This is a genomic window from Arthrobacter globiformis (assembly GCF_030817195.1).
Lineage (GTDB): Bacteria > Actinomycetota > Actinomycetes > Actinomycetales > Micrococcaceae > Arthrobacter > Arthrobacter globiformis_D.
The window spans coordinates 5037099-5094028 of sequence record NZ_JAUSYZ010000001.1; the positions used below are offsets into that span (position 1 = coordinate 5037099).

The following is a 56930-nucleotide window of genomic DNA, read 5'->3' on the forward strand; positions in this document are numbered from 1 at the left end:
GATGCCTTGCGCATTGTTCGGCCGGATGCCCCCCTGCCGAAAGCCGCGGTGTACGCCGCAGCGGCTCTCCTTTCCCTAATCTGCGTTTCGCTTCTGACCAGGCTGATCCAACTGCTTTGACGGCGTTTCGCTCCTGGCCGGCCTGCCCGGCTGCTGGACCGGGACCGGCACGCGGTGCCGGTGCACCCCCGAACCGAACATGATAGTGAGGACTACCAAATGAGCAAGCTGAAAAAACTAGGTACTCTGGGCACCATCGGCGTCCTGGTGACGGGCGGGCTGATCCTCGGCTCGTCACCTGCCAATGCGGTGACCTGCACCAATTCCAAGACGCTGCCAACAAACTCCCTGACCGGCACCACGGTAACGGCCACGAGCTTCGAGGCAGCTTCCTTCTCCCCGTTCGTCGCCACCACGGCGGGCACCGGAACGGCAACCGTCAGCACGTCGCAGCGTGTGTCCGGTACCTGTTCCGCGAAGCTGCACGTGACCTCGGACTCCGGTTCGCTGGCCAAGCTGTCCCTCTCCCTGGGCTCCGCCGTTAAGAAGGCCAACGCCGACGGCTGGTTCAATATCACCAGGGCGGGACTCACGGGCAACGACGTCCCCTACCTGCGGTTCTTCACGAACGGCACGCGGATCGCGGACATCTACCGGTACAACAGCAACGGCCAGCTGTGGCTGCGCATCACGGCGCCCAACGGCACGTTCTCCTACACCAAGCTGAAGTCCTCCACCATCCCGCTGAGCACCTGGCACCGGGCCCAGATGGAGGTCACGGCCAACGGCAGCGCCTCCACCGTCAAGGTGTGGTTTGACGGAGCACTGGAGTTCTCCAGCAGCGCCGTGAACCTCGGCGTCTCAAGCCTCACGCACGTGCAGCTTGGAGCGGAGCACTCCCGCCAGATGGGCGACGAATACATCGACAACGTCATCGTCAAGAAGACGTCCTAGCTGCAGCGGGCACGTTTACGGCACGGCAGGCGGTGGCCGGTAGTACGCCTGCCGTGCCGTTCTGTGCTCTGCGGAGCGGGCGCGTGCTGCGCGGGCGCGGACTAGACTCTCCCCCATGGCCGTCTACCTCGATCCGCCGCTCTGGCCTGCCCACGAAACACTGTTTTCGCACCTGATTTCGGACACTTCCCTGGCGGAACTGCACGCCTTCGCCGCCGCCGCGGGCATCCCGGAGCGGGCATTCGACGGCGACCACTACGACGTTCCGCAGCGCCGCTATGACGATCTGGTGGCCGCCGGTGCCATCCCGGTGGAGGCCCGGGTCCTGGTCCGTAAACTCATCGCCAGCGGGCTCAGGATCCCGGCCCGCAGCCGAACCAAGTCCCTCAAGACTCCGCTGCTCAACCGTTGGAACATGGTGATGCCAGGCCATGACGCCCTGTTCCTGGACCTGCTGGACCGCTGGAGCGAGAGCCACCGCAGGTACCACGGCTGCACCCACCTGCTCGCCGTGCTCGAAGCCCTGGACCTGCTCACCGCACCCGCCCGGCCGCCGCGCACCGTGCTGCTGGCGGCCTGGTTCCACGACGCCGTCTACCGGGGAGTCGCCGGCGAGGACGAGGAGGAATCCGCCCGGCTCGCCGAGCTCAGGCTTGGCCAGGCCGGCCTCCCGCAGGCCGACGTGGACGAAGTGGCGCGGCTGGTCCGGCTCACCTCGGATCACCGGCCGGAGGCAGGGGACGACGACGGCGCACTCCTCTGCGACGCCGACCTGTCAGTTCTGGGCGGAGAACCGGAGCCGTACGCCCGGTATGTGGCTGCGGTTCGGGAAGATTATGCGCACATCGGCGACGCCGATTTCGCGGCCGGAAGGGCCGCCGTCGTCCGCCAGCTGCTGGCCCTGGACCCGCTCTTCCATACGGAGCGGGCCCGAAGCCTGTGGCTGGACGCCGCCCGGCGGAACCTGCAGGGCGAACTGGGTCAGCGGTAGGCGGTGATGAACGGCCTGTCCGTGGGCACGATCTGCTTGCCCAGCGGCATCAGCGAAACCGGGATCAGCTTCAGGTTGGCGATGGCCAGCGGGATGCCGATGATGGTCAGCGCCATGGCGACGGCCGTGACGACGTGCCCAATCGCGATCCAGATGCCGGCCACCAGCAGCCAGATCACGTTGCCGAGCAGCGAAAACACACCGTTGCCGCCCGGCTTATCCACCACCATCCGCCCGAAGGGCCACAGGGTGTAGGACGCAATCCGGAAGGAGGCGATACCCCACGGGATGGTCACGATGAGCAGGCAGCAGATAACGCCGGCGGCGAAGTAACCAAGCGCCAGCCAGAAACCGCCGAAAACCAGCCAGATGATGTTCAGGAGTGTCTTCATCCGTCCATTCTGCCGGTCGGGGAGCCTGAAGTGCCTCGGGATCTGCCCTGATTTAACCCTTAACCTTCAGCGGGCGGACCTTCGGCTCTGGCAACATCAGCCCCTTGGCTCAGGCGCGGGACCCCGGCAGCCGCGACCAGCAGCGCCAGGAGCCCAAGGCCCAGCGGGAGCGAAGCGGCGGTGGCCACGGCACCCACCAGGAGCGGGCCGCCGGCGTCACCGAGTTCGCGTCCCAGCTCGGCCGACCCCATGGTCCGTCCCATCCTGTCCTTCGGCGTGCTGTCCGCCAGATGCGCAAAGCCCAGCGGCGTGGCCGCGCCGACGCCGGCGCCAATGACCGCCGCGGCGATAAAGATGGTGGCCGGCCCCGGGGCGACGGCCACGAGGGCGACCCCCGCGGCGGTGAGCAGCAGGCCCGTGCGCATCCCGCCGGCGTCGCCGATGCGGTGCATGTCGCGCATCGCTCCGATCCGCGGCTGGACCAGCAGGGAGGCGACGGCCAGCACGCTGACGGCGGCGGTGCCTGCCGCCGGGTCCAGGCCGTGTTGCACGGCCAGGGCCGGAAGGAACCCGATGGCCGCCCCCATGGCCGCCATCGATGCTGCCAGCACCAGGGTGGGCACCAGGAACCGGCGCTCGGCAACCTGCCGGGCCAGGTCCAGGACGGTGTACCGCTGGCGCGGCAGCGGCGGCAGGTGCGGCACGGCCAAAAGGACCCAGACGGCGGTGGCCGCGGCAAGTACTGAAAGAGCACCGAACAGCAGCGCAAAACCACCGGCGGCTATCAGTGCGGCACCGAGCAGAGGGCCGATCACATACCCGAGGCTCTTCCAGGATCCGTACCTGCCGAAGAAGGTTCCGGCATTCTTCCCTGCCGACAGCCGGGCCACCATCGCCGACGACGCCGGGGAGAACGCCGAGGCGGCGGCGCCCTGGCCCAGCCGGGCCAGGCCAAGCAGCAGCGGATCGGCCGCCCACAGCCCGATCAGGGACAGGACGGCAAAGCCGATGAGCCCGCCGACGATGACCGGTTTGGCGCCGATCCGGTCGCTCAACGCGCCAAAGACGGGCTTGAGGAACACCTCGGAAATGTCGTAGACAGCCAGCAGGATGCCCAGGTTCAGCAGGGTGAGGCCGATGTTGCCGCTCTGGGCGCCCATGCCGGCGGCGATGCTGTGCGCGCCGAACGCGGTCACGAATCCGGCAGCGTAGAGGGGCGCCGCGGGTGTCCGGGCGCGCATCGCCTGAGTCACGGGACTGTGCATGTTGGGGTCATGGGGCTGTGCAGTTGGGTCACGGGCAGCTTGGCGGTCAGCCTTTGGCTGCCGTCACGAACGCCCTGATCTTTGCCAGGTCCTTCACTCCCCTGCTTTGTTCGACGCCGGAGGAGACATCCACACCCCACGCCCCCGCGTCGCGCGCGGCCTGGGACACGTTGGCGGGATCAAGGCCGCCGGCCAGGAGCCACTGCCGTCCCTCCAGGCCCTTGGCGCGAACGGAGCCGTAGTCCCAGGCCTCGCCGGAACCGGGCACCGCGGCGTCGATGAGCAGCAGTTCCTCGCCCCAGTCGGCAAACGCGTCCGATGCGGCGCCCATGGTGACGGCGCGGATGACTTTCATGCCGGCGTCGTGCGCTGTTTTTACGTCGTCCGGGGTGCGCTCACCGTGGAGCTGGATCCAGCTCAGCCCGGCGGCGCGGGCGATGGCCACGGCGTCCACGGCCGGTTCGGTACGGAAAACGCCGACGGCGGCCACACCGTCGGGCACGGCCTTCACGAGCTGCGTGACCTGCGCTGGTGACACCACCCGGGGGCTGGCTGTCAGGACAAAGCCGACCGCGTCCGCTCCGGCCTCCACGGCTTCCCGGACTGATTCGGGCGTGCTCAGGCCGCAGACTTTGACGAACATTTACCGGCTCCTTGTAGTTGTACGCGTCGCCCACGACCCGCAGCGATCCGTCGCCGACTTTACGCGGGGAAGGAGGGCGCGGGCAACGCCCGGATAGGCTGGGCTGATGCAGATCATCCGCTTCGCCGACCTCAAACCCCAGCCCTGGCGCAACGGCGGCGGGGTCACCCGCGAACTGGCCAGCCATCGCGGCCCGGCTTCATCTGCAGACGGGGCATGGGACTGGCGGGTCAGCATCGCCGACGTCACCGGTGCCGGGGAGTACTCCGCTTTTCCGGGGATGGAACGGGTGCTGACGGTCGTCGAGGGCGAACTGCTGCTGCTGGCCGTGGACGGGACCGAGCACCCGCTCGAAAAGTACCGGCCCTTCCGCTTCCCCGGCGGCGCGGCTTCCTCCTCCGCCCTGCCCACCGGGGACGTCCGCAACCTCAACGTCATCACCCGCGACGGGGCCTTCAAGGCGTACACCTCGATCGTTGAGCTGTCCAAGAAGCGCGCCCATCCGGTGTTTGAGGGCCAGCTGGGCATCCTGCTGCAGGGACAGGCCGCGGTCAGCCCGGGGAATGCAGGCAGCCCCGGAGGCGCCGGGGCGGACGCTGAGTCCGCCAGCGGCGGGCAGGACGCACCTGTTTCACTCGGCCGCTACGACGCCGTGGTGGGTTCGGACAGCCACCCGCCGGAAATCCTGGGCCGCGGGTTCCTGGCCGTGGTGTCCATCGATCCGGTGACCGACTAAGCAGCTCTGGTCCCAGCGAGTGCCGGAACCTAGACTCGGTGCCATGACCAAGTCAAAATTCAGTGACCTCCTGCTGCTCCAGATCGGCAACGAATTCGCGGCCTCACAGCAGTACATTGCCGTGGCGGTCTGGTTCGCCAACCAGGACCTGCCACAGTTGGCCAAGTACTTCTACCGGCAGTCGGTGGAGGAACGCAACCACGCCATGATGATGGTCCAGTACATGGTGGACCGCGGCGTTTCGGTTCCCATTCCTGGTGTTCCCTCTGTCCGAAACGACTTCGCCTCGGTCACGGACCCGCTGGCACTCGCGCTCAAGCAGGAGAAGGAAGTCACCCGCAGCATCGAAAGCCTGTTCCGCGCGGCCAGGGCCGAGGACGACGCGCTCGGCGAACAGTTTATGCTCTGGTTCCTCAAGGAGCAGGTGGAGGAGGTCGCCTCGATGACCACCCTCCTGAACATCGCCGAGCGGGCGGAGAACAGCTTCGACATCGAGAACTTCGTTGCCCGGGAAACCATCGGCAACGGCGGCCGCGATTCCGGCGCACCGGAAGCGGCCGGCGGCTCCCTCTGACCTGGCTGCCCTTTAACCCGGGCGCCCGCTGGTGGTGAGATTTGCCACCAACGGTGGCCGCCGCCGTCGGGCGTTGCTATGGTAATTGCCAAGGTCCCTTTCCCGGACCTCCGGACGACGGTTCAGTACCCGGTGCGCGACAAGACTGGCCAAAGGATCTGTCATGTCGTGGTTCATCCTCATTCTTTCCGGCGCCCTCGAGGCGGTATGGGCGGCAGCGCTGCACCGGGCGTCCCAGTCTTCGGGCCGGCGCCGTGCCGCAGCCGGGGCCATCTTCCTCGTCGCGGTGCTGGCCAGCACCGCAGGCCTCGGCATCGCGATGCAGTCCATTCCCACCGGTACCGCCTACGCGGTGTGGGTCGGCGTGGGCGTCGTGCTGACGTCCGCCTACGCGATCGTGGCCAGAGTTGAACGGCCGACGGCGGCGCGGCTCCTGCTGCTCGCCGGTATCGCCGCATGCGTGGTTGGCCTGAAGGCGGTGGCCTGATGCTCGCGAAGCCTGCCACTGCCTGGATCATCCTGCTCGCCTCCGCCGTCCTGGAAGCCGTCTGGGCCACGGCCCTGGGCCTGTCCGACGGCCTGACCCGGCCACTGCCTACCGTTGTTTTCGTGGTGACGGCCGCACTCAGCATGCAGGGCCTGGGCATGGCGGTGAAGCACATCCCGCTCGGCACCGCCTACGCCGTCTGGGTGGGGATTGGCGCGGCACTGACGGTCGGCTGGGCCATGGCCACCGGCGTCGAGCCCTTCAGCCTCCTCAAGGTGCTGTTCATCGCGGGGATTGTGGGATGCGCGGCCGGGCTGAAGATGCTGCCGGCGGCCCCTGCCCGTCGGCGCGGGGCTGATCCGGCTCCCTAGACTGTCTCATCCCTAGACTGGGCTCATGGACACGCTCATTCACTCACTTCGGGACATCACCATCCGCCGGATCTCGGTCAGCGAGATGGACAACAACGTGTATCTGCTGACGGCCAAAGAGTCCGGTGCGCAGCTGCTGATTGACGCCGCGGACGACCTGCCGGCGATCCAGGGCCTGCTGGCGGACGCCACGGCGGACACGTCCGGCGAGCCGAAGCTGGCACTCATCGCCACCACGCACCAGCACTGGGACCACGTGCGCGCCCTGCCGGGCCTCGTCGAAGCCACCGGAGCCAAGACCGCTGCCGGCACCGACGACGCCCCGGAGCTGCCCGTGACGGTGGACGTGCTGCTGGATCACGGCGACGTGGGGAACTTCGACGGTTTCGACGTCACGGCCGTCCACTTGCGCGGCCACACCCCCGGTTCGGTGGCGCTGGTCTACCGGGACCCGGGGGGACCTGCCCACATCTTCTCCGGTGACTCGCTGTTCCCCGGCGGTGTGGGCAACACCCAGAAGGACCCTGAACGGTTCAACCAGCTGCTGAAGGACGTCACCGATCGGATCTTCGACGTCTACCCGGACGACACTGTGGTGCATCCGGGCCACGGCAAGCCCACGACGCTCGGCGCAGAGCGCCCGCATCTTGAGGAGTGGCGCGCCCGCGGCTGGTAGTCCCCACCGGCCCCGCTGCGATTCGTGCTTTGCGCTACGCAAAATGCCGCACGCTACGGGAATTCCCGTAGCGCACGGCATTTTGCGTGTCGCCAGCTACCTAGCGGCCGCGGCGCTCGTTGGATGCGGGGGCCGACGCGCGGCGCGGGGCCTTCCGGGCCGGACGGCCGTCACCGGAGCGGCCGCTGCCGCCCGCGGAGGAAGCGCCTGCGTAGGATCCGCCGGACGTGCCGCCGGTGGTGGAGGACCAGACCGCTGCGTTGCCGCCGGTCTTGCCGGCTGCTGCCCGCTGGCCCGTGGCCGGACGCCCGTTCCGCTGGCCGCCGGTGCTCGGGCGGCCGGTGCCGCCACGGGGAGCTTCGCTGCGGGTGAAGCGGGAATCGCCCCGGCCCTCTGCCGCACGCCCATCCGAACCGCGGCCAGCCGACGAGCGGCCACCAGCTGCCGGGACGTCGTTGCGGTGCGTGCTGGCGGCAGTGCCGCGGCCACGGGCGTTGCGGCGGGCTGCCGCAGCCGCAGTGGCGCGGTCCTCGTTCTGCTCAGCGACGCGCTCTACAGCATCGCGGGCAGCTGCGCGGCCACCGTAGGCCGCCGCCCGGCGTTCAGCGCGGGGCAGATCCGTGCGGGGAGCCTCGGCGGAAACCCGCCCGCGGCCGCCGCGCCCGCCCCGGCCGCCGGCCGTGGGTGATGCCTGGCGGCGTGCACGCTTGCGCTCGGCGTTGGCGCCGGTAGAGGTGCCGCCGCCCTGGTTGGCCTTGGCGGCGAGCAGCGCGGCGCGGGTCCGGGGGTCCACCTTGTCGGCAATCGCGCCCACCAGATCGGCAACGATGGGCGAGCTGGCGGTGACCCGATCGAAGCTGACGTCGACGCCCGCAGCCTTCATGAGCTTCCTGACGTCCGTCTGCTGCTCGGGCAGGGTCAGCGTGACCACGGTGCCGTCGGAGCCGGCACGGGCGGTGCGGCCGGAGCGGTGCAGGTAAGCCTTGTGCTCGGTGGGCGGGTCGACGTGGATGACCAGTTCGACGTCGTCGACGTGCACACCGCGGGCGGCGACGTCGGTGGCCACCAGGACGCGGACCTCACCGGAGGAGAACTCGGCGAGGTTGCGGTCACGGGCGTTCTGCGACAGGTTGCCGTGCAGGTCGACGGCGGGAATCCCGGCATCGGTCAGGGTCTTGGCCAGCTTGCGGGCGTGGTGCTTGGTCCGCATGAACAGCACGCGGCGGCCGGCGCCGGAGGCCAGTTCAACGATCAGCTGCTTCTTGACGGTCTGGTCGTTAACTACCAGCACGTGGTGCTCCATGGTGGTCACCGCGGCCTGCGGATCGTCCACGGAGTGGGTCAGCGGGTTGGACAGGTAGCGCTGGACGATCTTGTCCACGCCGTTGTCCAGGGTGGCGGAGAACAGGAGGCGCTGGCCCTGGCTGGGGGTCATGTCCATGAGCTTCTTGACCACGGGCAGGAAGCCGAGGTCGGCCATGTGGTCGGCTTCGTCCAGCACCGTCACCTCGACGGCCTCGAGGGTCAGGATGCGCTGGCGGATCAGGTCCTCCAGCCGGCCCGGGCAGGCGATGACAATGTCGACGCCGGCGCGCAGCGCCTTCTCCTGGCGCGCCTGGGAGATGCCGCCGTAGATCACCGTGGTGTTCAGTCCCATGGCCTTGGCCAGCGGCTCGATCGTGGCGTTGATCTGGGTGGCCAGTTCACGGGTGGGTGCAAGGACCAGGCCCATGGGGCGGCCGGGCTTGCGGAAGTACGGAGCCTCGCGCTCGGCCAGGCGGGCCACCAGCGGGATGGCGAAGGCGATGGTCTTGCCGGAGCCGGTGCGGCCGCGGCCCAGGACGTCGCGGCCGGCAAGGGGTGTCGGGGAGGGTCTTCACCTGGATGGGGAACGGGGTTTCGATGCCCTGGGCGGTGAGGGTGTCGGAGAGTGCCTTGGGCGTGCCGAGGGCAGCAAAAGTAGTCATATGCGTTTATCAGGGTCTTTCAGGCGGTATCCAGCGGATATCGGCCCCCGACGCCGGTTGGCTCAGGGGGTCGCCGAAGAAAAGTCAGGTGGTCAACCGGGCTGCTGCCAGTGTTCAAACAGCGGCCGCCGGGACCAATAGCGTTCATCGACGCAGGATGTGCCTCTCACATGAAAAAAGCCCACCAGCGGCGGGCATCACTGCACATCAAGTCCCACCAGTCTACCATCAGCGCCCGTCAGGCCCGTTCCGGCACCTTTTCGGCCCGTTTCCCGGGCCCTTTTCGGGCCCTTAACGCCTTCGACCGGGGTCGCAGGTGGGGGCAGTTCAACCCTTCGCAGCACCGCCCCAGGATCGTGATGCAGCTCACCGACGACAGTGGACGACATTTGGGACTGGCATGCTGGACATATGTCGAAGACTATTGCGGCGTTTCGCACCACCTGCGAATTTCCTGCCGGCGGGCCAGATTCCCAGCTGGACTGCGGGAATGCGCTTTTCCGGCCCGGCGACTCCGCCCGGCGCGGGGGCATCCTGCCTGCCCGCCGTCAGGAGGCGTGGCCGGCAGGCGCGCACTTGGCGCGTTCCGCCGCTCATAGTCTTAACACCATCCAATTGTTAGTTCCGTCACATCCTGGGCGGACCGACGCGGCCGACACGGCGACCTCCCGCACGTGCCGGCACCTGTGACAAGGAAGAAGACTTGATGTCTGAACGCACCACCAGCATTTCCGTTCAACCCTCCACAGAACGTGCTGAACCCGGCCAGAGCAGGGAACCGCACCTCGCCCGCGGACTTGGCAACCGCCACATTCAGCTTTTGGCTATCGGCGGCGCCATCGGCACCGGCCTGTTCATGGGCTCCGGCAAGACCATCTCCCTTGCCGGCCCGTCCGTCATCTTCGTGTACATGATCATCGGCTTCATGCTGTTCTTCGTCATGCGGGCCATGGGCGAGATCCTGCTCTCCAACCTGAACTACAAGTCCTTCAGCGACTTCGCCGGCGACATCCTTGGCCCCTGGGCAGGCTTCTTCACCGGCTGGTCCTACTGGTTCTTCTGGGTGGTGACGGGCGTGGCCGACATCGTGGCCATCGCCGGCTACGTGGACAAGCTCGCTCCGGGCACGCCCCTGTGGATCCCGGCACTGATCACGCCCGTGGTACTCATCCTGCTGAACCTCCCCACGGTCAAAGCCTTCGGCGAAGCGGAATTCTGGTTCGCCATCATCAAGGTGGTGGCTATCCTCGCCCTGATCGCCACCGGCGTCGTCATGATCGCCACCAACTTCACCTCGCCGAGCGGCGCGGTGGCCAACCTGGCGAACATGTGGAACGACGGCGGCATGTTCCCGCACGGCATGTTCGGCTTCATCCTCGGTTTCCAGATCGCCATCTTCGCCTTCGCCGGCATCGAACTCGTGGGCACGGCGGCTGCCGAAACCAAGGACCCGGAAAAGAACCTCCCCCGGGCCATCAACTCGATCCCGATCCGCGTCCTGCTCTTCTACGTGGGCGCCCTGGTGGTCATCATGGCCGTCAACCCGTGGCGCAGCATCGATCCCGCCAGCAGCCCGTTCATCGGCATGTTCACCCTCGCCGGCCTGGGGGTCGCCGCCGTCGTAATCAACCTGGTGGTCCTGACCTCAGCCGCCTCCAGCGCCAACTCGGGCATCTACTCCACCTCGCGCATGGTCTATGGCCTCGCGCAGGACGGCAACGCCCCGAAGGCCTTCGGCAAGCTGAGCTCCCGCAAGGTTCCGCAGAACGCGCTCCTGTTCTCCTGCATCTTCCTGCTGGCAGGCCTGGTCCTGCTGTACGCGGGCGACTCCGTGATCGGCGCCTTCACCATCGTCACCTCCGTGGCATCGGTGCTGACCATGTTCGTCTGGTCGATGATCCTCATCAGCTACATCGTGTTCCGCCGCCGCCGGCCCGAACTGCACGAGGCCTCCGCCTTCAAGATGCCGGGTTCGGCCTTCATGCCCTACGTGGTCCTGGCCTTCTTCGTGTTCATGCTCGTGGCGCTGGCCCAGGCCGAGGACACCCGCCTCGCGCTGGTTGTCGCACCGGTGTGGTTCCTGCTGCTGGGCGCCGCCTGGTACTTCAACCGGCAGACGCCGCTGCAGCAGGCCCGGATCGAGGAATGGAAGGCCGACGGCACCAGCGTCCCCGCCGCCACCGGCGCCACCCCCTAATTCCGCACGAAAGAAGCCGCGCGGCGGGGCACCGAGGTGTCCGGCCGCGCGGCTTTTCTGTGCCCGGTTCTTTGCGCTGTTTCCTGTGCCAGCTCCAGGACCGATAGACGGTGAGGAAGGTGTCATGCGGAAATTACACAGGCCGCCGGGCGCTGTAACACGTGCGGCGAAGGATGGACTCATGCCGGGCTGACGGCAGCAGCCGCAGCATCCCTCCGCCGAAAGGATCCGAACCGTGATCTTGAAGAACATCTTCCTTCAGGGCATCTTCCCGTTCGACGGTGCGGGGCTTGAGAAAGCCGTGCCCATCCACAGCCAGCTCTCCCATTTCGTCCCGGACGGCGTGATCAACCAGACCCTTTATTTCCGTGGCGGCAACTCCTCCGCGGAGCTGATCACTGTGGTGCTGATGCGGGACGGCGTGCCCATGCGGTACTTCCCGATTGCCGCCAAGGGCGACGTGCACGTCCCGCTCCGCGTTGTGGAGGACATCGACGGCGGCTCGCTGATCGAGCTGAGGCTCCTGGCGGACACTGGGGTCAGCGGATCCGTAGTGATCGACATGGGCATGGTGGAGCACTGATGACCGCCCTCGCCAGCCGCTCCGGGCGGAGCACTCCGGGTGATACCCGGCGCCGGCTTGTGGTGATCGGCAACGGCATGGCCGGCGCCCGCGCCGTCGAGGAAATCCTGGCCCGCGGAGGCGCTGTCCAGCATAGGATCACCATGTTCGGCGACGAGCCCTACGGCAACTACAACCGGATCATGCTCAGCCACGTCCTGTCCGGCGAGGAGGACGCCGGCGGCATTTTTCTGAATTCACTGGACTGGTACCGGGAGAACGACATCACGCTGCACGCAGGGGTCCGGGTCGACAAGATCGACCGCTTCGCCAAGCTGGTGTTCTCCGACGACGGCCGGGCTACTCCGTACGACGTCCTCATCATCGCCACCGGAAGCCGCTCGTTCATGCCGCCGGTCGAGGGCCTGTACACACCGGGCGGACGGCTGCTGCCCGGGGTGTTTGCCTTCCGGACCATCGATGACACCCGCGGCATGGTGTCCTACGCCCAGCAGGACCACCGCCGCCGCGCCGTCGTGATCGGGGGCGGACTGCTGGGGCTGGAAGCCGCACGGGGGCTGCAAAGCCATGGCGTCGACGTCGACGTCGTCCATTCCGGCCGGCACCTGATGAACGCCCAGATGGGGCCCGACGGCGGAGCGGTCCTGCGCCGCAGCGTCGAGGCACTGGGCATCCGGGTCCATACGAGCAGCCGGACCACCGCCATCCTGGGCGGCGACAGGGTGCGCGGCGTCCAGCTGCGGGACGCGCCGGACATCGAATGCGACATGGTGGTGGTGGCCGCGGGAATCCGCCCCAACGTGGAGGTGGCGGTGACCAGCGGTCTGCCGGTGGAGCGGGCCATCCTGGTGGACGACCACATGCGCGTCCCGGATGAGGACGAGATCTACGCCGTCGGTGAATGCGTCCAGCACCGCGGCGAGGTGTATGGCCTGGTGGCGCCGCTGTGGGAGCAGGCCGCCGTGCTGGCCGACCACGTCACCGGGGCCAACCCGAAAGCAACCTACCTGGGCTCGCGCACCGCCACAAAACTCAAGGTGGCCGGCGTCGACGTCGCATCCATGGGGCTGCAAGCCCCGGAACGGGACACCGACGAGCACGTGGTGTTCTCCGAGCCCAGCCGGGGCGTGTTCAAGTCCATCGTGATCCGCGACAGCAAGATCGTGGGCGCAACGCTGCTCGGGGACAGCCGAAAGGTCGCCTACCTGACGCAGGCGTTCGACCGCGGGCTGCCGCTGCCCGAGGAACGGGTCTCGCTGCTGTTCGATCTCGGCGGCCCGGATGAGGAAGCGGGCGTGGCCGAGCTCGACGGCGACGCCCAGGTCTGCAACTGCAACGGCGTCAGCAAGCAGGCGATCGCGGACACCGTGAGGGGCGGCTGCACCACGCTGTCCGGCGTCATGGACGCCACCCGGGCCGGCAAGGGCTGTGGCTCCTGCAAGCTGCTGGTCCGGCAGGTGGTGGAGTGGGCCGCTGACGGCGCCGTCGAGGAGGACCCGGCGGCTGCCTACTATGTTCCCGGCGTGCCACTGGATAAGGCCGCGCTGATGGCGGCGATCCGGGAGCAGGGGCTGCGGTCGGTGTCTGCCGTGTTCGCGGCGCTGGCTCCGGGCGGCGCCGAGGACTCGAAGTCGAAGATGGGCCTGGCGTCCCTGCTGAAGATGATGTGGGCCGGTGAGTACATCGACGAACGCGATGCGCGGTTCGTCAACGACCGCGTCCACGCCAACATCCAGCGCGACGGCACCTTCTCGGTGGTGCCGCAGATGAAGGGCGGGGTGACCTCCCCGGAGCAGCTCCGCCGGATCGCCGACGTCGCGGACAAGTACAACATCCCCATGGTGAAGCTGACCGGCGGTCAGCGGATCGATCTGCTGGGTGTTCCCAAGGAGGACCTGCCGAAGGTCTGGGCGGACCTGGACATGCCGTCGGGCTACGCGTACGGCAAGAGCTTCCGGACCGTCAAGACCTGCGTGGGGCAGGAGTTCTGCCGCTTCGGCACGGGTGACTCGACGAAGCTGGGCATCGAGATCGAGTCGCGGTTCCAGGGCATCGAGTCACCGGCGAAGCTGAAGCTCGCGGTGTCCGGCTGCCCGCGGAACTGCGCCGAATCGCTGGTCAAGGACGTGGGCGTGGTGGCGGTCGACGGCGGACGCTGGGAAATCTACGTCGGCGGCGCGGCGGGCGCCCACATCCGGAAGGGGGACCTGCTGGCGACCGTGGACGATCCCGAGACGGTGAAGCTGCTGGCCGGGCGGTTCATGCAGTACTACCGCGAGCGCGCCAACTGGCTCGAACGCACGTATTCCTTCGTCCCGCGGGTGGGGATCGAGCACCTGCGGGCGGTGATTGTCGACGACGCGGAAGGCCTGGGCGCGCAGCTGGACGCCGCCATGCAGGAGTCGGTGGATGCCTATGTTGACCCGTGGGCCGAGCGCAACGACCCCTTCACCCCTGGCCAGTTCCGCACCTCGCTCCCGCTCGAGGTGCTCCCCCAGGTGCCGGTCCGATGAGCGCCGAACTTTTCAACGACCGGCAGGCCGGCGGGCTACACATCCTTGGCCCGGTGGACCAGATCCCGGTGGGCGAGGGGCGCGCGTACGGCGTGGCCGGGGAACAGGTCGCAGTGTTCCGCCTGCGGGACGGTTCACTCCGCGCGGTGTCCGCGGTCTGCCCGCACAAGGGCGGCCCCATCGCCGACGGCACCATCGACCGGACCGTGGTGATGTGTCCGCTGCACCAGCACGCGTTTGAGCTGGAAACAGGCTGCTCCACCACAGGCGCCGGCCCGCTGCGCAGTTATCCGGTGTTCGCGGACGAATCGCAAAACATCATCGTGCGGCTCCCCTGACACTCTCCCCAACTGACTCGCAGTTGATTCTGTGGCAGGGTAATCCCCATGGACCACGAGGGGCACGACGGCGCCGCGCGCCATTGGGATGAGATGTACCGGAGCCGGCCACGCGTGTGGAGCGGCCGGCCCAACCCGCAGCTGGTGGCAGAAGCAGCCGCGCTGGAGCCCGGCACTGCCCTGGACCTGGGCTGCGGGGAGGGTGCCGATGCCCTGTGGCTCGCCGAGCAGGGCTGGACGGTGACCGCGGTGGACGTTTCCGCCGTCGCACTGGAACGGGCTGAACAGCATGCCGCGGGCTCAGCGGCCGGGAACCGCATCACGTGGCTGCAGCGCGACCTTGACGCGTGGGCGCCGGCGGAGCAGTTCGATCTTGTGTCCGCCCAGTTCCTGCACTCCACCGAGGCTCCGTGGCAGCGGCCGCACCGCGTGGCTGCCGATGCTGTGCGCCCGGGCGGGACGCTGCTGATTGTCGGTCACCATCCCGAGGGCCTGCCGCCGTGGCGGAGCCAGTCGGACGAGGACAGCCGCCCGGAGGAGAGCCCCGCCGGGGAGCACAGCCACTCGCACGGGGGCGACGCCCACGCGACTTCCGGGATGTTCTTCACGGCGGAGCAGGCCGCGGCCGAGCTCGGGATTGCGCCGCCGGAGTGGCGCGTGGATGTTGCCGCCAGCCGGGAGCGCGAGGCCATGGGCCCGGACGGGCAGTCGGCCGTGCTCGCGGACGCCGTCCTGCGCGCCACCCGCCTGCAGCCGCCACCCGCCTAGTCCTGAGTTTTTGTACAGATATCGTCCTCTAAACGCCCTTTAGCCCGCGACATCTGTACAAAAACTCGCCGGCAGGAGAAGCAGGGACGCCTATCGAGAGGAGCACACGGATGGCCAGATTGGTCGCCGAGATGACAATGTCCCTGGACGGCTTCATCGCCCTCCCCGACGACTCCGTCAACGGGCTCTTCGACTGGTACAACAACGGCCCGGTGGAGGTCCGCACGGCCAGGCAGGACATGACCTGGCACGTGACCGAAGCCAGCGCCATGCACCTGCGGCGCACCATGTCCACGGCAGGCGCCATGCTGGTGGGCCGCAGGATCTTCGACCTGACGGACGGCTGGGGCGGCCGGCATCCCATCGACTGCCCCATCGTTGTGCTCAGCCATTCCGTCCCGGACGGCTGGCCCCGCGACGAAATCCCCTACACGTTCGTCACCACCGGGTTCGCGGATGCAGTGAGGGCCGCCACCGCGCTGGCCGGGGACAAGGACGTGTCCCTGGCCGGGCCGGACATCATCCGGCAGGCGATCGACGCCGGACTGGTGGAGGAGATCCGGGTGAACCTGGCGCCGTGGATCCTTGGCCAGGGCATCCGGTTCTTTGACAACCTCGCGGCGGCCCCGGTGAAGCTGGAGCAGACAGCGGTGATCCAGGGCGACGCCGTGACCCACCTGTACTACAAGGTCCTCCCCCGCATCTGATTTCCATTGGAGTTAGCGGGCGACGCGGGGCGCTATGGCGACCGCGGCTGCGGCGATCACCGCGGTCAGCACGAAGACGCCGGCGAACGAGGCCGCCGTCGTCGTAAACGCCGTGAACACGATCCCCGTGGCGGCAAGCGAGAGCGCGCCGCCGAGCGAGTCGGAAATGGACATCGCGGAGCTGTTGAAGCCCTCGGTGTCGGGCGTGGAAAGAGCCAGCGTCATCACGCTCAGCCGCGGATACATGAGTCCCATGCCGCCGCCGGCAAGGACCCAGCCGGCAATCGCGACGGCGGCCGGCCAGCCAAGCGCGGTGGTCACCAGGGCCAGGGCGATCGCCAGCAGCACCATCACCGAGCCGATCAGCACGGCAACCGGGCTGCCAAGCCGCCCGCCCAGACGGCTCTGGACGCCCGACGCCGCCGCCCAGGCGAGGGCTCCGCCGGTCAGCGTGAGGCCGGCGAAGGTAGGCGAGAAGGCGTACCGTTCCACAAGCAGGTACGGCAGGTAGACCTCGGCGCCAAAGAAACCGGCCGCAACCAGCCCGCGGATGAGGATTACGCTGGGCAGGCCCCGCCGGGCGGTGAGGGTCCCGCGCGGCACCAGCGGCCGGACGGCCAGCAGCGCAATGACGACGGCGGCCCCGGCCAGGAGCGGTCCGGCCACCGGAAGCCCGGAGGACAGATTCAGGCCCAGGACCGCCAGCGCGGCCAAGGCCGCCCAGGCCAGCCGTCCCGGCGCCCAGGGCACCAGGGAACCGGCCGGATCTGATGCGCTTCCGCCGCCGGAGCCGCCCGCGGGACCGTTCCCGTTGGCGTTGCCGGACCGGACGCCGCGCAAGGCGGGAAACAGCATCGCCAGGGCGGGGAGTACCAGCACGACGACGCCGAGGAACACCCAGTGCCAGCTCGCCAGCTGGGCCACAAGGCCGGCGGCGAACGGCCCGACGAGGGACGGGATCACCCACGCGGCGGAGAAGGCGGCGAAGATCTTGGGGTGCAGGACGGCCGGATAGACCCGTGCCACCACCACGTACAGGGCCACCGTCATGGCGCCGCCGCCCAGCCCCTGCACCAGCCGGCCGGCCACCACCGCCCACATGGTGCTGGCGGTTCCGGCCACCAGCAGGCCCAGCGCAAAGACCGCCACGGAGGCGAGCAGCGGCCCGACGGGTCCGCGCCGGTCGGACCAGTTGCCGGCGCCCACCATGCCGATCACGCCGGTGGCCAGCGGGCCGGCGAAGGCGAGCGCGTACAGGCTGGCCCCGCCGAGCTCGCGGCTTACGACAGGCATGACGGTGGTGACGGCGAGGGATTCGAACGCGGCGAGGAACACCAGGGCACAGGCACCCACGGTCACCAGCAGGTAGGGCCGCTGGAGGATTCCGGCACCGGGCGGGGCGGACACGGCTGATTCGCGCACGGTCAGTCCACCAGCTCTGGGGCGCCGGTGGTCACCGCGACGACGTCGCCGCTGGCCGTCGAATCCGGGTTGAGCATCCAGCCCACGCGCTTGACCGTCCTCAGCATGACGACGCTCTCCACGAGTTCGATGCCCGGGATGCGCTGCTGGAGGGCCAGTTCAGCGTTCATGACGTCGGCGAGCGACTGCAGCCACATGATGATGACGAAGTTGGTGCGCCCGGTGGTGGAGGCGCTCAGCCGGACGTTCCGGAAGCTGCGGAGCTCCTCGGCCGCCGCTTCATGCTGGCCCGGCGGGACGTTGGCGAACCAGTGGCAGGTCACCGGGAAGCCCGAATACTTCTGCGCAATCTCGCATCGGAAGGACAGCACCCCGCTGGCGAGCACCCTGTTCAGCTGGCGCTGCACGGTGGCCGGATGCCGGTCCAGTGCCCTGGCGATTTCTGCCGCCGTCGCCCGGCCGTCCTTCGACAGGAACGGCAGGATGGCCAGATGGCTGGCCGGCAGGGGTTCCCCCACCGCCGCGGAGGGCGCAGATCCCGCGGCCTCGGGACCGGCGAGGGCCCTGAGCGCCTGGAGCTGGCCGCGGTTGAGGACGTTGATGCGCCAGGCGTAGGCGCCGGTGTGCAGCCGCGTGGCCAGTGCGGTCTGGTATTTGACCAGTCCCTCAATGGCGTGCAGCCTCGACGCCACGGCCGTGAAGTGCTGCAGGGAGCCGGTGATGACCGTCAGCATCAGGTCCCGGTTGCTCGCCGCCTCCTCCACGGTGACGATCTCGGGCACCGCCGCCAGTGCCCGGGTGACCTCCGCCCGGCGGTGCAGCTCGCACTCGACGTCAACGAAGGCGAGGCACATCTTCTGCGGATCCCCCATCGGATGCGCCGTGACCCAGGCGGCGCCGGCGGCGGTCAGCCGCTCCCACCGCGCGGCCAGGGTGGTGGCGTGCACACCCAGGACCTCGGCGGCGTCAGCCCAGCTCAGCCGCGGCGCGATCTGCAGGGCGTTGATCAGCGCGAGGTCTTCCTCGGTGACGTCCAGCGGTCTCCCCTCCCGTAGGGTTCTGCACGAATCCTGCATATAGGCCCGGGCTTTTGCATTTTTCCAGCACTTCAGCCGAATGTGAACCAGGCCACTCCAGAATAGACCCACAGCACCGGACCACCAACGAGGAGAACACGTGCCGATCGCCGCAGACGCCCGCCAGATGCAGGAAGACCTTGCCCGGTTCCGCCACGACCTGCACCGGGAACCCGAAATCGGACTGCAGCTGCCCCGGACCCAGGAAAAGGTGTTGAAGGCACTTGAGGGCCTGCCGTATGAAATCGCCCTGGGCAAGGAGACGACGTCGGTCACCGCGGTCCTGCGCGGCGGCGGCGCTCCCAGTGGCACTGCAGGCGCCGCACCCGCCGTCCTGCTCCGGGCGGATATGGACGGGCTTCCCGTCCAGGAGAAGACCGGCGTCGACTACACCTCCACCATCGACGGCGCGATGCACGCGTGCGGCCATGACCTCCACACCTCCATGCTCACCGGCGCGGCCACCCTCCTTGCCGAGCGGCGGCACCGGCTGGCAGGCGACGTCGTCCTGATGTTCCAGCCCGGCGAGGAAGGCTGTGACGGCGCCAGCTACATGATCCGCGAAGGCATCCTGGATGCCCCCGGCCGGCGCGTGGATGCGGCCTACGGCATGCACGTATTCTCCTCCCTCGAGCCGCACGGAACGTTCTGCACCAAGCCCGGCGTGATGCTCAGCGCCTCCGACGGCCTGGTGGTCACCGTGCTCGGTGCCGGCGGCCACGGCTCCGCCCCGCATTCGGCCAAGGATCCCGTGACGGCAGCGGCCGAGATGGTCACGGCCCTGCAGGTGATGGTCACACGCCAGTTCAATATGTTCGATCCCGTAGTCCTCTCCGTCGGGGTGCTCCACGCAGGGACCAAGCGCAATGTCATCCCGGAAACGGCCCGCATCGAGGCCACCATCCGCACGTTCTCCGAGGAGAACCGGCAGCGGATGATGGACGCCGTGCCGCGGCTGCTCAAAGGCATCGCGGCGGCGCACGGCCTCGACGTCGACGTGGACTACCAGCAGGAATACCCCCTCACCATCACCGACCAGGACGAGACGCACACGGCGGAAAAGGTCATCACCGAACTGTTCGGCGACTCGAGGCTCTCACGGTGGGCCACGCCGCTGAGCGGCTCCGAAGACTTCTCCCGGGTCCTGGCCGAGGTGCCCGGCACGTTTGTCGGGCTGAGCGCCGTCCCCCAGGACGCGGACCACGCCACTTCCCCGTTCAACCACTCGCCGTACGCAACGTTCGACGACGGCGTGCTGGCTGACGGTGCCGCGCTCTACGCGGAGCTCGCCATTAGCCGCCTGGATGCCCTGGCCGCCGCCGGCGCCCGGGTCCCCGCTTCCGTTCCGGCCCTCTAGCCCGCCCATCCCAGGGAGACAACCATGACCGCCATCATCAACGCCCAGCGCGAGGGCAGGACCTCGACCCGCAAGACCATCATCGGCACCGGCATCGGAAACGCCGTTGAATGGTACGACTGGGCCATCTACGCCACCTTCACGCCGTTCATCGCCAGCCAGCTGTTCAGCAAGTCCGACCCCGCCTCAGCCGTGCTGTCCACGCTGGCGATCTTCGCCGTCGGCTTCGTTGCCCGTCCTTTCGGCGGTTTCCTGTTCGGCTGGATCGGTGACCGGGTGGGCCGCAAGGCGTCCATGACACTCGCCGTCGGCCTGGCGTCGCTGGGCAGCCTCATGATCGGCGTCGCCCCCACGTTCGCCAGCGTCGGGGCGTTCGCGTCGCTGATGCTGCTGGTGGCCCGGCTGGTCCAGGGCCTGGCACACGGCGGCGAACTGCCGTCGTCGCAGACCTATCTTTCCGAAATGGCACCCCGGGAACACCGCGGATTCTGGGCCACGCTGATCTACACCTCCGGGACGGTCGGGATCCTGTTCGGGACCCTGCTGGGCGCGGTGCTGAACATGGCACTGACCACTGAGGTCATGAACGCCTGGGGCTGGCGCATCCCGTTCCTGATCGGAGCCGCGATGGGCCTGTACGCACTGATCATGCGCTCCCGGCTGCACGAGACGGACGTCTTCGAGGGCGAGACCGCCACGGAGAAGCGCGCCCCGCTCTGGCCGCAGATTGTCCGGTACCGCAAGCAGGCCCTGCAGGTGATCGGCCTGACCGTGGGCCTCACCGTCATCTACTACATCTGGGGCGTCGTGGCTCCCAGCTACGCGACCACCGCCCTGAAGATCGACCGCGGCGAGGCCCTCTGGGCCGGCGTCATCGGCAACATCGTCTTCATTGCCGCGCTTCCGGTCTGGGGCAAGCTGTCCGACCGGATCGGACGCAAGAAGGTCCTGTGGGCCGGCGCGGTCGGCTCAGCCGTGATGCATTTCCCGATGACGTGGCTGCTGAGGGATTCCGCCTGGCAGCTGGCCGTGAGCATGTCCGTGATGCTCATCTTCATCGCCGCGAGCGCCGCCATCGTTCCGGCCGTGTACGCCGAGCTGTTCCCCACAAGCATCCGCACCGTGGGCGTCGGCGTGCCGTATTCCATCTGCGTGGCAGTGTTCGGCGGCACGGCGCCGTACCTGCAGCAGTGGCTGGGCACCACCGTCCACATGCCGAACCTGTTCAACGTCTACGCGGTGGTGCTGCTGGCCGTCAGCGTGGCCTTCATCTTCACCATCCCCGAGACCAAGGGCAAGGACCTGGCGCACTAACCTTTTCCCAACTGGGTAGCAGCTGAGGGCGTTCTGAGGGTTCAGAACGCCCTCAGCTGCTACCTATATGGGTGCTCAGCCGCCGATGTAGCGGTTCCGGCCCGCCCGGTAGCCAAACACCGCGGCCAGCGTTCCCACCGCCAGGAACAGGAGCCCCGCCGCAGTAAACGATCCGGTGCCCTGGTGCAGCTGCCCCACCAGGAGCGTGCCGGTGGAGCCGAGCCCATAGCCCACCCCCTGCATCATGCCGGAGAGGTGGGCTGCGGTGTGCCCGTCGCGGGTGCGGAGCATGATCATCGTCAGGGCGACGGCGGTGAGGCTTCCCTGGCCCAGCCCCAGCAGGCCGGTCCACACCCAGACCAGCTCGAGCGGGCCGAAGATGCTCAGGGCAAAGCCGCCGCCGGTCATGAGCGCCACCACGGTGTTGATCACCCGCTGGTCGCTGAACCGGGCCGCGAGTGCCGGAGCGAACAGTGAGCCCAGCATCTGCAGCACAATGGACACCGACACGATCAGCCCGGCCGTTCCGCCGTCCACGCCGCGCTCGCGCAGGATCGGAGCGAGCCAGGCAAAGACGCTGAAGGACATCATCGCCTGCAGCACCATGAAGATCGTGACCTGCCATGCCACCACCGACCGCCACACGTTCACGCCCTCACGCACCGCTTTGTGCTGCCCGTGCTGCTGCCGTACCGCCAGCGGCAGGAAGAGCAAAAGCACGACGGCGGCCGGTGCCGCCCAGAACCACAGCGCCGAAGTCCACTGGCCGGTAACGCTGAAAACGGGGTAGGTGAAGCCTGCACCCAGGGCGGCCGACGCGCAGATGGCCGTGGTGTACAGGCCGCCCATCAGGCCGAGCCGGTGTGGGAAGTCCCGCTTCACCAACCCGGGCAGCAACACGTTGCACAGCGCAATGGCGGCCCCGCAGGCAGCCGTCCCGGCGAACAGCGCCGGCAGATGCCCGGCGCCCGGGATCTCGGCTGGCCGCAGGAGCAGGCCGGCCGTCAGGACCGCCATGGCGCCGAGCAGGACCCGCTCCGCACCGAACCGGCGCGCCAGGACGGGAGCCAGCGGCGCAAACACGCCGAGCAGGGTGACCGGCACCGTGGTCAGCACCCACCACCGCCCAACCAGGCAGGCCGGCCTCGGACGTCACCTCGGGCAGTACCGCCGAAAAGCTGGAGAACACAGTCCGCAGGTTCAGCCCGATCAGCACCAGGCACAGGCCCAGGTAGGCCAAGGCCCGGCGGCCTGTCACGCGGGTGGGTTCGGCTGCGGGAACGTCGTCGGCCTCGGCGTCCACCAGGATGTTCGGATTGGCGGCGTTGGGTTGCGGCGGATGGCCGTCGTGTTGGCGTGAGTTCTGGGCGTCGATCACCTGCCCATTCTTGCAGTCGCCCCGTGCGGGCCGGGGGCGCCCTCGATCCACGGCCCCGGACAGTGCCCCCAGATCGGGTTATCCACATACGGGATCGCACGGTAACCCGGGTTTCCGCGGGGCCAATACTGTGGTCGGCACGTAGCTATTCACCAGCCAGCCCGGCCGACTCAGGAGGGAACCATGAGCTTTCCACAGGCACCGGAGCACGATGAGCCGCCACCGCAGTACGGCCCGGCAAGCAAAGTCCCCGGCGGCCAATGGCAGGGCGGGTCCGGCCCGGGCGTGGCCAGCATCATCTGTGCCGTGCTGGTGATGCCCAGCATGATGGTCACAATTGTGCCTACGATGTTCGTCGCCCTGTTCACCCGCCCAGATACCGGCAGTAACGGCAAGGAATGGATGGCAAATTTTGTCTTTCTTAGCCTGCCAGCATTGCTCGCACTGCTCTCCATAATTTTTGGGCTCTTCGCCCTCAGACGGTCGCCACGCGGTTCCAGCGGGTGGAGCACAGGTCTCGCCGGCCTCATCGTCGTGCCACTGGAGGCCCTCATCATATTTCTGCCGGCGATTCAGCGCGGCCAGTTTGACGTCTTCTATTGAAAGGTTGGCCTGAAACCACGCCCTCATAACGCCGGTATTCTGGAAGGGATGAGCGAATCTCCCGAATCCCCGCAGCCGCCGGCAAATCCGAACCAACCCAGGCCGGTCACGCCGGGAAGCCAGGCCTCCTACGGAACCTACGGCGGACGGCCGGTCAGCTTCGTTCGCCGCGGAACCCGGCTGCAGGGACGCCGCCAGGCGGCTTGGGAGGAGCACTCCGGCCGCTGGGCCATCGACGTACCCCGCCACGTGGCCAACACCTCGGTCCACCCCGACTATTCGTTCGACGCCGAAGCCGAATTCGGGCGGCAGGCACCGCTGATTGTTGAGATCGGCTCGGGCCTGGGGGAGGCGGTCTGCCACGCCGCGGAGGAAAACCCGGACAAGGACTTCCTTGCCGTGGAGGTCTACACTCCCGGCCTGGCCAACACCATGATCAAGATCAACAGCCGCGGCCTGACCAACGTGCGCGTGGTGGAGGCGAACGCCCCCGAGGTCCTGGCCACCATGCTGCCGCCCGGCTCGGTCAGCGAACTGTGGATCTTCTTCCCGGACCCCTGGCACAAGTCCCGGCACCACAAGCGCCGCCTGATCCAGCCTGAATTCGCCGAGCTCGCCGCGAAGGCGCTGAAGCCGGGTGGCCTCTGGCGCATCGCCACGGACTGGTCCAACTATGCCGTGCACGTCCGTGACGTCCTCGCCGGATCGCAGGCGTTCGAAAACCTTCACAACGGTGAGCGCAGCGGCCCCGAGAGTCCCCTCACCCATGTGTGGCAGACCGGCGTCGAGTCGCTAGTGGGCGGCGCACCGGTGAAAGAGGGACGGGCTCCCGTGAGCACAGAACACACGGGACCCAACGAGGGCATCGACGAAAGAGGCGGCTGGGCCCCCCGCTTCGAGGGCCGCATCCGCACCAGCTTTGAGAACAAGGCGCACGAAGCCGGCCGGATGATTTTCGACCTCTGCTACCGGCGGATCTAGGCGCGCCGGGACATCTGTTCCCGGGCGCCCCGCCGTGGCACGATATGCGTGTGGCGGAGTGCCACAGCAGCTGCCGGCGCGAAGGAACGATCATCAAACGAGAACTGAGAAGCGCAGCCGGCAAGGCCGAGGACGTCACGAACTCGAAGCCCCTCGAAATGCTGGCACGCGGTGGATTTGCCGTGAGCGGTGTGCTCCACATCCTGGTTGGCCTCATTGCCTTCGGGCTCGCCCGGGGCCGTGGCGGCCGCGCCGATGTGAGCGGCGCCGTTGCCGAGCTTGCCAGCCAGCCGGCCGGGCCGCTGCTCCTGTGGTGCAGTTTCGCCGCATGCGTGGCGCTCGCCCTGTGGCAGGCCGGTGATGCGATTTTCGACTTCGAGCGGTTGCCTTCAAAGCACAAGGCCGGCAAGAAGCTGCAGGCCGCAGCACAGGCCGCCGTGTATGCCGGGCTGGCATTCACGCTGGCCGCTTTCGCGCGCGGCACCGGCAACGATAACCGGGAATCAACCAGCGACTTCACGGTCAATCTGATGAAGGCACCGGGCGGAGTCCTGCTCCTGGTGCTGATCGGTGGGGCCGTGGCCGTCGTCGGGATCATCTACGCGGTCCGCGGGTTCCGGAAGTCGTTTGAGAAGCACATCAATCCGCCGTCTTCCCCGGGCGGGCACAAAGCCGTCATCGCCCTGGGGATGGCGGGCTATGTGGCCAAGGGCGTTGCCCTGTTTGTGACGGGCCTGCTGGTGGTCATCGCCACCGTCACCGTCCACCCCGAGCAGTCGACAGGTCTCGACGGCGGGCTTCGCGCCCTGCGGGAACAGCCCTACGGGGTGTACGTGCTGGCCGCGGTGGGCGCCGGGCTCATCTGCTACGGGGTCTTCACGGTGGTGCGGGCGCGGCTCGCCAGGATGTAAGTCCCCCAGCGCGGATCAGGCAGCAGAACGGCTCAGCCCGGCACGGAAATAACGGCAATGGTCTGCTGCCGGTCGTTCCGCACCTCAACGCTGGCGATGCTCGTGTACTGCAGCGGGGTTGCGCTGGTGACCCGGACCCTTCCGCTCGGCGTCGCCATCCATGCACATGCCCGGTCCTCAACTCCGGCGCGGTCCTTCACCCACAGTGAAAGCCGTCCGTTCTGGGGCAGGCTCCGACCGTCGACGGCCAGTTCTGTGCCCCAGGTTTTCTTGACCATTCCCACCGTGACCTGCATGCCGGTGTCGGCCTTGACCGAGTAGCTGACGTCGGGCTTGTCGGCGGGATCAAAGAGCGGCGCCGCCGCAAATCCCAGCGCCAGGCAGGCCGCCGCCACCACCCCCACAAGGGCCGTCAGCCGCCGTCGGGAATTACGACGGCGGGCAGCCAGTTCGTCCAGAACGGGCTGAGGGACGGGGGCCAGGTCGGGTGACGCGGGGTCCGATCCGGGCCGGCGGGCCGCCGGAACGGCGAGCGCCACGGCGTCCGGGACGGGCAGGGAATCCAGCAGGCCCGGCAGGGATTCCAGGTCCGACAGTTCACTGCGGCACGTGCTGCACTGCTTGAGGTGGTCCTCGAAGCGCAGTTTGTCCGCTTCATCAAGCCCTCCCAGCAGGTATGCCCCCAGCAACTCATGGACTTCCTTGCCGTTCACCGCTCCACACCCATTTCATCGAGTATCGTCCGCAGGGCCTTCACCGCGTAGAAAGCCCTGGATTTCACCGTTCCGCTCGGAATGTTCAGCTGCACCGCCGCCTCGCCTACCGTGAACCGCCGGTAGTGCAGTGCCACCAGCACATCGCGGTGCTCCGAACTCAGCCGCAGCAGCGCCTCCTCCATCAGGACCTTGTTCAGAAGATCGTCAACCCGTCCGGTGGCCTCCTCCGGGTCCGCGATGTCACGGTCCTCGGATTCCAGCGGACGCCGCTGGGCTTTCCGGTAGTTGTCGATCATGATGTTCCGGGCAGTCCGGAACAGGTAGCTGCGCATGCTTCCCGAAATCTTGGGCGCCTGCTGCCAGACGCGAAGCACTGTTTCCTGCACGATGTCGTCGGCCAGGTGCGGATCGCGGGAGGCGCTGAGCACAAACCGGCGGAGCGCCGTTCCGTGCTCGCGGTAGATCGCTGCAACCAAGTCCTCATCCAGCGGCACAGTCGGCCTCCCTGCAATGACCTATGAAGCCGTTCCGAACGGGCCGGCCTTCCTGGCAAATACGACGTCGGCAGCCGGCGATAAGTTCAATTCCGGTCTGCGTCGGATTCTTTGAACCATTCTTCACCTTTGTGCGTCATTTCAAATAGCGCCGGTCTCTCAGTCTGCCGGCCCGAGCCAAGGAGCAGCACATGAAGAAGCAACTGAGCGTTGGCCTCGCAGTTATGGCCCTTGCCGCCTCACTGACGGCCTGTGGCGGCGGATCCGGCACAACCACCACCACTACGGCGGCGGCCCCGGCCAGCGAGTCACCGGCGACCACCGCCAGCGCGTCGGCCACGGCGTCCTCCAGCGACAGCGCCACGGTGGACCTCAAGACCGCGTCGTCCAGCAAGGGTGACATCGTGGTCGACGGCAAGGGCATGAGCGTCTACTACTTCACGAAGGACGTCAAGGACTCAGGCAAGAGCAACTGCTTGGGTGACTGCCTCGTGAAGTGGCCTCCGGTGTTTGCTGCCACGGACACCCCCAAAGTCGAGGGTGTAACGGGGACGGTCGGCACCATTGATACGCCCGACGGCAAGAAGCAGGTGACGGTCAATGGCATGCCCGTCTACCTGTGGGAGAAGGACAAGGCCCCGGGCGACATCACCGGCCAGGGCGTTGGCAACGTTTGGTACCTCGTGGCACCCGACGGGACCATGATCAAGTAGAGCCTGCAGGGTTGGTGCCGGCGCCTCTCCGGAGGTGCCGGCACCACCATCGGAGCGTGGTGAATCCACTGTGTTCATGCTGCGGGACGACGACGAACTCCTTGACGCCCAGTACAGGGACCATCCGAACCTGCGGCCCATCGCCAACGCCCTCCTGGCATGGGCCGCAGCCCATCCGGATGTGGCAATCCAGATGCGCAAAGGCTACCTATCGCTACACAGCAGCCGCCGGAAGTTCGCGCAGGTGACCCGGGCGAGCAACACCGCAGTGGATGTGACACTCCGCCTTGAGGCGCCTATTGGGGGAGCGCCTCAAGGCGGTCAAGGTCCGCGAGGGCGACTTTTTCGACCGTAAGGTCCGGCTCACATCGGAGGACCAGGTGGACCAGGAATTCCTTGACTTCCTCGAGACTGCGCTCGAGCAAAACAGCTGACACCGCAATTACTGCGCTGACACCGCTGATCGAGCCCGTCGAGATCAAGGTTTGACCAGAACACAACTCGGTTTCGACAAGCTCAACCACCGGGATTCGACATGCTCAACCAGCGGTGACGCTGAGGCTTACCAGGGTGGCGCCGTCGCCTTCGGCCAGCAGCCCGACGGCGGTGCTGGACTCCGTGGGGAAGATCAGGTCCGTGAGGGTCACCAGCCCGTCCTGGGCGAAGACCTCCACGGAGCAGCGGTCCAGGAAGACCCTGAGCCGCAGCAGGCCGCTGCCGTCAAGCGAAACGGGCACCCGCTCGACGGACGGGAAGTCGGCATGGAACCCGGCGTTTCCGGACCCGGTGCGGTCCAGGCTGAGCTCGCCGGACAAGGCGGAGTAGGCCAGCACGGTCCGCTCCTGCACGCCGTCGGCCTCGCCGGCACGCAGCACCAGCCCGACTTTGCCCGCGGAACCGGGCCGGAATACGGCATCGAAGCGCAGCACATCCCCGGAGGCCTCCGCGGGCAGCCACCGCACGCCGTCCGCCAGCGGTTCCGGACCCGTGGCGAACAGCTCCGTACCGGCAGCCTCAAACGGGTCCACGGCCGCCTGGACGAGCACGGGGCGGCCGGCGCGGGTCTCCAGCCGGACCTCGCGGACCAGGGACATGGCGCTGCGCCAGCCCTGCGACGGGGTGCTGGCCGCGTACTGCCAGTTGTTCATCCAGCCGATCATGAGGCGGCGCCCGCCGGGGGCATTGCTGAAGGAGACGGCGGCGTAGTAATCCCGGCCCCAGTCGAGCCAGCCGTAGTCCGGCATCCGGCTGTCGTCCGTCTGCATGCCCTCGGTGACGGTGGTTTCGGAACGGAACCTCACGCCGTCGAACGTTCCCACGAAATACTGGCCCGCCGAGCCACCGGCGATCCCGCCGGGGCTCAGGTTCACCACGAGGACCCACCGGGTGTTACCGGCATCGCCGTCCACGGGCAGTTCGAACAGGTCCGGGCATTCCCAGACCCCGCCCGTGGCGTTGGCGGGACCGAAGGTGCTCAGATACTCCCAGGACCTGAGATCGGCGGACTTGTAGAGGACCACTTCCCGGTTCTCGGCCTCGACCGCCACCATCACCCAGTAGCTGCCGGCCCCGCCGTCGTACCAGAAGACCTTGGGGTCGCGGAAGTCCGCGGACGCCCGGTCCAGCACTGGGTTCCCCGCATACTTGGTCCAGGTGGCGCCGTCGTCGGTGCTGTACGCGAGGGACTGCGCCTGCCGCCCGGCGAGCGGCGACGCCGGGGAGTAGGCACTGGTGTAGACGGCCACCAGCGGCGGCACTCCCCCGACGCCGAAACCGCTTGTGTTCAGCGTGTCCACCACTGCTGAGCCGGAGAAGATGGCCTCCTGCTCGTCGCACGGGATGGCCACGGGCTGCTCGTCCCAGTTCAGCAGGTCCGGCGAGGTGGCGTGGCCCCAGGACATGTTGCCCCACACGTCAGCGAACGGGTTGTGCTGGTAGAAGAGGTGGTACACCCCGTTGGAGTACACCAGCCCGTTCGGGTCGTTGAGCCAGTTGCGCTCGGCGGCGTAGTGCCATTTGGGCCGGTAGCGGCAGTCGAGCGCGGGCGTTGCATTCAGGGAAGTCATGGTTCGCTTTCGAACTAGGAAGTGGGGCTGGGTCAGCCTTTGACACCGCTGGAGGCGATGCTGTTGATGAAGGAGCGCTGGAACGCGATGAAAAGGACCACCACGGGAACCGTGATCAGCGAGGCGTAGGCCATGACTTCACCCCAGGAGACGTTGAGCTGGAAGAAGTACTGGATGCCGATCATCACCGGGCGCAGCTCCTCGGACTGGACCACCATGAGCGGCCACAGGTAGGAGTTCCAGGCGGGCAGGAAGGTCAGGATGGCCACGGTGGCCGTGGCAGGACCGGCGAGCGGCATGACCACCTGGCGGTAGATCTTGAACCAGCCGGCTCCGTCGATCCGGGCTGCCTCGTCCAGTTCCTTGGGGATGGACTCGAAGTACTGGTGGTACAGGTAGATGGAGAACGCGTTGGCGATGAACGGGATGATCTGGACCTGGTAGGTGTCCAGCCAGCCCTTCGAGATCTCGAGGCTGAAGCCGTTGAGTTCGAAGTACGGCAGCTGGTTCACCCACCACACCAGCGGCAGCGCGAGTGTCTGGAACGGCACGATGAGCGTGGCGAGAATGGCGGTAAAGACCACCTTCTTGCCGCGCACCTGCATGCGGGACAGCGCGAAGGCGCACAGGCTGTTGACGAAGATTCCCAGCACCACTGTCACCGCGGAGACACCGACGGAGTTGATGAGGAAGCGCGCGGCCGGAACCCGGTCGAAGACGGCGGTGTAGTTGTCCAGCGAGATGTTGCCAATGGGCAGGAAGGCCGCAACGGAGGACATGTCACCGAAGATCTGCTGGTCCGGCTTGAGCGAGGACACCAGCATGAACACGATGGGGAAGGCGGCGACGGCGGCGAACAGGATGCGCACGGCCATGGCGCCTGCACTGCTGAGGCGAATTGCGTTTTTCACGTCAGTCCTTCTCTCGGGTCAGGTAGCGCTGCACTGCGGAGATCAGCAGCACGAGCACGAAGAATACGAGCGAGATGGCCGAGGCATAGGAGGTTTCCTGCTGCTTGAATCCGGACCGCACCGCCTCGTAGATGATGGTGGTGGTGGAATCGAGCGGTCCGCCCTGGGTCATGACGCTGACCTGGTCGAAGAGCCCGAGTGCCTGGATGGTGATGGTCACCAGGACCAGGCTGCGGGTGTGCTTGAGGCCCGGCCAGGTCACGTAGCGGAACTGGTGCCAGCGGCTCGCGCCGTCGAGCTGCGCCGCCTCGTACAGTTCGCCGGAGATGCTCTGCAGCCCGGCGAGCCAGATGATCATGTGGAAGCCGGCGGCCTGCCAGATGGACAGCGCGATGATGGCCGGCATGGCGGTGGCGGGGTCGTTGAGCCAGTCCGCTCCCGGAATGAGGCCGAAGCTCACCGCGGAAAGAATCTCATTGATCAGGCCGTCCTTGCGGTACATGAACAGCCACAGCAGGGACACCACCACCATCGAGGTGACCACGGGCAGGAAGTAGATGGTGCGGAAGAAATTCACACCGCGGAACTTCTTGTTGATCAGCAGCGCCATGGCCAGGGCGAGGCAGGACTGGACCGGGACAACCACGACGGCGAAGTAGCTGACGTTCAGCAGGGCGCGCCAGAACGTGGGATCGGTGAAGAGGCGGGCGAAGTTGTCCGTGCCCACGAACTCGACGGGCCTGGGCGAAATCAGGCGGGCGTTGGTGAACGCGAGGCCGAAGCCGAGGATAGCGGGGAGGAACACGAACGCAAGGAGGAGGACCGCGGCCGGCGCGATCATCCCCCAGCCGCTGACCTGTTCGCGCAGATAACCTGCGCGCCGGCGGCGCGGGGTGACGGAAGGGACCGGTGCCACCGGCCCGGGGGCTGCGGCGTGGCGCGGGGTGGGAAGCTGGGTGGTTGTCATGGGAGTCTCCGTTGACAGTCAGTGCCGGCGGGAGGACGACGGCGGCAGTTGAGTACCGCCGTCGTCCCGCCGTTCGGCAGCCGGCTAGCTCTTGTAGCCGCCGTTGGACTTGATGTTGGCGTCAATCGCCTTGACCGCCTTGTCCAGGACGGTCTTGGGGTCGGCCCCGGCCAGGATGTCCTGGACGGCCTTGCCGTATTCCGTGGCGATGAAGGGATAGGCCGGGGTTTCAGGCCGCAACACCGCGTACTCGCGGGAGAACTCCATGAAGATACGGTTGGCACCACCCTCGGCGAACGCGGGAATCAGGGCCGCGGCTCCATCAGTGGCGGGGATGCCCCCCGTTGCCTTGATGACGGCAGCCACGTTTTCCGGCTTCAGGGAGTAGGACAGGTAGTCCATCGCGGCATCCGTATTGTTGCAGCCGCTGGTCACGCCCCACTGCCACGAGGCCCCGCCGATCTTGGGGCCGTTGCCCAGGTCCACCGTGGGCATGACGGCGAGGTCCTTGCCGAGTGCCGCGTGGGCCTTGTCCGCCGCCCAGGACCCGGTATAGAGGAGGCCGCTCTTGTTGTTCAGGAAGTCCTGAGTGGAGTCCTTGCCGCTCTTCTTGGCCATGAAGCCCTGATCCGCCAGATCGCGGAACCACGTGGCCCATTCGACAGCCTTGTCACCATTCAGGGCTCCGTCAGCCGACTGGTAATCCTTGCGGTTGATCAGGTCTCCGCCGAAGGACTGCAGGAACGGCGAGTACGCATAGGGCAGCCACTCGCCCGCTCCGGCAGTACCCATGTCCAACGGGTAATCCCATTTACCCAGCGCCTTGAGCTTGGTCAGCGCGTCTTGGAACTCGTCCTTCGTCCATGGCTTCTCAATGGTGGCGACCCGGACGCCCGCCGCAGCGAGATCAGATTTGCGGGCAAACATGGACAAAGCGACGTCGCCGTACCCAACCGCATAGGTCTCGCCCTGCCACTTGGCAACGGTGCTGGGCAGGTTCTTGGAAAGGTCCGCGGATAGCTTCAGTGGCGTCAGGTACTTGGCCCACGCCCAGTTGGGAACGTTGGGCCCGTCAATGTCCACGATGCAGGGAAGTTTCCCGGCTGACGCGGCCCCAACGACGGAATCGTTGTAGGACTCCTGCGGGAAAGCCTGCACCTTGATCTGCGCCTTCGCGCCGCTGCTCTTGTTATAGGAGTCCACGATCGACTGGGTCGCTGCCAGTTCCGCCGGGTTTCCGGCGGCGTGGGTCCACATGGTGATCTCGTTGGAGCCTTCGGTTGTGGCCGATGAGCTGCCCTTGCCGCAGGCACCCAGGGTGCCCATGAGTGCCGCCGCGGCTATGCTGGTGGCCAGGACCCGAGTGAATCGTTTGTTCATGATGGTCAATCCTTCTGCTGAATTAGTGCGTGGATGATTGCCCCGGGTCCGGCAGGGGCGCGGCCGGTGCAACGGCTGCGTCCCTTTTTATGCGCGGATTCCGGGTGGCGGAACTGGTGGTTGGTGTGTGTGTCTGGGGGTGTGCTGCTCGGGCGGGTCACCAGCCTCGCTACCCAGGCAGACTGCGGCTTAAGCCGGTGGCGGGCCCACCGACCCCCGCTCAATCAAAGGGCACGCCAGCTGTGTCTGGACTGCCGGCGTCCCCGGATTCTCGATGTCGTCCAGGATGCGGTCAACGGCCCAGCGCCCCATGTCATAGTGGGGAAGGGCGACCGTGGTGAGCCCTGGCCAGAGGGCGTCCGCGATGATTTCCAGATTGTCGAAGCCCACGATGGAGACGTCCTCCGGAATGCGCAGCCCGAGTGCCATGGCCGCTTGGTAGGCGCCCATGGCCACCCTGTCGCTGAAGCAGAACAGCGCGGTGGGACGGTCAGGCTGGCCGAAAAGGTCCAGCGCCGCCTCACGGCCTCCCTGCGTGTGCGCCGTTCCGATGACGAAGTGGCGGGGGTCGTGCTCCAGGCCGTGCCGTCGCAGGGCGTTAAGGAAGCCCGTTCGCCGGCCGTGCGTAGCGGGGATGTCGTCCTCGTTGTTGATCATCCCGATCCGGGTGTGACCGGCCCGGATAAGAGCATCAACAGCGTTCTCGGCCGCGCCCACCTCGTCCGGAACAACGGAGGAAATGGACCCATCCTCTGTGACTGCATCCAGAAGGACCGTCGGGAGTCCCGCGAGTTCCGTGGGAAGCCGGGCCTTCTGGTGGTACATCCTGGCGTAGACCACGCCATCCACCTGGTGTTGCTGAAGCATGGTGATTTCGCGGTGTTCGAGCTCGCTGTCCAGGCCCGAGTTCACCACCATGACCACGTAGCCCCGCTCGTAGGCCGCGTCCTGCGCTCCGCGGATCATGGCGCCGGCGAATGGCGTGGTGGTGATTTCATCGCTGACGAGGCCGAGGATCTGGGAGCGCTGGTTGCGCAGCCCGCTGGCGAGCCGGTTGGGAGCGTAGCCAAGGTTCCTGGCCACGTCCCGGACGTGCTGCTGGGTTTCCGCTTTGACCCGGGAGCTGGTGGCGTCGTTGAGTGCGTGGGACACAGTGGTCACTGAGACTCCGGCGGCCTTGGCCACTTCGCGTATCCCTACTCGCGTCGTCATCGACTTCCTTGCAAAACGTTTTGGTTCGGTGTGAATGAGAGTACACAAAACGTTTTGCATGTGTCAACCGTCACTTCCCCGTCCTTTGGTTTCGACAAGCTCAACCAGCGGGCGTACCCGACAAGCTCAACCAGCGGACATGGCTCCGGCCCGGCACCGCCCTTTCGGGCGGCACCGGGCCGGAGATCCGGTGATGCTGTGCGGCTACCTTCCGGTGGTGAAGCTCCAGGAGAGCCCGCTGAGCGGGTTCCCGGCGGCATCCTTGATGCTGGCGGAAATTGTGGCCGTGTACTTCGTGTTGGCCGCCAGTGTCACGTTCGGGTTCAGCGTTGCCACGCGGCTAGTGGCGTTGTAGCTGACGGCGTAGCTCACCAGGGCGCCGGTGGCGGCGTTCCGGAGGGCAAACGTTCCGTTGGCTACGCCGGTCACGTTCTCACTGATGGTAGCGGTGACGTTGGCGGTGCGGCTGACGGCCGTGGCATTCGTGGCCGGGGACTTGGCGGTCACAACCGGCCGCGGTCCCGTGGTGAACGCCCAGGAGTTGGCAGCGATCGGGTTGCCGGCGATGTCCGTGATGCCCGCAGTCAACGTTGCGGTGTGCTTCCGGTCAGCCGCCAGCGTCGCACTCGGGTTCAGGGTGGCCACCCGGGTGGTGGCGTTCCACGAAACCGGAGCCGCAAGGAGCGCTCCCGCGGAATTCTTCAGGGTGAAGGATGCCGTTCCCAGGCCCGTGATGGCTTCACTGAAGGTTGCCGTGACGTTGGCCGTCTGGCTGACCATCAGCGAGTTGACGGCCGGTGCCTTGGCGGTGACCGCGGGACCCACAGTGTCGACGGTGAAAGCCAGGGAGCCGACGGATCTCGTTTCGATTCCGCCGCTGACTTCGCCGGCGGTGACTGTGTGCCGCCCGTTGCCCAGCGCCCGGTTGGACGTGATCGAGTAACTGCCGTTCGCGGCCACCGATGCAGAGCCGCTGGCCACGCCATCGATGTAGAGGTTGACGGTTGTGGCGTCCGGCAAGGAGGCCGCGCCAGTGAAACTGGGAGTGGCGCTGCGCGTAATGTTGTCCGTGTTGAAGCGTCCGGTGTCGCTGGCGGCCGTCAGGTCGGGCACGGTCGGACCGCTAGCCAAGGGCGCCGTGCACTCCGGGCCGGCAGGTCCGCCGATGGCCCCGTACTCGAAAATCGTGACTTCGTTGCCGGCCGCCGCGTCGCGGCCCAGCCACATGCCGCGGCTTTCCGCGGTGGTGGATGATGTTGCGCGGTCTGCGTCGGACACGCCATCCGCACCAACGCCGCCGAGGCCCGTCCAGGTGGCTGTCCAGGTGGTAAGGCCCGGTCCGTCGTAAACAATGACGCCGTCCTCCCCTGAACCCGGGGCACCAGCACGCAACGTGCGCCGCCCGTTCAGCGCGAAGGACTGGTTGGCTGCCACGACCCTGGCTTCCAGCTGGTCCGCCGGAAGCTGCCCGCCGCCGGGCCCAACAGCGGTACCCTTCATCACCACAGTGCTGGCGTCGGTCTTCGTGGCCGGCTGCGTGACGGTGACGTTCCCGACGAACGTCTGGTCGCCGACGTCGGGCGCTGTCAGAACACGGATCACGTCACCCGAGCGGATGTCCGGAGTGGTGCCTTCCCAGCATCCTGCGGGCGGATGGTTGACTTCCACGATGCCGCCGACAGGCACCAGGTTGGAGGCCGTGCCGATGACGGTTCCGCCGCGAAGCACCTGGATGGTGGGACGGTCACTGTCCGCGTACCCTTCGGCCGAGACCATGTCCCGTTCCGGGAAAACAGTGATGATGTGCGTACCCGGGTCACTGATGACGGCGAAGGCCGGAACAGCAGCGGTCGGAACGGCCAGCGCAATCAGCGCGCCGGCCGTGACGGCGGCTGCCAGACGCGGACGATTTCTTGCAGATTTCATGGAAAGCTCCCCTCAAAGGCCCCAGACTTCACCCAGCCGAGACCCAGCAAGGTGATCCTCTTCAGGTCCATGATCTGAAGAGGATGCCAGTATCTGGACGCCACCCTGCGGAAACCTTTAACCAAGAGCTGCGGCACCCCTCATTGAGGGGTCCCGCAGAACCGGTTTCGACAAGGTCAAACGCCGGTTTGCCCCGCGGGGCTACGCCTCCACGAGGTCCTCGCCCAGTTCCTCGAACTCGACGGCGGCCACGATTTCCTTGGTGTCCGGGTTGAGCATGAACGCCTCGTCGTCGTCCTCGATCATGAGGAAGTCGCCGTGGTCGGTGCTGAAGCGCCATGCGAGCACCGTCTCGCCGTTGTGGTCGTAGTTCGGATCGCCCATGGTGATTTTCTGCAGCTCGTACCCGCCGATGTCGCACAGCTCGCGGATGATGACCTCGAATTCCGGGGCGTTCTCCAGGGCCTCTTCCTCGGCTTCGGCGCGCCGCTGTTCGAGGTCCGGCAGCGCCGCCACGCGCTTGGCGATGTGCGCGGTGAGCTCGTCGTCTTCCAGGACCAGCAGGCCTTCCTGTCCGCGCAGCCACGCCGCGTTGAGTGCCACGATGTCCTCCGTTTCGAGGAGCGATTCGAATTCGGCGTCGAGGTCTTCCATGGCCTGCACGCGTTCCGGGAGCTCGCCGGCTTCATCGGCGTCACTGTCGTCGGCGTCGCCGTCGAGATAGATGTCCGCTTCCTCCTCCGACAGGGAGTCGAATGCCTCCACGGTGCGGTCGAAGAGCTCAACGTGCCCTGCGGCACCCATGCCGCCCAGGGACTGCGTCAGGTAGAAGTCCACGAAGTAGCTGCGCAGGGCGTGGGGGCGCGATCTCCGCCGAGCCGAGGAGCTCTTGGTACATGGTGTTCACCACGGCAACGTTGGAATCAACGAGCTCCCCGTCGCCGCCTGCGGCGCCTTCGACGGTCAGGACAACGGGGTATTCGCTGGAGGTCATGGGAAATCCTTACTGCAGAAAGCTGGTGACGCTCGGGACTCTCCCAACGTACGCGCCGCCGGCTGGCCGCAGGTTTAGGGCGAAGTGAACGTCAGGCGAAGTTTGCGCCGCAGATCCCGCAGGGACAAAACAGGACCAAAACGGGAGAGCCCGACGGCGGGCGGCGGCAAATTTGAGGGCCCCTCCCGCCCGACTAAGATGGATCAGATAACCTGCAGATTTTCGACCTGCCGAAAGTAGCGCGCACCCATGCCTTCCCAACCGGACGACAGTGCGGCACTGGCAATCCAGACCCCCGCGATCAACGACCGCTCCCTCGCGGCCGGGCTCGCCTATGCCATGGGCGGCCGCGTCTCCGGGATCTCGTTCGACTCCGCCACCGGCCTGATGCTCGGCAAGGTCCGCGGCGGCTCCGAGGTGCCGTACTCCACCACGGCCAAGCTGGTCCGCAAGGGCGGCGGCTGGAGCTGCACAGTGGGCGTCTGCAGCTGTCCGGTCCGCAAGGACTGCAAGCACGTGGCCGCGCTCCTGTTCGCGGCCGAGGACAACGCGGCCGTGCGGGTGCAGTTGCTGTCCCCCGCCGACGTCTCGCGGGTGTCGCGGGAAAAGTCCATGCCGGCGCTCTCGGACTGGGAGCAGGCGCTCAGCCCCCTGATTTCGCAGGCCGGCCCCGCCCAGCAAAGCGGCGGCACTCCCCTGGCACTGCAGTTCGAGGTGGAGGAACCGGCCCCGCATTTCTCCTACACGGGCCGCCGGGATCCGCTCCGCAGCGTCCGCCAGCTCAAGGCCCGCCCGGTGATCATGGGCACCAAGGGCAAATGGATCCGTGGCGACGTCTCGTGGAACACGCTGAGCTACCTGAGCTTCAAGCGCGAGTGCAACCAGGCCCACGTGGAGTGGATGCAAGCCTTCCTCGCCGCGCACACCGCCGGCGCGAACCGCGCGTACTCGTCGTCGTCCCTGTGGCTGGGGCTGAACACCTTCGCCGGTAAGAACCTGTGGGGCCTGCTGGAGGAAGCCCGGCAGATCGGCGTCGCGTTGGTGCACAGCCGCGGCCAGGACCCCGTGAACGTCGCGGCGGAGCCTGCGGCGGTGGGCCTCAACCTGGGCCGCTACGGAAGTGATAACCAGGAGGGGGGCCTGGAGCTCGCGTCCACCATTACTGTCGACGGCACCGAGGTTGATCCGGCGTCGGTGGGCACCATCGGCCGCCCGGCGCACGGCATTTTCCTCACCTCCGGCGGGGACACGCTGCCGGGAGTCGCCGCGGACGAAACCATCACCCTCGCCCCGCTGGAGGGCGGACTGAGCGAGGAGCTCCTGGCCTTCGTCACGGCGGGCAGCACGCTGCACATCCCGGCACGGGATGAGGGGCGCTTCCTCACCGGCTTCTACCCCAAGCTCAAGCAGACCGCACGGGTGACGGCGGCGGACGAGTCCGTCCAGCTGCCCGAGCTCGCCGTCCCGACGCTCTCGCTGCTGGCCAACTACGGCACCGACCACCGAGTGCGCCTGCACTGGGAATGGCACTACAAGTCCGGCACCATCGTCACCGCCCAGCCGCTCTGGCGCCACCCCGGCGACCACGGCTACCGTGACGATCCGGCCGAAGCCCGGATCCTGGAGGCTGTGGGCCAGCCGTGGGACGCGGTGCCCAAGCTCGGCGAATCAGCCCCCGGCGGCTGGGGCACGCCGCGGCTCGCGGCCACCGCTGAGCTGAGCGGACTGGACACCCTCGCTTTCACGGAGGAGGTGCTCCCCCGGCTGCGGAACACGCCCGGCGTGGACGTGGACACCTCGGGCGACATCGCGGACTACCGGGAGGCCGAAGAGGCGCCGGTGGTGGCGATTTCCACGAAGGCCACTGACCAGCGCGACTGGTTCGACCTTGGCATCGTGATCACCCTCGAGGGCCAGCCGGTGTCCTTTGCGGCCCTCTTCTCCGCCCTCGCCGCAGGACAGACGCGCATGCTCCTGCCCAGCGGCGCCTACTTCTCCCTTGACCTTCCGGAGCTGCACCAGCTGCGGGCCCTGATCGACGAGGCCCGCAGTCTTCAGGACAACAAGGACGCCCCGCTGCAGATCAGCCGCTTCCAGGCCGGCCTGTGGGATGAGCTTGCCCAGCTGGGGATCGTGGACGAGCAGGCGGCAGCCTGGCGCGAGGCGGTGGGCGGCCTGCTGAAGGACGGAGTCCAGGGCCTGCCGCTGCCGGCCACCCTCAACGCCGAGCTGCGCCCGTACCAGCTGGAGGGCTACAACTGGCTGAGCTTCCTGTACCGCCACAGCCTCGGCGGTGTGCTCGCCGACGACATGGGCCTGGGAAAGACCGTGCAGGCGCTGGCACTGATGTGCGCGGCCAAGGAACATGCCGCATCTTCCGCGTCTTCCGGGGACGTTAAGGACACGGACGCCACAACAGCGGACGACGGCGGGACGCCGTTTTTGGTGGTGGCCCCCACCAGCGTCGTGGGCAACTGGGAGGCCGAGGCCGCCCGCTTCGCGCCCGGCCTTACGGTCCGTGCCGTCGGCGAAACGTTCGCCAAGAGCGGCGCCGATCCCGCCGAGGCCATGGCCGGTGCGGACATCGTCATCACGTCCTACGCACTGTTCCGGATCGACTACGAATCCTATGCTGGACGCCGCTGGGCCGGGCTGGTGCTGGACGAGGCCCAGTTCGTCAAGAACCACCAGTCCAAGGCCTACCAGTGCGCGCGCAAGCTTCCGGCGGCATTCAAGCTGGCCATCACCGGCACCCCGCTGGAGAACAACCTCATGGAGTTCTGGGCCCTGACGTCCATCGTGGCGCCCGGGTTGTTCGCCAGCCCTTCGCGGTTCGCGGAGTATTACCAGAAGCCGGTGGAAAAGAACGGCGACAAGGGGCAGCTGGACAAGCTCCGCCGTCGGGTCCGTCCGCTCATGATGCGCCGCACCAAGGAGCAGGTCATCAAGGACCTGCCGCCCAAGCAGGAACAGGTCCTTGAGGTGGTGCTCAACCCGCGGCACCAGAAGGTCTACCAGACCCACCTGCAGCGCGAGCGGCAAAAGATCCTGGGCCTCATCGAGGACGTGAACAAGAACCGCTTCACCATCTTCCAGTCGCTGACACTGCTGCGCCAGCTCAGCCTGGACGCCTCGCTGGTGGATGAGTCCCTGTCCGGCGTGCGGTCGAGCAAGCTGGACGTGCTGTTCGAACAGCTGGAGGACCTCGTGGCCGAGGGCCACCGCGCCCTCATTTTCAGCCAGTTCACCGGCTTCCTCGGCAAGGTCCGCGAGCGCCTCATCGAGGAGAACATCGAGTTCTGCTACCTCGACGGCGGCACCCGGAACCGTACCGACGTCGTCAACGAGTTCAAGAACGGCAGCGCACCGGTGTTCCTGATCAGCCTCAAGGCCGGCGGATTCGGCCTCAACCTGACCGAGGCAGACTACGTGTTCCTGCTCGACCCGTGGTGGAACCCGGCGTCAGAGGCGCAGGCGGTGGACCGCACGCACCGCATCGGCCAGGCCAGGAATGTCATGGTGTACCGGCTGGTGGCCAAGGACACCATCGAGGAGAAGGTCATGGCGCTCAAGGCCAAGAAGTCGCAGCTGTTCGCGGACGTGATGGAGGGGGATGCCCTCTCAGGCGGTGCGCTCACGGCGGAGGACCTGGCGGGGCTCTTCAAGGACTGAGGATCCCCCGGAAGACATCGCTGCGGCCGGGGCGGGCCGGAGCCCGAAGGTGGTCCGCCTGCTGAACCACCTTCCCAGGGCCTTGCCCTTGCCCTTCCACCAGCTGTCCTCATCCGTGTCGGTGCGCCATCGGTAGATCAGCACCACCAGCACAAACATCCCGGCTGTAACGCTCGGCCACACGCCGGAGGCAGCATCGAGCAGCGCCCTCACCGCGACGGCAAGGATCGCCGGCGGGGCCAGGGTGCGGAAGACCGTGTTGGCCAGGTACCGCCGGTGGGAGCGCGGCACGGAGAGCAGGCGGACCATGTCGGAACAGGCGCAGACCACCACCACAGCCTGTCCCAGCGTGAGCAGGATGGACCCTGTCAGGGACCCGGCGAACTGTACCGCCGAGACCAGTCCGGAACTCATGGCCTGCACCGTTCCATGTCGTCTCCTCCGTCGCTTGCGCTTCTGTTGGCACAGCCGCCTGCGCCACTCCTGCACCGCCTGGGTGTGTCAGACCATTCAAGGCTGCGCCGCCAGGCATGTCACGAGGGCCGGCTACTCGTCTTTGCCGCCAGCATCACTCGCCTCCACCCACCGGTACGCAGTTCGGCGGTCGTTGACTGGCCGCCGAACTGCGTACTTCATTCAGATGTGGTTTGGCGCGCTCGTCAGGCCGGGGACAGCTCCTCGGCCCGCGGCAGCGGATCCAAGTGGCTGATGCCGGTGGGCGTGATCTGCAGGACCCGGGCCGTGGCGATGTCATAGAACAGCCCCGTCACATGGACGTGACCGCTCCGGACGGCGTCCTGCAAGCTGGCGTGCCGTTGCAGCCGCTCGAGCTGGACGGCAACGTTGACCATGGCCAGCTGGTCCACCGCGCCGTACCCGGCCTGCTCGGCGGCAATCCGGACGGGGTGGCCGGCATGGAACGACTCGAGGCTCGGCCGGCCGTGCTCCAGCCAGGACTCGACCGGGCAACGCTCCTCCTGCCCTTCCGGGCTCTGGTCTGCGGCCTTCTGGTCTGCGGCTTTCTGGTTTGCGCCAGGTCCGGCGAGCAGGGCGGTCATGGCTCCGCAGCTGGAGTGGCCGCACACCACCACCGACGTGACGGACAGCTCGTCGAGGGCGAACTTCAGGGATGCCTCAACCGACGGTTCGAGGCGGCCGCTCCCCACTACGTTGCCCACGTTCCGGACCGTGAACAGGTCCCCCGGGCCGCTGCTGGTGATCAGGTTGGGCACCAGCCGGGAGTCGGCGCAGGTGATGAACAGCGTGTCGGGATCCTGGAAGGTGGACAGTTCCTGGACGTGCGGGCGGAGCAGGTGGGCGTGGCGGCGGTGGTAGCTGTCCACGCCGTTGAGCACCGAGCGCACCGGTGCCGGGACGTGCCCGGCGGCCTCTGCGGCCAGCGGTGCGGTGTTCCGCTGCCAGCTCCGCCACGGCGCGAAGCCGCCGCGCAGCGCGGAGCGCGATGATCCGCGGGCGGGAGTTCCCGCCAGGGCGGCGTGCAGGGTGGCGGTGCCGGTTTCCTCGATCTCGACGCTGCCGCCATTATTGACGTGCCTCACGCGCCAGGCCTCCAGGGTGTCGTGGACCGGGTGGTCCAGGTAGTCGACGTCGAGCTCCACCGTGACGTGGGCCGCTGGCGGAACCGCGGCCAGCACCTTGCTCAGGCGGGGAAGCGACAGGAACGTGCAGGACCCGTCGATGACCACCCGCCAGCGGCCTTCAGCCGCACCGCCGAGGGGCTCCGCGTGGATGCTGGCCCGGACCACGCGCCATACGACCAGCAGCACAGCCAGGGCGAGCCCGATCAGCACCCCGGCGAGAAGGTTGACGAACACCACGGTGAGCAGCGTGGCGGCGTAGACGGCCAGGTCACCGGTGACACGCGCCGTCTGGAAATCGGCCACCTTCACGAGCCGGATGCCGATCATGATGAGCAGCCCGGCGAGCACGGCCTCGGGCACCAGCTGGATGACTCCCGCCAGCAGCAGCGAAAAGACCAGCACCCAGATGCCGTGCAGGATGGCAGACTTGCGGGTCCGCGCGCCCGCCTCAAGGTTGGTGGCGCTGCGCACGATCACGCCGGTGACGGGAAGCCCGCCCAGCATGCCCGACGTCACGTTGGCGGCGCCCTGGCCGAGAAGCTCGCGGTTGAAATCCGTACGCTCGCCGTGGTGCATCTTGTCGACGGCGACGGCGGACAGCAGCGACTCCACGCTGGCCACCAGGGCGATGGTGACAACGCCCACCGCGATGGCGGTCCACTCCCCCTGCGGCAGGTGCGGAAGCGAGAGGGCATCCAGCAGCGACCCGTCAAAGGTGATCCGGTCGACGTCGGAATTGAAGGGCAGCGACAGCAGGGTTGCTGCCACAACGGCAACGAGCGGACCGGGCACCCGGCGGAGTGCGGCCGGCATGTACTTCCATCCGGCGAGCAGCGCGATGACCACAGCCCCCAGGAAGGCGGCCTGCGGGTCGACGGCTGCCAGGCTGTCCGGCAGGGCCAGGATGTTGTGCAGTGCGGCTTCGCCCGCTTCGGCGCCGAGCATCACGTGCAGCTGCTGCAGGACGATGATGATGCCGATGCCGGCAAGCATGGCATGCACCACCACGGGTGCGATGGCCAGCGCGACGCGTCCCACCCGTGCCATCCCCAGCAGGACCTGCAGAACCCCGGCCGCCACGGTGATGGCACAGGTGACGGGCCAGCCGAACTGTTCGATGAGGCCGGCGACGATGACCGTCAGGCCCGCAGCGGGGCCGCTGACCTGCAGCGGTGCTCCGCCCAGGCTGCCGGCCACGATGCCGCCGACTGCGGCCGCGATCAGTCCGGCCATGACCGGGGCGCCCGACGCCGCGGCGATGCCGAGCGACAGCGGAACGGCAACGAGGAACACCACGAGGGAGGCCGGCAGGTCCCAGCGAAGGCCCGCCGTCAGGCGTGCCAGGACTGGTATCCGGCTCCTGCCGGGGTGGATGGGGTCTGGATCCATGGCGGCTGGGGAGGGCATATAAGTCCTTAGCTCGTTCGAAGGGTCCCGATCCACGCTATTGACGCCCTGACACAGGCCGCAAGGGGACCGCCCGTGAGAAGAAACACGAGGTCAAGCGGGACATAAAGCGAAAACTAGTGCACTAATCCATTCGTTTGCATAAAGTCCGCAGCACCTCCAAATGCGGTGTTCCCCATGGCGCATGGGCTCCACGCCGGGCAGGAAAACCGGTCGCCGTTCAAGTCACACGGCTTCCACGCACGGGTGACCATGTGTTCACCGGAGAAAAGAATTTCCGACGGCGGGTGCCGCGGCCGCCCGGACGGCCACCAGGTCGGTTATTGAGGGCCTGTTAAACAGCAGTGGACCCGTCCCGGGGGATGGATCCACTGCTGTTTAAGCCGGTGCTGTCAGGCGGCGTTAGCGCTTGACGGCGTCCAGCTTCAGCATCTTGGCGATGACGCTGTCGAGTTCGGAGTCGTCGAAGATCTTCTTCCAGTCGTCCTTGATGATGGTGTCCTTGCCGTACTGGATGGCGATTTCACAGGCCTCAGAGAACGGGTTGGAGCCGCGCAGTGCGTTGGTGAGGGCGATCTGCACGTGGCCGAACAGCATGGCCTTGGCAGCTTCCTCGGGCACGCCGGCGGTGTGGACGGTCTCGTGCAGCGCTTCGTTGAGCAGGGTGCCGATCATGCAGGCCACGGTCTCCACCAGGGTGGGCTCAAGGATGGCGAGCTGCTTCACGGTGACCCAGTGGACGTCGATCACGGGGGCGTAGATGACGCGGATGGTGGCCTCGGCGGCAGCCTTTGTGGCTTCCGAAGCGTCCTCGTCGATCGCGGCGACGACGTTCTGCGGGGCGCCCTGGCCACCGAAGGTGTCGGCCCATTCTTCCTTGGTGGTGCGCTCCAGGAACACGGACGGGTGGCAGGGGTGGGCCACGGCCTGCACGACGTCCTCGCGCTGGGCGAGCAGGCCGGCGTAGGCGGCAGCCGGGTCGAGCGTGAGGAGGATGGCGCCCGACTTCATCTGCGGAACGACGCCTTCGGACACGACGCCCAGGACGGTGTCCGGAACGGCGAGGATTACGACGTCGGCGCCCTTGACGGCTTCGTCGGTGGCGGTGATTTCACGGCCTTCGGCGCGGACGCGGTCCTGGCCGGCGGGTGAGTTCTCGGAGTAGAACACGGTGTGGCTGGACTTCTGGAGGTTCCGGGAAACGCGCATCCCCATCTTGCCTCCGGCTCCGATCACGGCGACGGTCAACTGTTCTGCAGACATTTCATTTGCTCCTTAGGAAATCGAGGCTTTGCTTGGTCCACTGGTTTTCGAGGCGGATAGTTTCGTCCTCGGAGTCCTGCCACGGCAGCCAGTGTTCGACGATCTGGTTGATGTTTCTTTCTTTGGGCTGGAGCTTCCGGACCATGTAGTCGTAGTCCAGAAGGCCTTCGCCGAGCGGCGCGCCGGAGTATGTGAACCCGACCCACCCCTCCTTGCGGCTGAACGCAAAGTCTTTGATGTGCATGTTCAGGACATGGGGTGCGACGGCGTCAATCACCTCACGCGGCGGCTCCAGGGCCGCCACGGTATTGGCCGGGTCGCTGCAGATGCCCAGGTACAGGCTTCCGACGCGCTCCACGACCTCCATGATCCGGGAGGTCGGGACCTGCTCGTAGGTCTCCACCGCGATCCGCACCCCGGCCGCCTTGAACTCGGGCAGGACCTCGCTGAAGATCTCCACCGCCTCGTCCGCCGTCGGGGTGTGGCCCGGGGTGTTGAACATGGTCCGCAGCAGCGGCGCCCCGAGGATCCTGGCGATGTGCAGGAACTTCCGCAGGTGCTCCGGCCGGATCCCCTTGGTGCCCAGCTCGAGGCTGATCCCGAGCGAGTCGGCGGTGGCCCGCACGGCCCGCAGTTCCTCCTCGGTCATGGTTTCCAGCGGTGCGTAGTCGCAGATCTGGAACAGGTCCACGCCCAGGGCCGCGGTCCGCTCCAGCGCCTCGTGGATGCTCAGCGGCTTGCTGACCCGATCCGAAAGCTGCCAGAAGAAGGCGTAGCTGCTCAGGCCAATCCGTGAACCCTGGCCAACCGTGGCGTTCATGCCCGGCCCCCAACGGGTTCCAGCAGCGCGGGTTCCAGCAGGCCGGGCTCCGTGAGTCCAAGACGGGCCGCGGCCTCATCCAGGATGTCCCGCACCGCGGACGGGTTGTGGGCGAAGCGGCCCAGGAACAGTCCGGTGACGGCGGGGCCGAGCTGGCTGATGAGGCCGGGGCCGGCGCTGCCGCCGTAAATGACCCGGCTGTCTTCCTGGCCCGGGCGGCTGCGCAGGTGGGCGTCCAGGCCGGTGATGACTTCGCTGATGAACTCCGGCGACGCCGGTTCGGCTGCGCCGATGGCCCACTGCGGCTCGTAGGCCACGATGGTGCGCCCGGTGCTGCCGAGGCTTCCGGCACGGTTCAGGACGCCGTCAATTTCACGGATGCAGTACTTGACGGCATCCGCCGCGGTGCCGCGGCCGGGTTCTCCCACGCACAGCACCGGGGTGAGGCCGTTGCGGTAGGCGGCAGCGGTCTTCAGCCCGATTACGTCGTCGTCCTCACCGAAGATGCGGCGCCGCTCGGCGTGGCCCACCTCGGCGTACCGGCCGCCGGTTTCGGCCACCATCTTGCCGCTGACCTCGCCGGTGAAGGCTCCTTCGTCCTCCCAGAAAATATCTTGGGCACCGGCGGCCGCCCCGGCGGCGGACATGATCCGCGCGCACTCGGGCAGCACCGGATGTGCCGGCAGGGCGAACAGTTCAATGTCGCCGCTGCGGACGGCCGGGTGGGCCGAGGCGATCCCCGCCACGTCCCGGCACCAGTCCAGGGTGCGCTCGTAGCCGAAGTACATCTTCAGGCTGACGCCGATGATGGCTTTGGGCTTGGAGGCCTTGTTAGCAGAAAGTGACACCTTCGTAGTCCTTAATCAGGGTGACTTTCTCGGCGGAGGCGGAGGACTCGTCAAAGGTGTAGGTCAGCCATTCCTTGGCGAGGCGGCGGGCGAGTTCCAGGCCCACGACGCGCTGGCCGAAGGTGAGGACCTGGGCGTTGTTGCTCAGGATGGAGCGCTCAACGGAGAAGGAGTCGTGCGCGGTAACGGCGCGGATACCGGGGACCTTGTTCGCGGCGATTGCCACGCCCAGGCCCGTGCCACAGACCAGCAGGGCGCGGTCGGCCTTGCCGGCGGCGATGAGTTCGGCGGCGGCGATGGCCACGGACGGGTACGGGGTGTGGCTGGTGGCGTCCACTCCGACGTCCTGCACGGACTCGACCAGGTCACTGGCTTCCAGGTCCGCCTTCAGGGCTTCCTTGTACTCGAATCCGGCGTCGTCGGAACCGACGACCAGGCGCAGTTTGGCGCTCATGCGTTCTCCTTAGTGGTGGTTGCTGCAGCTTTCGCCTCGGCGAAGGTGTTGTGGATGGCGCGGACGATCAGCGCCATGGATACGGCGCCGGCGTCGGGGGTGCCCAGGCTCTTCTCGGCGTGCGGGCGCGCCCTGCCCATGAGGGGCAGCAGGTTGGCGGTTCCCTCGGCGGCCTGCTGGGCGACGGTGGCCGCCGCGCCCCAGGCGTCGGTGAGGGACTGCCCGGAGTCGACGGCGGCGGACAGGGCGTCGCGGAACGGAACCAGCACGTCCACGAGGGTCTTGTCGCCCACCTTGGCCTTGCCAAAGCCCATGATCGCGGCCGCGGCGCCGGCGACTCCGGTGGCGACAGCGCCGGCGTCGGGCGTGGTGCTGTCCCCGATGGCGTCCCCGATGGCCCGCAGGGCCATGCCCCAGAGCGCACCGGAGGTGCCGCCGGCCCGGTCGGCCCAGGCGTCGGCGGCCAAGTGCAGGGTGCTGGCCGCACCGGCACCGCGTTCGACGGCGTCCGTTGCGGCCTCGACCGCTGCCCGGACACCGCGCTCCATGCCGATGCCGTGGTCACCGTCGCCGGCGATCGCGTCGATGCGGCCCAGTTCCTCGACGTTCGCATCGATGACGTCCTTGGCGGCACCGAGGGCGGCCAGGACGCGGACTGCAGCTGCGCGCGACTCGTCCGTGGCTTCCGGGATGGACGCCTCGGCCTCGGCGAGATCGACGTCGCCGGCTTCCAGGGCTGCGGCCGTGGCCGCGCCGCGGCGGAAGGCGGGAGCATCGCATGGTGCGTTCCAGAGGGTTTCGAGTTCCTCGTCCAGCCAGAACAGGGTCAGCGAGGTGCCGGCCATGTCGAAGCTGGTGACCAGCTCGCCGACCTGCGGGTCAACGGCTTCCAGTCCCGCCTCGGCCAGGAGCTGGGCGACGCGGCGGTAGACCACGAACAGTTCCTCGTACTTGACGCTGCCCAGGCCGTTGAGGATGGGCACCACACGGGCGCCCTTGGCCTCAAGGCCCTCGGGAACCTCGGTGAGGAGCTTGGCCACGAGCAGTTCGGCGAGCTCATCCGCCGTCGGGATCTCTGTCTCATCGATGCCGGGCTCGCCATGGATGCCCATGCCCACGGCCATCCGCCCCTCGGGGACGGTGAACAGCGGGTTCTCGGCCCCGGGAAGGGTGCAGCCGGTGAACGCGACGCCAAAGGAGCGGGTGCGGTCGTTGGCGCGTTCGGCGATTTCGACTGTGCGGTCCATGCTGTAGCCGGCCTCGGCCGCGGCGGCCGCGACCTTGAAGACGGTCAGGTCCCCGGCGATGCCGCGCCGCTTGCCGCGCTCCTCCAGCGGAGCGGAAGAGACGTCGTCGGTAACGGCGATGCTGCGGCAGTCGATGCCCTCACGGCGAAGGCGCTCCTGGGCCTGGGTGAAGTGCAGGACGTCGCCGGCGTAGTTGCCGTAGCCCAGCAGGACGCCGCCGTTGTTGTTGGCGGCTTTGGCCACGCTGTAGACCTGCTGTGCCGAGGGGGACGCGAAGAGGTTGCCCATCGCGGCGCCGTGGGCCAGGCCCTGCCCCACCAGGCCGGCGAACGCCGGGTAGTGGCCGGAGCCGCCGCCGATCACCAGTGCCACAGTGTCCGGGGTGCTCTTCGTGCTGCGGGCCACGCCGCCGGAAACGCGCCGCACCCACCGGCCGTGCGAGGCAACAAAGCCCTCGATCATCTCATCAGCAAACGCTGCGGGTTCATTGAACAGGCGGGTCATTGCGGTTTCTCCTGAAGGGCTGTGGGCCGGTGGTTGAGCTCGTCGAAATCCGGCGCTTGAGCTTGGGGCCCCGACCGCCGGGTTCCCTGACCGAGCTTGCGAGGTTTGGGGCGGTTGGGGAGCGAAATCGGTTTGGTGTGGTTGCGCCCTCCTTGGCAGAGGGCGCAACCGGCTTTGGGTGCCGGTGGAACCTAGGGCTCGGAGTGGTGTCCTGCGCCCGTGGGGTCCAGCGCCTCGGCGGGCACGCCCTCACTGACCTTGCCGGAGCGGCTCAGGGCCACCATCAGGATGCAGGACAGGAGCATGAAGCCGCCGACGACGAACATCGGAACGGTGTAGTTGCCGGTCCAGTCCTTGAGCCAGCCGGTGATGTAGCCGGCGCTGAAGCCTGCCAGGTTGCCCACGGTGTTGATCAGGGCGATGCCGGCAGCGGCGGCCGCACCCGTGAGGAACTGGGTGGGAACGGTCCAGAAGTTGGGCAGTGCCGCGAAGATGGACATGGCCGTGATGGTGATGACGGCGATGGTGGCTGCCGGGGAGCCGGCGAACAGGGCCAGCGGGATGCTCAGGCCGCCGATGAGGGCCGGAAGGGCGATGTGCCAGGTCTTCACGCCGCGCTTCGTGGCGTCCTTGGACCAGAAGTAGAGCGCGAACGCTGCCGGCAGGTACGGGATCGCGGTGATGAGCCCCTTCTGGAGCACATCGAACTTGGTACCGTAGAGCCCTTCGAAGCCGGCGATGATGGTGGGCAGGAAGAACCCCAGGGCGTAGAGGCCGTAGATGAAGCCGAAGTAGATGGCGGACAGCATCCAAACACGGCCGTTGCCGAAGACGGTGCGGACGCTGACGTGCTTGTTGCTTGCGGCGGTTTCGTTCTTTTCCTTCTCCAGGGCACCGGTCAGCCAGGTCTTTTCTTCAGTGGTGAGCCACTTGGCCTTTGCCGGGGAGTCTGCCAGGTAGAACCATGCGATGACACCGATGATGATCGCGGGGAGCGCAACGCCGAAGAACATGACGCGCCAGCCGGCGAGGCCAAACAGGCCGTGCTGCTGGATGAGGAGGCCGGCCAGCGGGGCACCGATGACAGTGGTCAGCGGCTGGGCCAGGTAGAAGAGGGCGAGGATCTTGCTGCGGTGCCGTGCCGGAACCCAGAGGCTCAGGAAGAGGATGGCTCCCGGGAAGAAGCCGGCCTCGGCCACACCGAGGATGAAGCGCAGGATGTAGAGCTGCTCAACGTTGCCAACCCAGGTGAACAGGAGCGAGACGATGCCCCAGCTGACCATAATGCGGGCCAGCCAGCGCCGGGCGCCGAACTTGTGCAGGGCCAGGTTGCTGGGGACCTCGAGCAGGATGTAGCCGATGAAGAAGACGCCGGACGCGAAACCGAACTGCGCCGCGCCGAGGGCCAGGTCTGTGTTCATGCCGTTGGGGCCGGCAAAGGAGATGGCCGTGCGGTCCAGGTAGTTGATGAAGAACATCAAAGCGACGAACGGCACCAGCCGGATTGCCACTTTCCTGATTGCAGATCTTTCGACCACCGATTGTGTGGTGTCCACATTGACTCCTAGGTGTTGGTGTCCCCGGCCGCGTCCTGCTCTGGATGCTTGGGGGCTGTCTCAATGCCGTCCGCCGGAAGGAGACCGGCATTGGCTACGCGTTGTGAGACCAACCATACGGCCGCAACGTCAAATTGGTCAACCGGTTGACGTCTTTCCGCGCTCGAGTCGTTTTCCCCGGAAATTGGTCAGCCGGTTGCTACGCTTTGAAGATGTCCGAAAACTCCGCAGCCGCTACGGCCAAGATCAGCGCCGCCCTCGGTCCCATGGAACAGGGGTCGGTGGTGTCCGAGGTTGCGGAACGACTGCTGGCCTACTTCACCAGCGGAGACATAGCAGTCGGAACCAGGCTCCCGGCCGAGCGGACGCTTGCCGCCTCCCTCGGTGTGGGCCGGTCAGCCGTCCGCGAAGCATTGGCGGCCCTGGAGATCCTGGGCATTGTGATCGTCAGGCCAGGATCGGGAACGTACCTGCGGGACGGCATCTCGGAACTGCTGCCCCGCACCCTGAGCTGGGGACTTATGCTCGGCGCTCCCCGCACCCGCGAGCTGGTGGAGCTAAGGAGCGGGCTCGAGGTGCAGGCAGCGCAGCTGGCCGCTGAACGCATCGACGACGCAGCACTGGACCGCATGCGCACCAACCTGCAGACCATGGAAGACAGCCTCGAAGACCTGGCCGCGTTCGTCGAGGCAGACGCCGCCTTCCACCGCGAGATCGCTGTCAGCTCGGGCAACCAGGTACTCCGTGAACTGCTGCAAAGCATTCGGTCACTGCTTCGCATCTGGGTTGACCGCGCCCTGACCGACGAAGGCCACGCCGCCGCAGCCCTCAAAGAACACCGCGAAATCTTCACCGCGCTGGAAGCCCATGATCCTGCCGCCGTCACCGCGACGATGCGCTCACACATGCAGACCGCCTCGCGGCGGCTGCTCGCGGGGTTCGACGCCGCCCAGTAGGCGCCGCCGGGTAGGGGCTGCAGCGGGCGGGCTGCCCATTTTGGGGGTGTGCCCCGTCAGGAATCTCGAAGGCCATGGCGTCAGCCTGTCTCCATGGTCAATGCCCAAAGCGAGCCTTCCGGCTCCCGCGTCAGCCAGGCCCTGATGATGCTCGACATGGAGCAGCGGGACGTCCTGCTCGCCCTGCATTACGGGCGGCTCACGGTCGCCGAGGTGGCAACGCAGTTCGGCATTTCCCCTGCCCTGGTCAGCCACCGGGCTCTCGCCGCCCTGAGGACCCTCCGCCGGCTGCTTGACCAAGGCGCACAGACCCCGTAGGACCACGATTGCGGGTTGCCGAGTGAGGGCTGGAAAGCAACGGTTTTTCTGACCTGTATTGCACGCAAAAGATCGCTTTATCTTATGTGATTTCCGGCTCATACTTTTGGAGTCGGCCCCCAGGAGAGAACGAGACTTCCATGACCAGCACCGCTACTGATTACCGCACGAATCAAGGCAAAGACGCCCGAATGAATGACATCTGCGACGACGCCGCCTACTGCTTTTACTGCAACGGGCCGGAGACCGACTGATGGCCGGCCCGGCACAGTCCCTGCCCCCGCAGCTGCGCCGGCGTCCGAGTCCGGAGCAGGACGCATGAAACCCTGGCGCCTCCGCGAGTTCCACCCGGAGGACCTTGACCAGCTGGTGGAGGTCTGGCAGGAGTCCCGGAATTCCGGCAAGCCCGCCGTCTACAGCCTGTCCGAGGTCCTTTCCGCCTGCACGGATCAGCAGGCCGTCGTCGCAATCGCCGGCGAACGGCTGATTGGAGCCGCTGCTGCCAACATCGAAGAAGACCGCGCCTGGGTGATCATGCTCGCCCAAGCCTCAGACTGGCGGGACCAGGGGCTGGGCAGCGCGCTTCTTGCCGGCCTGGAGTCACGGCTCATGGCCCGCGGAGTACTTCGGATATCCGCGCTGGTGCGCTCGAGCGAGTCACCCGTCAGGGCCTTCTCAAACAGCAAATACGGCGTCGAGGACGGCCTCCTGTATTTCGAGCGCGTGGTCCCGGTCCAGCGCCAGGAGATAGGACCGCTGAGCCAGCTGGGCGGCCGGGTGCTCGCCCGGGGCCTGTGGGAGTCGATGGCGGGCATGCACAAGGAGAAGGAACTCATTGAGCAGCGGCTGATCCTCCCCCTCGCGCGGACCGTTCTTGCCGCCTCCCTAGGCGTCGTTCCGCCGCGCGCAGTCATGTTGTTCGGGCCTCCGGGGACCGGAAAGACCACCTTCGCGAAAGCTGTGGCTTCGCGGCTTGAATGGCCTTTCGTCGAGGTTTCCCCGTCCCGCCTGGCCTCGGACCCGAGGGGGCTGGCCGCAGCGTTGCGGCAGACCTTCCAGGACATTTCGCACCTCGACCATGCAGTTGTCTTCATTGATGAGGTGGAGGAGATCGCGGCGCAGCGCGGCGGGAAGCCTCCCTCGCCCCTGCAGGGGGTCACGAATGAACTGCTGAAGATCATTCCCGCTTTCCGTGAGCAGGAGGGCCGGATACTCATCTGCGCCACCAACTTCATCCGTGCCTTGGACACGGCGTTTTTGCGGCACGGACGGTTCGATTACGTGATTCCCATCGGGCTGCCCGATCCCGCCGCCCGGGAGGCCATCTGGATGAAATACATTCCGGAAGCCGCCGCCCGGCACGTGGATGTTCCGGCCCTGGCCCGGCAAACGGAACGCTTTTCCCCCGCGGACATCGAATTCGCCGCACGGAAGGCGTCGCAGCGTGCTTTGGAGTGCGCGGTGCGAGCGTCACCTGACGGCGCGGGAGATGCTGCTGACGGCTCGTTGACGACGGACAGCTACCTCAAGGCTGTCAGCCAGACCAAGGCCACGGTTAGCGAATCCATGGTCAGTGAATTCAGGGAGGACATCGAGCGCCTGGCCCGTACCTAGACCGATATATCCGGACCTTGACATGCCGCCCGGCCGGGCCTACAACGTGGCATAGCAGGCAGCAGCATCCGCGGTCCAAGCCTTCATCCCCAGAGCAGGAACATCCACAACAGGAGGTCAAGATGCCAGGTCTAATCCGCAAGAGTTTTGACTCACCCGAGGAGACTCGGCCGTTTGAGGGCGGCAAGGGCCAGCTCCAACTGGTCAACATGGAGAGCGGCGGCGTCGGCCGGGCCACGTTCGAGCCGGGCTGGAGGTGGTCGGAACATGTGAAACCGATCGCGCAAACGGACAGTTGCCAGGCCGCACACATGGGATATTTCATCTCCGGGCGCATGAAAGTCGTCATGGATGACGGCGAGGAGATGGAGTTCGGGCCTGGCGATTTCGGCATCATCCAGCCCGGACATGATGCCTGGACCGTTGGCGATGAAGCCTGCGTGGTGATCGACTGGCAGGGGTTTGCGGACTACGCGAAGAGGTGACCAGTACGCCGGCGCCGCTCCAACCACCGTTTGGGTGAGGTGGCGCCGTTTGGATGAGTCGGCGCCGGGCGTGACATCATACGGAACATGGCCCAGAAAATTGCGTTCCAGGGTGAGCCCGGCGCCAACTCAGATATAGCCTGCAAGCAGATGTACCCCGGCCTGGACAGCATTCCCTGTGCCAGCTTTGAGGACGCCTTCGAGCTGGTGTCCAGCGGCGAGACGGATCTGGCCATGATCCCGATCGAGAACTCCATCGCCGGCCGGGTGGCGGACATCCACCTGCTGCTGCCTCACTCGGGCCTGCAGATTGTGGGAGAGTTCTTCCTGCCCATCCACTTTGATCTCCTCGGAATCCCGGGCAGCACCATAGAGGGTGCCACCGAGGTCCACAGCCACATCCATGCCCTGGGCCAGTGCCGGAAGCTCATCCGCGAGGCCGGGCTGAAACCCGTGATCGCCGGCGATACTGCCGGGTCGGCGCGCGAGGTGCGCGAGTGGAACGATCCCACCAAGCTGTCCCTCGCGCCGCCGCTCGCTGCCGAACTGTACGGCCTTGAGGTCCTGGCCTCGGCGGTCGAGGATGATCCCTCCAACACCACCCGCTTCGTGGTCCTGGCCCGGGAAACCGAACTGCCCACCCGGGAGGCACTGCCCGGCCCGGCAGTCACCAGCTTCGTGTTCCGTGTGCGGAACGTCCCCTCCGCCCTCTACAAGGCCCTGGGCGGCTTCGCCACCAACGGCGTGAACATGACGCGGCTTGAAAGCTACATGGTGGGCAACGAGTTTGCCGCAACCATGTTCATGGCCGATGTGGAGGGCCACCCCGAGGACCTGCCGCTGAAGCTTGCCCTTGAGGAACTGGACTTCTTCACCACCGAGGTGTGGATCCTTGGCGTCTACCCGGCCGCCGACCACAGAACACAGCGGGCCGCTGGCAACTAACCCGCAGCTTTGCCCTGCGGCTTGTTCCGGTCCTTGAGGAACTCCCGGACCAGGAGCCCTGCCAGCAGGGCCCAGAACGCTGCCCCGATGCCTATGAAGCTCATCCCAGATGCGGCCACGAGGAAGGTCACGACGGCGCCCGTCCGCTCGCCCGGTTCTGCCAGCGCCGAGGCGGCTGAGCCTGCGAGCGTGCCCAGCAGGGCAAGTCCGGCGACGGCTTCCAGCACCCCATGCGGAGCCGCAGCCACCAGCGCGGCGAGCCCGGCGGAGAAGGCTCCCAGGAGGAGGTAGGCCAGTCCTGACACGACGCCTGCCACCCAGCGCCGGGCGCGGTCTGCGCCTGCTTCCTCCCCGGCGGCCAAAGCGGCGCTGAGCGCGGCAAGGTTGATGGCATGGCCGCCGAACGGCGCGGCCAGCAACGTGCCGGCGCCGGTGACCAGCATGGAGGCACGCCATGGCGTCCGGTAACCGAAGGACCCCAGCACCGCCACTCCTGGGACGTTCTGGGATGCCATGGTGACGATGTACAGCGGGAGGGCGATCCCCGCCACGGCGCCGAGCGACCAGGCAGGCGTGGTCCACTCCATCGCCGGGAGCAGGCCGTCCGCCGGCACAGGCCGTCCTTCAACAACCAGCTGGACCACGATGCCGGCGAGCGCCACGGCCAGCGCGCCGGGCACCGACCAGCGGGGCGCGAACCGTGACAGCACCAGCCAGCAGAGCAGCACCGGAACCACCAGCAGCGGAGCGGTCTGCAGCGCCTCCACGGGGGCAAGGCACAGGGGCAGCAGAACCCCCGCCAGCATGGCTTGCGCCAGGGGCGTGGGGATGCTGCTGATGAGCCTGCCCAAAGGGCGGATCATCCCCGTCACAGCGATCAGAACCCCGGTCACCAGAAAGGCGCCGACGGCGGCGGCCCACCCCCCGTCGGGAATTCCGGCGACGGCCAGCAGGGCGGCCCCCGGCGTTGACCAGGCAAGGGTTACCGGAAGCCGGCTCCGCCAGGCGAGGAGCACGACGCCCGCACCCACCGCCAGGCAGAGTGCCAGGAGGCCGCTCGACGCCTGCTGCGGGTTTGCCCCCACGGCACGGAGGCCGGAGAGGACCACAGCGAAGGTGGAGGTGAAGCGGACAAGCGCCGTCACGATGCCCGCCACGACCGGCCTTACCGGTCCCTCGGAAACCGGGGAGAAAGGGACGCGGGTTATTCGGGGCGATGACAGCGGCATGTGAAAGTACGTTACCGGAGCCTGGCCTGCCGGCACCTTGTCATCGGGTCCACGGGGATGCAGACTTTGGTGCACCACCTGTCCTGACTGCCAGGCCCAAGGAGTCCGCCGTGAACCCATTGCATGCGCTAGTTGATGCCATTGAACACTTCGACCGGCTGGACGGGGTGGCTTCGGCCATCTCCAAGGCCGCCGGAAAGGCGGTTCAGCCGCGGTTCATCCGCAACACCCTCAGCGGCACATCACTGGGCCATCCGCTGCATCCCGTCCTGACTGACTTCCCCATCGGGGCCTGGACCATGGCGACTGTCCTGGACACCGTGGGAGGGCCCGCCTCCGAGCCAGCCGCGGACATCCTGGTCGCCGTCGGAATAGCAACAGCCGTTCCAACCGCAGCCGCCGGCCTCAACGACTGGTCCGACACGCAGGGAAAGTCACGGCGGGTGGGGCTGGTCCACGCGGTCGCCAACGGATCGGCGCTCTGCCTGTTCTCGTCCTCGGCCGTAGCCCGGGCCTCCGGGAGCCGGACCATCGGAAAGGCCCTTGGGCTGGCCGGGTTCGGGGTACTGATGTTTGGCGGCTTCCTCGGCGGCCATCTCAGCTACGGCAACGCGGTCAACGTCAACAAGACGGCAGGCAGGACGGGCCCCAAGGAGTGGACGCCCGTCCTGGCCGAGTCCGAACTCGCGGACGGTGACCGCCGGAAAGTCGACGCAGGAAACGTCTCGGTCCTGCTGCACCGGTCAGGTTCCGGCATCCTGGCCCTGGACAGCGTGTGCAGCCACATGGGAGGTCCGCTCGAGGAGGGAACGATCGCCGATGGCTGCGTCACCTGCCCCTGGCACGGCAGCACGTTCCGGCTCGGGGACGGCCACATAGTCCGGGGGCCGGCAACCACTCCCCAGCCAAGCTACGAAGCCCGGGTGAACGACGGCCAGATTGAGGTCCGCCGGAGGACACCGTGGGAATAACGGATCCCCAGGCCATACACATGGCCTGGGCCGCGCGCTTCAATGCCAGGGACGTTGACGGAATGCTGGAATTCTTCGAGCCGGATGCGGTGTTTGTTCCCCAGCCGGGCATGCCCACAACCGGCGAAGACAGCGTCAACGCGATGATGGGATTCCTCCAGGCGGGGCTGCCGATCAGAATGACCACCCGCCATGTCTACGTCATCGGCGACCTTGCCTTGGCCATTGCCGAATGGGCCATTAAGGGCACTGCGGCTGACGGGAGCAACGTCGACCTCCACGGCAGAACGGCCGACGTCCTGCGCAAGGGACGCGAGGGATGGAAGTTCGCCATCGACAACCCCTTCGGCACAGCCTGAATCGCGAGCTGCGTGTTGCCTGACTGACTCCGCCGGCGCCGAATAAACCCGCGCCGAAAAAAATTCCAGGGCACCTGTCGATTTCCGCCGGACCCGTT

The 56930-nt window shown here is 67.3% G+C and carries 50 protein-coding genes, 3 pseudogenes and 1 riboswitch; of the genes and pseudogenes, 28 read left to right on the plus strand and 25 right to left on the minus strand.

The window, feature by feature from the left end:
• The first annotated feature begins 219 nt into the window (after positions 1-219).
• Positions 220-954, plus strand: a complete 735-nt coding sequence (locus QF036_RS23145) for a hypothetical protein (protein WP_307105504.1) — start codon at positions 220-222, stop codon at positions 952-954.
• Between the two features lie 115 nt (positions 955-1069).
• Positions 1070-1945 (plus strand): DUF4031 domain-containing protein, encoded by an 876-nt coding sequence (locus QF036_RS23150; RefSeq protein WP_307105506.1) that lies wholly within the window; start codon positions 1070-1072, stop codon positions 1943-1945.
• Here the strand turns inward: QF036_RS23150 and QF036_RS23155 are convergent.
• Genes QF036_RS23155 through QF036_RS23165 form a run of 3 tightly spaced genes read right to left on the minus strand, consistent with a single transcriptional unit; the run spans position 1936 to position 4245 of the window.
• Positions 1936-2337: a YccF domain-containing protein gene (locus QF036_RS23155; RefSeq protein ID WP_307105508.1), complete on the minus strand. Its 402-nt coding sequence runs from the start codon at positions 2335-2337 to the stop codon at positions 1936-1938. The two genes, QF036_RS23150 and QF036_RS23155, sit on opposite strands and share 10 nt — an antisense overlap.
• Before the next feature lie 59 nt (positions 2338-2396).
• Positions 2397-3602, minus strand: coding sequence for an MFS transporter (locus QF036_RS23160; RefSeq protein WP_307105510.1), 1206 nt, complete (start codon positions 3600-3602; stop codon positions 2397-2399).
• A 46-nt stretch (positions 3603-3648) separates the two neighbouring features.
• Entirely contained in the window at positions 3649-4245 is a 597-nt protein-coding gene (locus QF036_RS23165; RefSeq protein WP_307105511.1) for a phosphoribosylanthranilate isomerase, read from the minus strand.
• Positions 4246-4351: 106 nt separating this feature from the next.
• Between QF036_RS23165 and QF036_RS23170 the strand changes: the two genes are divergently transcribed.
• From QF036_RS23170 to QF036_RS23190, 5 genes are all read left to right on the plus strand, one after another.
• A complete protein-coding gene (locus tag QF036_RS23170) occupies positions 4352-4981 on the plus strand; it encodes a HutD/Ves family protein (RefSeq protein ID WP_307105513.1) in 630 nt (209 codons plus the stop codon).
• Positions 4982-5024: 43 nt separating this feature from the next.
• Positions 5025-5555, plus strand: a complete 531-nt coding sequence (locus QF036_RS23175; RefSeq protein WP_307105515.1) for a ferritin — start codon at positions 5025-5027, stop codon at positions 5553-5555.
• 88 nt (positions 5556-5643) lie between these two features.
• A riboswitch (guanidine-III (ykkC-III) riboswitch) is annotated at positions 5644-5709 on the plus strand.
• Between the two features lie 9 nt (positions 5710-5718).
• A complete protein-coding gene (locus QF036_RS23180; RefSeq protein ID WP_307105517.1) occupies positions 5719-6042 on the plus strand; it encodes a DMT family transporter in 324 nt (107 codons plus the stop codon).
• The gene (locus tag QF036_RS23185) at positions 6042-6413 is read left to right on the plus strand and encodes a DMT family transporter (RefSeq protein WP_307105518.1); all 372 of its coding nucleotides are present in this window, start codon (positions 6042-6044) and stop codon (positions 6411-6413) included. The genes QF036_RS23180 and QF036_RS23185 overlap by 1 nt, the downstream gene beginning before the upstream one ends.
• A gap of 25 nt (positions 6414-6438) precedes the next feature.
• Positions 6439-7089, plus strand: coding sequence for an MBL fold metallo-hydrolase (locus QF036_RS23190; protein WP_307105520.1), 651 nt, complete (start codon positions 6439-6441; stop codon positions 7087-7089).
• A gap of 100 nt (positions 7090-7189) precedes the next feature.
• Here QF036_RS23190 and QF036_RS23195 read toward each other — a convergent pair.
• Positions 7190-9056, minus strand: a pseudogene (locus QF036_RS23195) (DEAD/DEAH box helicase).
• Between the two features lie 706 nt (positions 9057-9762).
• On the opposite strand from QF036_RS23195, the gene cycA reads away from it, so the two are divergent.
• From cycA to QF036_RS23225, 6 genes are all read left to right on the plus strand, one after another.
• A complete protein-coding gene (gene cycA, locus QF036_RS23200; RefSeq protein ID WP_307105522.1) occupies positions 9763-11253 on the plus strand; it encodes a D-serine/D-alanine/glycine transporter in 1491 nt (496 codons plus the stop codon).
• Between the two features lie 235 nt (positions 11254-11488).
• Positions 11489-11836, plus strand: a complete 348-nt coding sequence (locus QF036_RS23205; protein ID WP_003803084.1) for a hypothetical protein — start codon at positions 11489-11491, stop codon at positions 11834-11836.
• A complete protein-coding gene (nirB, locus tag QF036_RS23210; RefSeq protein ID WP_307105525.1) occupies positions 11836-14349 on the plus strand; it encodes a nitrite reductase large subunit NirB in 2514 nt (837 codons plus the stop codon). Before QF036_RS23205 ends, nirB begins: the two co-directional genes overlap by 1 nt.
• A complete protein-coding gene (locus QF036_RS23215; protein ID WP_307105527.1) occupies positions 14346-14687 on the plus strand; it encodes a Rieske (2Fe-2S) protein in 342 nt (113 codons plus the stop codon). The genes nirB and QF036_RS23215 overlap by 4 nt, the downstream gene beginning before the upstream one ends.
• A 48-nt stretch (positions 14688-14735) precedes the next feature.
• Positions 14736-15455, plus strand: a complete 720-nt coding sequence (locus tag QF036_RS23220; RefSeq protein WP_307105529.1) for an SAM-dependent methyltransferase — start codon at positions 14736-14738, stop codon at positions 15453-15455.
• A gap of 110 nt (positions 15456-15565) precedes the next feature.
• Positions 15566-16162 (plus strand): dihydrofolate reductase family protein, encoded by a 597-nt coding sequence (locus tag QF036_RS23225; RefSeq protein WP_307105531.1) that lies wholly within the window; start codon positions 15566-15568, stop codon positions 16160-16162.
• A 12-nt stretch (positions 16163-16174) separates the two neighbouring features.
• Here QF036_RS23225 and QF036_RS23230 read toward each other — a convergent pair whose 3' ends face one another.
• Positions 16175-17584 carry an MFS transporter gene (locus QF036_RS23230; RefSeq protein WP_307105533.1) on the minus strand — a complete coding sequence of 470 codons (1410 nt, stop codon included), beginning with the start codon at positions 17582-17584 and terminating at the stop codon, positions 16175-16177.
• Between the two features lie 2 nt (positions 17585-17586).
• The gene (locus QF036_RS23235; protein ID WP_307105535.1) at positions 17587-18660 is read right to left on the minus strand and encodes an Lrp/AsnC family transcriptional regulator; all 1074 of its coding nucleotides are present in this window, start codon (positions 18658-18660) and stop codon (positions 17587-17589) included.
• A 100-nt stretch (positions 18661-18760) separates the two neighbouring features.
• On the opposite strand from QF036_RS23235, the gene QF036_RS23240 reads away from it, so the two are divergent.
• Positions 18761-20017 (plus strand): M20 metallopeptidase family protein, encoded by a 1257-nt coding sequence (locus tag QF036_RS23240; protein WP_307105537.1) that lies wholly within the window; start codon positions 18761-18763, stop codon positions 20015-20017.
• A gap of 24 nt (positions 20018-20041) precedes the next feature.
• Positions 20042-21331 (plus strand): MFS transporter, encoded by a 1290-nt coding sequence (locus QF036_RS23245; protein ID WP_307105538.1) that lies wholly within the window; start codon positions 20042-20044, stop codon positions 21329-21331.
• A 75-nt stretch (positions 21332-21406) separates the two neighbouring features.
• Here QF036_RS23245 and QF036_RS23250 read toward each other — a convergent pair.
• A pseudogene (locus QF036_RS23250) lies at positions 21407-22640 on the minus strand (MFS transporter).
• 252 nt (positions 22641-22892) lie between these two features.
• Here QF036_RS23250 and QF036_RS23255 point away from each other — a divergent pair.
• From QF036_RS23255 to QF036_RS23265, 3 genes are all read left to right on the plus strand, one after another.
• Complete coding sequence (locus tag QF036_RS23255; protein ID WP_307105539.1) at positions 22893-23312, plus strand: hypothetical protein; 420 nt, start codon at positions 22893-22895, stop codon at positions 23310-23312.
• Between the two features lie 48 nt (positions 23313-23360).
• Positions 23361-24293 carry a tRNA (guanosine(46)-N7)-methyltransferase TrmB gene (trmB, locus tag QF036_RS23260; protein ID WP_307105540.1) on the plus strand — a complete coding sequence of 311 codons (933 nt, stop codon included), beginning with the start codon at positions 23361-23363 and terminating at the stop codon, positions 24291-24293.
• 104 nt (positions 24294-24397) lie between these two features.
• On the plus strand, positions 24398-25204 hold the full coding sequence (locus tag QF036_RS23265; RefSeq protein WP_307106069.1) for a DUF1206 domain-containing protein: 807 nt from the start codon (positions 24398-24400) through the stop codon (positions 25202-25204).
• A gap of 32 nt (positions 25205-25236) precedes the next feature.
• Here the strand turns inward: QF036_RS23265 and QF036_RS23270 are convergent, their stop codons facing one another.
• Positions 25237-25917, minus strand: coding sequence for a zf-HC2 domain-containing protein (locus QF036_RS23270; protein WP_307105542.1), 681 nt, complete (start codon positions 25915-25917; stop codon positions 25237-25239).
• Positions 25914-26414, minus strand: coding sequence for a sigma-70 family RNA polymerase sigma factor (locus tag QF036_RS23275; protein WP_307105543.1), 501 nt, complete (start codon positions 26412-26414; stop codon positions 25914-25916). The genes QF036_RS23270 and QF036_RS23275 overlap by 4 nt, the downstream gene beginning before the upstream one ends.
• Positions 26415-26605: 191 nt before the next feature.
• Between QF036_RS23275 and QF036_RS23280 the strand changes: the two genes are divergently transcribed.
• A complete protein-coding gene (locus tag QF036_RS23280; RefSeq protein WP_307105544.1) occupies positions 26606-27127 on the plus strand; it encodes a COG4315 family predicted lipoprotein in 522 nt (173 codons plus the stop codon).
• A 287-nt stretch (positions 27128-27414) separates the two neighbouring features.
• Positions 27415-27561, plus strand: a complete 147-nt coding sequence (locus QF036_RS23285) for a hypothetical protein (protein ID WP_307105546.1) — start codon at positions 27415-27417, stop codon at positions 27559-27561.
• 105 nt (positions 27562-27666) lie between these two features.
• On the opposite strand, the gene QF036_RS23290 is transcribed toward QF036_RS23285, so the two are convergent.
• The 7 genes and pseudogenes from QF036_RS23290 to QF036_RS23320 form a co-directional block, all read right to left on the minus strand.
• Positions 27667-29193 carry a glycoside hydrolase family 32 protein gene (locus tag QF036_RS23290; protein ID WP_307105548.1) on the minus strand — a complete coding sequence of 509 codons (1527 nt, stop codon included), beginning with the start codon at positions 29191-29193 and terminating at the stop codon, positions 27667-27669.
• Positions 29194-29225: 32 nt separating this feature from the next.
• Positions 29226-30104: a carbohydrate ABC transporter permease gene (locus tag QF036_RS23295; RefSeq protein WP_307105549.1), complete on the minus strand. Its 879-nt coding sequence runs from the start codon at positions 30102-30104 to the stop codon at positions 29226-29228.
• Position 30105: 1 nt separating this feature from the next.
• Positions 30106-31071 (minus strand): carbohydrate ABC transporter permease, encoded by a 966-nt coding sequence (locus QF036_RS23300; protein WP_307105550.1) that lies wholly within the window; start codon positions 31069-31071, stop codon positions 30106-30108.
• Positions 31072-31155: 84 nt separating this feature from the next.
• Positions 31156-32451 (minus strand): sugar ABC transporter substrate-binding protein, encoded by a 1296-nt coding sequence (locus tag QF036_RS23305; protein WP_307105552.1) that lies wholly within the window; start codon positions 32449-32451, stop codon positions 31156-31158.
• Between the two features lie 189 nt (positions 32452-32640).
• Positions 32641-33663, minus strand: coding sequence for a LacI family DNA-binding transcriptional regulator (locus QF036_RS23310; protein ID WP_307105553.1), 1023 nt, complete (start codon positions 33661-33663; stop codon positions 32641-32643).
• Between the two features lie 204 nt (positions 33664-33867).
• Positions 33868-35589, minus strand: coding sequence for an Ig-like domain-containing protein (locus QF036_RS23315; protein WP_307105555.1), 1722 nt, complete (start codon positions 35587-35589; stop codon positions 33868-33870).
• A 201-nt stretch (positions 35590-35790) separates the two neighbouring features.
• Positions 35791-36583 (minus strand): annotated as a pseudogene (locus QF036_RS23320) (DMP19 family protein).
• Between the two features lie 249 nt (positions 36584-36832).
• Between QF036_RS23320 and QF036_RS23325 the strand changes: the two are divergent.
• Entirely contained in the window at positions 36833-40255 is a 3423-nt protein-coding gene (locus tag QF036_RS23325) for a DEAD/DEAH box helicase (RefSeq protein WP_307105557.1), read from the plus strand.
• On the opposite strand, the gene QF036_RS23330 is transcribed toward QF036_RS23325, so the two are convergent.
• From QF036_RS23330 to QF036_RS23365, 8 genes are all read right to left on the minus strand, one after another.
• The gene (locus tag QF036_RS23330) at positions 40205-40669 is read right to left on the minus strand and encodes a hypothetical protein (RefSeq protein WP_307105559.1); all 465 of its coding nucleotides are present in this window, start codon (positions 40667-40669) and stop codon (positions 40205-40207) included. The two genes, QF036_RS23325 and QF036_RS23330, sit on opposite strands and share 51 nt — an antisense overlap.
• A 245-nt stretch (positions 40670-40914) precedes the next feature.
• The gene (locus tag QF036_RS23335) at positions 40915-43263 is read right to left on the minus strand and encodes a bifunctional SulP family inorganic anion transporter/carbonic anhydrase (RefSeq protein WP_307105561.1); all 2349 of its coding nucleotides are present in this window, start codon (positions 43261-43263) and stop codon (positions 40915-40917) included.
• Between the two features lie 402 nt (positions 43264-43665).
• On the minus strand, positions 43666-44526 hold the full coding sequence (locus QF036_RS23340; protein WP_307105562.1) for a phosphogluconate dehydrogenase C-terminal domain-containing protein: 861 nt from the start codon (positions 44524-44526) through the stop codon (positions 43666-43668).
• Between the two features lies 1 nt (position 44527).
• Positions 44528-45346, minus strand: coding sequence for a sugar phosphate isomerase/epimerase family protein (locus QF036_RS23345; protein ID WP_307105564.1), 819 nt, complete (start codon positions 45344-45346; stop codon positions 44528-44530).
• Complete coding sequence (locus tag QF036_RS23350) at positions 45343-46194, minus strand: triose-phosphate isomerase family protein (protein ID WP_307105567.1); 852 nt, start codon at positions 46192-46194, stop codon at positions 45343-45345. Before QF036_RS23350 ends, QF036_RS23345 begins: the two co-directional genes overlap by 4 nt.
• On the minus strand, positions 46178-46648 hold the full coding sequence (locus QF036_RS23355) for a ribose-5-phosphate isomerase (RefSeq protein ID WP_307105569.1): 471 nt from the start codon (positions 46646-46648) through the stop codon (positions 46178-46180). The genes QF036_RS23350 and QF036_RS23355 overlap by 17 nt, the downstream gene beginning before the upstream one ends.
• On the minus strand, positions 46645-48399 hold the full coding sequence (locus QF036_RS23360; RefSeq protein ID WP_307105570.1) for a dihydroxyacetone kinase family protein: 1755 nt from the start codon (positions 48397-48399) through the stop codon (positions 46645-46647). The genes QF036_RS23355 and QF036_RS23360 overlap by 4 nt, the downstream gene beginning before the upstream one ends.
• 191 nt (positions 48400-48590) lie before the next feature.
• A complete protein-coding gene (locus QF036_RS23365) occupies positions 48591-49955 on the minus strand; it encodes an MFS transporter (RefSeq protein WP_307105572.1) in 1365 nt (454 codons plus the stop codon).
• Positions 49956-50167: 212 nt separating this feature from the next.
• Here QF036_RS23365 and QF036_RS23370 point away from each other — a divergent pair, with 212 nt between their 5' ends.
• The 5 genes from QF036_RS23370 (at position 50168) to QF036_RS23390 (ending at position 54273) form a co-directional block, all read left to right on the plus strand.
• Positions 50168-50911: a FadR/GntR family transcriptional regulator gene (locus QF036_RS23370; RefSeq protein ID WP_307105573.1), complete on the plus strand. Its 744-nt coding sequence runs from the start codon at positions 50168-50170 to the stop codon at positions 50909-50911.
• A 93-nt stretch (positions 50912-51004) separates the two neighbouring features.
• A complete protein-coding gene (locus tag QF036_RS23375) occupies positions 51005-51229 on the plus strand; it encodes a sigma factor-like helix-turn-helix DNA-binding protein (RefSeq protein WP_307105575.1) in 225 nt (74 codons plus the stop codon).
• Positions 51230-51547: 318 nt separating this feature from the next.
• Positions 51548-52843: an ATP-binding protein gene (locus QF036_RS23380; RefSeq protein WP_307105577.1), complete on the plus strand. Its 1296-nt coding sequence runs from the start codon at positions 51548-51550 to the stop codon at positions 52841-52843.
• A gap of 122 nt (positions 52844-52965) precedes the next feature.
• The gene (locus tag QF036_RS23385; protein WP_307105579.1) at positions 52966-53328 is read left to right on the plus strand and encodes a cupin domain-containing protein; all 363 of its coding nucleotides are present in this window, start codon (positions 52966-52968) and stop codon (positions 53326-53328) included.
• A gap of 87 nt (positions 53329-53415) precedes the next feature.
• Positions 53416-54273 (plus strand): prephenate dehydratase, encoded by an 858-nt coding sequence (locus QF036_RS23390; protein WP_307105581.1) that lies wholly within the window; start codon positions 53416-53418, stop codon positions 54271-54273.
• Here QF036_RS23390 and QF036_RS23395 read toward each other — a convergent pair.
• Positions 54270-55502, minus strand: coding sequence for a benzoate/H(+) symporter BenE family transporter (locus QF036_RS23395; RefSeq protein ID WP_307105584.1), 1233 nt, complete (start codon positions 55500-55502; stop codon positions 54270-54272). The two genes, QF036_RS23390 and QF036_RS23395, sit on opposite strands and share 4 nt — an antisense overlap.
• A 110-nt stretch (positions 55503-55612) precedes the next feature.
• On the opposite strand from QF036_RS23395, the gene QF036_RS23400 reads away from it, so the two are divergent.
• Both QF036_RS23400 and QF036_RS23405 read left to right on the plus strand, forming a co-directional pair.
• Positions 55613-56473, plus strand: a complete 861-nt coding sequence (locus tag QF036_RS23400; protein ID WP_307105586.1) for a Rieske 2Fe-2S domain-containing protein — start codon at positions 55613-55615, stop codon at positions 56471-56473.
• A 20-nt stretch (positions 56474-56493) separates the two neighbouring features.
• The gene (locus QF036_RS23405; protein ID WP_307105588.1) at positions 56494-56832 is read left to right on the plus strand and encodes a YybH family protein; all 339 of its coding nucleotides are present in this window, start codon (positions 56494-56496) and stop codon (positions 56830-56832) included.
• The last annotated feature ends 98 nt before the right edge of the window (positions 56833-56930 follow it).

What these genes read in the sequence shown, in the direction of transcription:
- QF036_RS23220 (WP_307105529.1), top strand. Translation starts at nt 14,736, where the DNA reads ATGGACCACGAGGGGCACGACGGCGCCGCGCGCCATTGGGATGAGATG.
- QF036_RS23340 (WP_307105562.1), bottom strand. Translation starts at nt 44,526, where the DNA reads ATGTCTGCAGAACAGTTGACCGTCGCCGTGATCGGAGCCGGAGGCAAG.
- QF036_RS23345 (WP_307105564.1), bottom strand. Translation starts at nt 45,346, where the DNA reads ATGAACGCCACGGTTGGCCAGGGTTCACGGATTGGCCTGAGCAGCTAC.
- QF036_RS23305 (WP_307105552.1), bottom strand. Translation starts at nt 32,451, where the DNA reads ATGAACAAACGATTCACTCGGGTCCTGGCCACCAGCATAGCCGCGGCG.
- QF036_RS23385 (WP_307105579.1), top strand. Translation starts at nt 52,966, where the DNA reads ATGCCAGGTCTAATCCGCAAGAGTTTTGACTCACCCGAGGAGACTCGG.
- QF036_RS23245 (WP_307105538.1), top strand. Translation starts at nt 20,042, where the DNA reads ATGACCGCCATCATCAACGCCCAGCGCGAGGGCAGGACCTCGACCCGC.
- QF036_RS23370 (WP_307105573.1), top strand. Translation starts at nt 50,168, where the DNA reads ATGTCCGAAAACTCCGCAGCCGCTACGGCCAAGATCAGCGCCGCCCTC.
- QF036_RS23390 (WP_307105581.1), top strand. Translation starts at nt 53,416, where the DNA reads ATGGCCCAGAAAATTGCGTTCCAGGGTGAGCCCGGCGCCAACTCAGAT.
- QF036_RS23315 (WP_307105555.1), bottom strand. Translation starts at nt 35,589, where the DNA reads ATGAAATCTGCAAGAAATCGTCCGCGTCTGGCAGCCGCCGTCACGGCC.
- QF036_RS23405 (WP_307105588.1), top strand. Translation starts at nt 56,494, where the DNA reads ATGGCCTGGGCCGCGCGCTTCAATGCCAGGGACGTTGACGGAATGCTG.
- QF036_RS23395 (WP_307105584.1), bottom strand. Translation starts at nt 55,502, where the DNA reads ATGCCGCTGTCATCGCCCCGAATAACCCGCGTCCCTTTCTCCCCGGTT.
- QF036_RS23150 (WP_307105506.1), top strand. Translation starts at nt 1,070, where the DNA reads ATGGCCGTCTACCTCGATCCGCCGCTCTGGCCTGCCCACGAAACACTG.
- QF036_RS23330 (WP_307105559.1), bottom strand. Translation starts at nt 40,669, where the DNA reads ATGAGTTCCGGACTGGTCTCGGCGGTACAGTTCGCCGGGTCCCTGACA.
- QF036_RS23300 (WP_307105550.1), bottom strand. Translation starts at nt 31,071, where the DNA reads ATGACAACCACCCAGCTTCCCACCCCGCGCCACGCCGCAGCCCCCGGG.
- QF036_RS23355 (WP_307105569.1), bottom strand. Translation starts at nt 46,648, where the DNA reads ATGAGCGCCAAACTGCGCCTGGTCGTCGGTTCCGACGACGCCGGATTC.
- cycA (WP_307105522.1), top strand. Translation starts at nt 9,763, where the DNA reads ATGTCTGAACGCACCACCAGCATTTCCGTTCAACCCTCCACAGAACGT.
- QF036_RS23180 (WP_307105517.1), top strand. Translation starts at nt 5,719, where the DNA reads ATGTCGTGGTTCATCCTCATTCTTTCCGGCGCCCTCGAGGCGGTATGG.
- QF036_RS23325 (WP_307105557.1), top strand. Translation starts at nt 36,833, where the DNA reads ATGCCTTCCCAACCGGACGACAGTGCGGCACTGGCAATCCAGACCCCC.
- QF036_RS23335 (WP_307105561.1), bottom strand. Translation starts at nt 43,263, where the DNA reads ATGCCCTCCCCAGCCGCCATGGATCCAGACCCCATCCACCCCGGCAGG.
- QF036_RS23255 (WP_307105539.1), top strand. Translation starts at nt 22,893, where the DNA reads ATGAGCTTTCCACAGGCACCGGAGCACGATGAGCCGCCACCGCAGTAC.
- QF036_RS23360 (WP_307105570.1), bottom strand. Translation starts at nt 48,399, where the DNA reads ATGACCCGCCTGTTCAATGAACCCGCAGCGTTTGCTGATGAGATGATC.
- QF036_RS23215 (WP_307105527.1), top strand. Translation starts at nt 14,346, where the DNA reads ATGAGCGCCGAACTTTTCAACGACCGGCAGGCCGGCGGGCTACACATC.
- QF036_RS23175 (WP_307105515.1), top strand. Translation starts at nt 5,025, where the DNA reads ATGACCAAGTCAAAATTCAGTGACCTCCTGCTGCTCCAGATCGGCAAC.
- QF036_RS23380 (WP_307105577.1), top strand. Translation starts at nt 51,548, where the DNA reads ATGAAACCCTGGCGCCTCCGCGAGTTCCACCCGGAGGACCTTGACCAG.
- QF036_RS23280 (WP_307105544.1), top strand. Translation starts at nt 26,606, where the DNA reads ATGAAGAAGCAACTGAGCGTTGGCCTCGCAGTTATGGCCCTTGCCGCC.
- nirB (WP_307105525.1), top strand. Translation starts at nt 11,836, where the DNA reads ATGACCGCCCTCGCCAGCCGCTCCGGGCGGAGCACTCCGGGTGATACC.
- QF036_RS23160 (WP_307105510.1), bottom strand. Translation starts at nt 3,602, where the DNA reads ATGCACAGTCCCGTGACTCAGGCGATGCGCGCCCGGACACCCGCGGCG.
- trmB (WP_307105540.1), top strand. Translation starts at nt 23,361, where the DNA reads ATGAGCGAATCTCCCGAATCCCCGCAGCCGCCGGCAAATCCGAACCAA.
- QF036_RS23165 (WP_307105511.1), bottom strand. Translation starts at nt 4,245, where the DNA reads ATGTTCGTCAAAGTCTGCGGCCTGAGCACGCCCGAATCAGTCCGGGAA.
- QF036_RS23145 (WP_307105504.1), top strand. Translation starts at nt 220, where the DNA reads ATGAGCAAGCTGAAAAAACTAGGTACTCTGGGCACCATCGGCGTCCTG.
- QF036_RS23155 (WP_307105508.1), bottom strand. Translation starts at nt 2,337, where the DNA reads ATGAAGACACTCCTGAACATCATCTGGCTGGTTTTCGGCGGTTTCTGG.
- QF036_RS23185 (WP_307105518.1), top strand. Translation starts at nt 6,042, where the DNA reads ATGCTCGCGAAGCCTGCCACTGCCTGGATCATCCTGCTCGCCTCCGCC.
- QF036_RS23190 (WP_307105520.1), top strand. Translation starts at nt 6,439, where the DNA reads ATGGACACGCTCATTCACTCACTTCGGGACATCACCATCCGCCGGATC.
- QF036_RS23310 (WP_307105553.1), bottom strand. Translation starts at nt 33,663, where the DNA reads ATGACGACGCGAGTAGGGATACGCGAAGTGGCCAAGGCCGCCGGAGTC.
- QF036_RS23170 (WP_307105513.1), top strand. Translation starts at nt 4,352, where the DNA reads ATGCAGATCATCCGCTTCGCCGACCTCAAACCCCAGCCCTGGCGCAAC.
- QF036_RS23225 (WP_307105531.1), top strand. Translation starts at nt 15,566, where the DNA reads ATGGCCAGATTGGTCGCCGAGATGACAATGTCCCTGGACGGCTTCATC.
- QF036_RS23235 (WP_307105535.1), bottom strand. Translation starts at nt 18,660, where the DNA reads ATGCAGGATTCGTGCAGAACCCTACGGGAGGGGAGACCGCTGGACGTC.
- QF036_RS23290 (WP_307105548.1), bottom strand. Translation starts at nt 29,193, where the DNA reads ATGACTTCCCTGAATGCAACGCCCGCGCTCGACTGCCGCTACCGGCCC.
- QF036_RS23375 (WP_307105575.1), top strand. Translation starts at nt 51,005, where the DNA reads ATGGTCAATGCCCAAAGCGAGCCTTCCGGCTCCCGCGTCAGCCAGGCC.